The sequence below is a fragment of the Neorhizobium sp. T6_25 genome (genome assembly GCF_002968555.1).
Taxonomy (GTDB): Bacteria; Pseudomonadota; Alphaproteobacteria; order Rhizobiales; family Rhizobiaceae; genus Neorhizobium.
Genome location: NZ_PVBL01000002.1, coordinates 1 through 57,671 on the forward strand (window position 1 = coordinate 1; position 57,671 = coordinate 57,671).

47 protein-coding genes (1 of these 47 running past the window's edge) are annotated in these 57,671 nt (G+C 62.2%); 23 read left to right on the forward strand and 24 right to left on the reverse strand.

Going from position 1 to position 57,671, the window contains the following annotated elements:
• The 3 genes from C5L10_RS02220 to C5L10_RS02230 form a co-directional block, all read left to right on the forward strand.
• On the forward strand, nucleotides 1-2,122 hold a 2,122-nt coding region (locus C5L10_RS02220), incomplete at its 5' end, for a type I secretion system permease/ATPase (RefSeq protein WP_105428668.1).
• Between the two features lie 38 nt (nucleotides 2,123-2,160).
• Complete coding sequence (locus C5L10_RS02225) at nucleotides 2,161-3,411, forward strand: HlyD family type I secretion periplasmic adaptor subunit (RefSeq protein WP_046666530.1); 1,251 nt, start codon at nucleotides 2,161-2,163, stop codon at nucleotides 3,409-3,411.
• 30 nt (nucleotides 3,412-3,441) lie between these two features.
• Nucleotides 3,442-4,071 carry a ribbon-helix-helix domain-containing protein gene (locus C5L10_RS02230; protein WP_233954151.1) on the forward strand — a complete coding sequence of 210 codons (630 nt, stop codon included), beginning with the start codon at nucleotides 3,442-3,444 and terminating at the stop codon, nucleotides 4,069-4,071.
• Between the two features lie 41 nt (nucleotides 4,072-4,112).
• Here the strand turns inward: C5L10_RS02230 and C5L10_RS02235 are convergent, their stop codons facing one another.
• Nucleotides 4,113-4,964 carry a transglutaminase-like cysteine peptidase gene (locus C5L10_RS02235; protein WP_245447905.1) on the reverse strand — a complete coding sequence of 284 codons (852 nt, stop codon included), beginning with the start codon at nucleotides 4,962-4,964 and terminating at the stop codon, nucleotides 4,113-4,115.
• 388 nt (nucleotides 4,965-5,352) lie between these two features.
• On the opposite strand from C5L10_RS02235, the gene C5L10_RS02240 reads away from it, so the two are divergent.
• The 3 genes from C5L10_RS02240 (at nucleotide 5,353) to C5L10_RS02255 (ending at nucleotide 9,622) form a co-directional block, all read left to right on the forward strand.
• A complete protein-coding gene (locus C5L10_RS02240) occupies nucleotides 5,353-6,507 on the forward strand; it encodes an ABC transporter substrate-binding protein (RefSeq protein WP_172716886.1) in 1,155 nt (384 codons plus the stop codon).
• 277 nt (nucleotides 6,508-6,784) lie between these two features.
• Complete coding sequence (locus tag C5L10_RS02250; RefSeq protein WP_105428375.1) at nucleotides 6,785-7,846, forward strand: aldo/keto reductase; 1,062 nt, start codon at nucleotides 6,785-6,787, stop codon at nucleotides 7,844-7,846.
• A 165-nt stretch (nucleotides 7,847-8,011) separates the two neighbouring features.
• A complete protein-coding gene (locus C5L10_RS02255; RefSeq protein ID WP_105428670.1) occupies nucleotides 8,012-9,622 on the forward strand; it encodes a GMC oxidoreductase in 1,611 nt (536 codons plus the stop codon).
• On the opposite strand, the gene C5L10_RS02260 is transcribed toward C5L10_RS02255, so the two are convergent.
• From C5L10_RS02260 to C5L10_RS02270, 3 genes are all read right to left on the reverse strand, one after another.
• Nucleotides 9,612-10,871 (reverse strand): O-antigen ligase, encoded by a 1,260-nt coding sequence (locus tag C5L10_RS02260; RefSeq protein WP_105428376.1) that lies wholly within the window; start codon nucleotides 10,869-10,871, stop codon nucleotides 9,612-9,614. The two genes, C5L10_RS02255 and C5L10_RS02260, sit on opposite strands and share 11 nt — an antisense overlap.
• A gap of 7 nt (nucleotides 10,872-10,878) precedes the next feature.
• Nucleotides 10,879-12,135, reverse strand: a complete 1,257-nt coding sequence (locus tag C5L10_RS02265; protein WP_105428377.1) for a polysaccharide biosynthesis/export family protein — start codon at nucleotides 12,133-12,135, stop codon at nucleotides 10,879-10,881.
• Nucleotides 12,136-12,237: 102 nt separating this feature from the next.
• A complete protein-coding gene (locus C5L10_RS02270) occupies nucleotides 12,238-12,918 on the reverse strand; it encodes a sugar transferase (RefSeq protein WP_046634162.1) in 681 nt (226 codons plus the stop codon).
• A 726-nt stretch (nucleotides 12,919-13,644) separates the two neighbouring features.
• Here C5L10_RS02270 and C5L10_RS34820 point away from each other — a divergent pair.
• Both C5L10_RS34820 and C5L10_RS02280 read left to right on the forward strand, forming a co-directional pair.
• On the forward strand, nucleotides 13,645-13,941 hold the full coding sequence (locus tag C5L10_RS34820; protein WP_046666373.1) for an exopolysaccharide production repressor protein: 297 nt from the start codon (nucleotides 13,645-13,647) through the stop codon (nucleotides 13,939-13,941).
• Nucleotides 13,942-14,028: 87 nt separating this feature from the next.
• Entirely contained in the window at nucleotides 14,029-15,033 is a 1,005-nt protein-coding gene (locus tag C5L10_RS02280) for a glycosyltransferase family 2 protein (RefSeq protein WP_105428378.1), read from the forward strand.
• Here C5L10_RS02280 and C5L10_RS02285 read toward each other — a convergent pair.
• Both C5L10_RS02285 and C5L10_RS02290 read right to left on the reverse strand, forming a co-directional pair.
• Nucleotides 15,024-15,968: a polysaccharide pyruvyl transferase family protein gene (locus C5L10_RS02285; protein WP_105428379.1), complete on the reverse strand. Its 945-nt coding sequence runs from the start codon at nucleotides 15,966-15,968 to the stop codon at nucleotides 15,024-15,026. The two genes, C5L10_RS02280 and C5L10_RS02285, sit on opposite strands and share 10 nt — an antisense overlap.
• 44 nt (nucleotides 15,969-16,012) lie before the next feature.
• Complete coding sequence (locus C5L10_RS02290; protein WP_105403099.1) at nucleotides 16,013-16,981, reverse strand: glycosyltransferase family 2 protein; 969 nt, start codon at nucleotides 16,979-16,981, stop codon at nucleotides 16,013-16,015.
• A gap of 839 nt (nucleotides 16,982-17,820) precedes the next feature.
• Here C5L10_RS02290 and C5L10_RS02295 point away from each other — a divergent pair.
• The 8 genes from C5L10_RS02295 to C5L10_RS02325 all read left to right on the forward strand — a co-directional run bounded on the left by C5L10_RS02295 (nucleotide 17,821) and on the right by C5L10_RS02325 (nucleotide 27,275).
• Entirely contained in the window at nucleotides 17,821-18,969 is a 1,149-nt protein-coding gene (locus C5L10_RS02295; protein WP_371411908.1) for an acyltransferase, read from the forward strand.
• Nucleotides 18,970-18,972: 3 nt separating this feature from the next.
• Complete coding sequence (locus C5L10_RS02300; protein ID WP_105419971.1) at nucleotides 18,973-19,770, forward strand: glycoside hydrolase family 16 protein; 798 nt, start codon at nucleotides 18,973-18,975, stop codon at nucleotides 19,768-19,770.
• 20 nt (nucleotides 19,771-19,790) lie between these two features.
• Complete coding sequence (locus C5L10_RS33490; protein WP_172716887.1) at nucleotides 19,791-20,999, forward strand: glycosyltransferase family 4 protein; 1,209 nt, start codon at nucleotides 19,791-19,793, stop codon at nucleotides 20,997-20,999.
• Between the two features lie 38 nt (nucleotides 21,000-21,037).
• Complete coding sequence (locus tag C5L10_RS33495; RefSeq protein ID WP_245447915.1) at nucleotides 21,038-22,018, forward strand: glycosyltransferase family 2 protein; 981 nt, start codon at nucleotides 21,038-21,040, stop codon at nucleotides 22,016-22,018.
• Entirely contained in the window at nucleotides 22,018-22,947 is a 930-nt protein-coding gene (locus C5L10_RS02310) for a glycosyltransferase family 2 protein (RefSeq protein ID WP_105428380.1), read from the forward strand. The genes C5L10_RS33495 and C5L10_RS02310 overlap by 1 nt, the downstream gene beginning before the upstream one ends.
• Nucleotides 22,944-23,969, forward strand: a complete 1,026-nt coding sequence (locus C5L10_RS02315) for a glycosyltransferase family 2 protein (RefSeq protein ID WP_105428381.1) — start codon at nucleotides 22,944-22,946, stop codon at nucleotides 23,967-23,969. Before C5L10_RS02310 ends, C5L10_RS02315 begins: the two co-directional genes overlap by 4 nt.
• Entirely contained in the window at nucleotides 23,960-24,865 is a 906-nt protein-coding gene (locus tag C5L10_RS02320; protein ID WP_105428382.1) for a UTP--glucose-1-phosphate uridylyltransferase, read from the forward strand. The genes C5L10_RS02315 and C5L10_RS02320 overlap by 10 nt, the downstream gene beginning before the upstream one ends.
• Before the next feature lie 73 nt (nucleotides 24,866-24,938).
• Nucleotides 24,939-27,275, forward strand: coding sequence for a polysaccharide biosynthesis tyrosine autokinase (locus C5L10_RS02325; RefSeq protein WP_105428383.1), 2,337 nt, complete (start codon nucleotides 24,939-24,941; stop codon nucleotides 27,273-27,275).
• A gap of 55 nt (nucleotides 27,276-27,330) precedes the next feature.
• Here the strand turns inward: C5L10_RS02325 and cysG are convergent, their stop codons facing one another.
• The 10 genes from cysG to C5L10_RS02375 all read right to left on the reverse strand — a co-directional run bounded on the left by cysG (nucleotide 27,331) and on the right by C5L10_RS02375 (nucleotide 40,493).
• Nucleotides 27,331-28,812, reverse strand: coding sequence for a siroheme synthase CysG (cysG, locus tag C5L10_RS02330; RefSeq protein ID WP_105428384.1), 1,482 nt, complete (start codon nucleotides 28,810-28,812; stop codon nucleotides 27,331-27,333).
• Complete coding sequence (locus C5L10_RS02335) at nucleotides 28,784-31,456, reverse strand: nitrate reductase (RefSeq protein WP_105428672.1); 2,673 nt, start codon at nucleotides 31,454-31,456, stop codon at nucleotides 28,784-28,786. Before C5L10_RS02335 ends, cysG begins: the two co-directional genes overlap by 29 nt.
• A gap of 31 nt (nucleotides 31,457-31,487) precedes the next feature.
• Complete coding sequence (locus C5L10_RS02340) at nucleotides 31,488-32,339, reverse strand: formate/nitrite transporter family protein (protein WP_105428385.1); 852 nt, start codon at nucleotides 32,337-32,339, stop codon at nucleotides 31,488-31,490.
• Between the two features lie 46 nt (nucleotides 32,340-32,385).
• Complete coding sequence (gene nirD, locus C5L10_RS02345; RefSeq protein ID WP_105403091.1) at nucleotides 32,386-32,721, reverse strand: nitrite reductase small subunit NirD; 336 nt, start codon at nucleotides 32,719-32,721, stop codon at nucleotides 32,386-32,388.
• 4 nt (nucleotides 32,722-32,725) lie between these two features.
• Nucleotides 32,726-35,176: a nitrite reductase large subunit NirB gene (gene nirB / locus C5L10_RS02350; protein WP_105428386.1), complete on the reverse strand. Its 2,451-nt coding sequence runs from the start codon at nucleotides 35,174-35,176 to the stop codon at nucleotides 32,726-32,728.
• Nucleotides 35,177-35,181: 5 nt separating this feature from the next.
• Entirely contained in the window at nucleotides 35,182-35,979 is a 798-nt protein-coding gene (locus C5L10_RS02355; protein WP_105403090.1) for an ABC transporter ATP-binding protein, read from the reverse strand.
• Nucleotides 35,980-35,989: 10 nt separating this feature from the next.
• Nucleotides 35,990-36,883, reverse strand: a complete 894-nt coding sequence (ntrB, locus tag C5L10_RS02360; RefSeq protein ID WP_105419959.1) for a nitrate ABC transporter permease — start codon at nucleotides 36,881-36,883, stop codon at nucleotides 35,990-35,992.
• A gap of 62 nt (nucleotides 36,884-36,945) precedes the next feature.
• Nucleotides 36,946-38,244 (reverse strand): CmpA/NrtA family ABC transporter substrate-binding protein, encoded by a 1,299-nt coding sequence (locus C5L10_RS02365; protein ID WP_105428387.1) that lies wholly within the window; start codon nucleotides 38,242-38,244, stop codon nucleotides 36,946-36,948.
• Between the two features lie 346 nt (nucleotides 38,245-38,590).
• Nucleotides 38,591-39,868 (reverse strand): CmpA/NrtA family ABC transporter substrate-binding protein, encoded by a 1,278-nt coding sequence (locus C5L10_RS02370; protein ID WP_205837011.1) that lies wholly within the window; start codon nucleotides 39,866-39,868, stop codon nucleotides 38,591-38,593.
• Between the two features lie 37 nt (nucleotides 39,869-39,905).
• Nucleotides 39,906-40,493, reverse strand: coding sequence for an ANTAR domain-containing response regulator (locus C5L10_RS02375; protein ID WP_038590280.1), 588 nt, complete (start codon nucleotides 40,491-40,493; stop codon nucleotides 39,906-39,908).
• A gap of 153 nt (nucleotides 40,494-40,646) precedes the next feature.
• Here C5L10_RS02375 and C5L10_RS02380 point away from each other — a divergent pair, with 153 nt between their 5' ends.
• On the forward strand, nucleotides 40,647-43,082 hold the full coding sequence (locus C5L10_RS02380; RefSeq protein ID WP_105428389.1) for a DNA translocase FtsK: 2,436 nt from the start codon (nucleotides 40,647-40,649) through the stop codon (nucleotides 43,080-43,082).
• Between the two features lie 12 nt (nucleotides 43,083-43,094).
• On the opposite strand, the gene C5L10_RS02385 is transcribed toward C5L10_RS02380, so the two are convergent.
• The 5 genes from C5L10_RS02385 to C5L10_RS02405 all read right to left on the reverse strand — a co-directional run bounded on the left by C5L10_RS02385 (nucleotide 43,095) and on the right by C5L10_RS02405 (nucleotide 47,314).
• Complete coding sequence (locus tag C5L10_RS02385) at nucleotides 43,095-43,424, reverse strand: hypothetical protein (protein ID WP_105428390.1); 330 nt, start codon at nucleotides 43,422-43,424, stop codon at nucleotides 43,095-43,097.
• Nucleotides 43,425-43,453: 29 nt separating this feature from the next.
• On the reverse strand, nucleotides 43,454-44,623 hold the full coding sequence (locus C5L10_RS02390) for a pyridoxal phosphate-dependent aminotransferase (RefSeq protein ID WP_105428391.1): 1,170 nt from the start codon (nucleotides 44,621-44,623) through the stop codon (nucleotides 43,454-43,456).
• 92 nt (nucleotides 44,624-44,715) lie between these two features.
• Nucleotides 44,716-45,252, reverse strand: a complete 537-nt coding sequence (locus tag C5L10_RS02395) for a flavin reductase family protein (protein ID WP_105428392.1) — start codon at nucleotides 45,250-45,252, stop codon at nucleotides 44,716-44,718.
• A complete protein-coding gene (locus C5L10_RS02400; RefSeq protein ID WP_105428393.1) occupies nucleotides 45,249-46,157 on the reverse strand; it encodes an aldo/keto reductase family oxidoreductase in 909 nt (302 codons plus the stop codon). Before C5L10_RS02400 ends, C5L10_RS02395 begins: the two co-directional genes overlap by 4 nt.
• A complete protein-coding gene (locus C5L10_RS02405; protein WP_105428394.1) occupies nucleotides 46,157-47,314 on the reverse strand; it encodes an LLM class flavin-dependent oxidoreductase in 1,158 nt (385 codons plus the stop codon). Before C5L10_RS02405 ends, C5L10_RS02400 begins: the two co-directional genes overlap by 1 nt.
• Before the next feature lie 104 nt (nucleotides 47,315-47,418).
• Between C5L10_RS02405 and C5L10_RS02410 the strand changes: the two genes are divergently transcribed.
• Nucleotides 47,419-48,123 (forward strand): GntR family transcriptional regulator, encoded by a 705-nt coding sequence (locus C5L10_RS02410; RefSeq protein ID WP_038545893.1) that lies wholly within the window; start codon nucleotides 47,419-47,421, stop codon nucleotides 48,121-48,123.
• 21 nt (nucleotides 48,124-48,144) lie between these two features.
• The gene (locus C5L10_RS02415) at nucleotides 48,145-50,136 is read left to right on the forward strand and encodes an alpha-glucosidase (protein WP_105428395.1); all 1,992 of its coding nucleotides are present in this window, start codon (nucleotides 48,145-48,147) and stop codon (nucleotides 50,134-50,136) included.
• A gap of 195 nt (nucleotides 50,137-50,331) precedes the next feature.
• Here the strand turns inward: C5L10_RS02415 and C5L10_RS02420 are convergent, their stop codons facing one another.
• From C5L10_RS02420 to C5L10_RS02430, 3 genes are read right to left on the reverse strand one after another with little or no spacing between them, the layout of a single operon-like run.
• Complete coding sequence (locus C5L10_RS02420) at nucleotides 50,332-50,973, reverse strand: ThuA domain-containing protein (protein ID WP_105428396.1); 642 nt, start codon at nucleotides 50,971-50,973, stop codon at nucleotides 50,332-50,334.
• Between the two features lie 18 nt (nucleotides 50,974-50,991).
• A complete protein-coding gene (locus tag C5L10_RS02425; protein ID WP_105428397.1) occupies nucleotides 50,992-52,095 on the reverse strand; it encodes a Gfo/Idh/MocA family protein in 1,104 nt (367 codons plus the stop codon).
• 34 nt (nucleotides 52,096-52,129) lie between these two features.
• Nucleotides 52,130-53,329 carry an ROK family transcriptional regulator gene (locus C5L10_RS02430; protein WP_046666399.1) on the reverse strand — a complete coding sequence of 400 codons (1,200 nt, stop codon included), beginning with the start codon at nucleotides 53,327-53,329 and terminating at the stop codon, nucleotides 52,130-52,132.
• A gap of 231 nt (nucleotides 53,330-53,560) precedes the next feature.
• Here C5L10_RS02430 and C5L10_RS02435 point away from each other — a divergent pair, with 231 nt between their 5' ends.
• From C5L10_RS02435 to C5L10_RS02450, 4 genes are all read left to right on the forward strand, one after another.
• Nucleotides 53,561-54,856: an ABC transporter substrate-binding protein gene (locus C5L10_RS02435; RefSeq protein WP_046666400.1), complete on the forward strand. Its 1,296-nt coding sequence runs from the start codon at nucleotides 53,561-53,563 to the stop codon at nucleotides 54,854-54,856.
• A gap of 120 nt (nucleotides 54,857-54,976) precedes the next feature.
• On the forward strand, nucleotides 54,977-55,903 hold the full coding sequence (locus C5L10_RS02440; protein WP_172716906.1) for a carbohydrate ABC transporter permease: 927 nt from the start codon (nucleotides 54,977-54,979) through the stop codon (nucleotides 55,901-55,903).
• A complete protein-coding gene (locus C5L10_RS02445) occupies nucleotides 55,896-56,780 on the forward strand; it encodes a carbohydrate ABC transporter permease (protein ID WP_172716889.1) in 885 nt (294 codons plus the stop codon). Before C5L10_RS02440 ends, C5L10_RS02445 begins: the two co-directional genes overlap by 8 nt.
• 21 nt (nucleotides 56,781-56,801) lie before the next feature.
• Nucleotides 56,802-57,671, forward strand: the 5' portion of a protein-coding gene (locus tag C5L10_RS02450; RefSeq protein ID WP_105428399.1) for an ABC transporter ATP-binding protein. 201 nt of this gene lie beyond the right edge of the window; only the first 870 of its 1,071 coding nucleotides appear in the window; it begins with the start codon at nucleotides 56,802-56,804; the stop codon falls past the right edge of the window.

Here is a 57,671-nt window from a genome sequence, read left to right on the forward strand (position 1 = left end):
GCCGTTTCGGACATTTAAAACTGCATTCAGGTCTGTTGCGAGCTTTTACGGGCGCCCGACGTCAGACATCGTCCTGTTTTCCGGATTGCCGGATGAGATTTCCGAATCTCTTGAACTGGACGATGTCGAGCATCTGGCGCAGCGCATCGGGCTGGAAGTCATCCGCCACGGCGAACGCGAATGTCGCGAGGGCAATTTCGATTGCCCCGCCATCATCGTCTTCGAGAACGGCGGCGTCCTGCCGCTGCTGGAGACCGATGTCGATGGAAACTACATCACGGATCTGGTTCCGGCCTCCGGAAATCCCGTCAAGCTGACGCGTCAGGAACTCGTGGCGCTGAAGCCGAGCTTCGGTTTTGCCTTCACGCTCTATTATCAGAACGCGTCCGACACTGCCTCGGTCGGCATGGCCGGAGAAATCGAGCGCCGGCACTGGTTGCTGCGGGCGCTGGTTCCCTATTGGCGCACCTATATGCGCGTCATCATGGCCGCGCTGTTCATCAACCTGATTGCGCTCGGCTCGCCGCTGTTTACGATGAACGTCTATGACCGCGTGCTTCCCAACAAGGCGTTTCCGACGCTCTGGGTGCTCGCCATCGGCATCACGCTTGCCTACACGTTCGATTTCCTCCTGAAGACCGCCCGCGCAGCACTCATCGATCATGCCGGGCGAAACGCGGATCTGCGTCTTTCCCAGATGATCTTCGACAAGGTGCTGAATTCGACGCTGGCGTCGCGTCCGCTATCGACGGGCGAATATGCCAACCGTGTCACGCAGTACGAATTCGTTCGTGAGTTCTTCACCTCCAACACGGTCGGCCTGCTGATCGACACGGCGTTCGTGTTCATCTTCCTGATCGTGATCTACATGCTTTCAGGCTGGCTTGTGGTGATCCCGGCCGTGGCCCTGGTGCTGTCCGTGCTGATCGGCCTGCATGCCCAAGCCAAGATCGGCCACCGCATGGCGGCCGCCACCAACGAAGCATCGCGTCGTCAGGCGCTGCTGGTCGAGACGATTTCGACCATCGAGACGGTGAAGAGCCTCCGCGCCGAAGCGGGCATGCTGCGTCGCTGGCAGGAGCTGATGAAGCTCTCGAGCCGCACCAGCGAGGAAATCAAGCATGTCTCCTCGAATGCCGTAAATCTCACCAATCTCGTCCAGCAGATGGTCAGCGTTCTGATCGTGATTGCCGGCACTTACGAGTTTTCCGAAGGCCATCTGGCAATGGGCGCGATCATCGCGACCGTCATGCTGGCAGGCCGCGCGGGCGCTCCGCTCGGCCAGATCGCGATGGCACTTGCCCGTTTCCGGCAGGCGATGACGTCGCTCAAGATCCTCGACAAGATCATGGAGCAGCCGGAGGACCGTCCCTCCACGGTGGGTTTCGTGAACCGGGAGATCAAGCGGGGCGGCTTCAGCTTCCAGAACGTCTCCTTTCAGTATCCGGGATCTGACTACAAGGTCATCAATCAGCTTTCGCTGACCGTCGCTCCTGGCGAGCGGGTCGGGATCATCGGCCGCATCGGCTCGGGCAAGACGACGCTCGGCCGCCTGCTCGACGGCCTCTTCCTGCCGTCCGATGGCCGCCTGCTGATCGACGGCGTCGATATCCGCCAGTATCACATGTCGGAAGTCCGCTCGGCGGTCGCGGTGGCCGGGCAATCTTCCGATCTGTTCTCGGGGACGGTGAAGGAAAACCTGCTGATCGGCCGCGCCGATGCGACGGACGAGGAATTGCTGCATGTGTCGCGCATGACCGGCGTCGACGAGTTCGTTTCCAACCACCCGCGCGGTTTTGATATGCCGGTCGGCGAACGCGGCAGCAACCTCTCCAGCGGCCAGAAACAGGCTCTGGCAATTGCCCGCCTGCTCTTGACCAAGCCCAAGATCGTTTTCCTCGACGAGCCGTCGGGCGCCATGGACCTGGCAAGCGAGCGCCATCTCCTCGCCAAGCTCTCGACCGCATTCAGCCGCGAGACGACGCTGCTGATCGCCACGCACCGCTTCAGCATGCTGGAACTATGCGACCGGCTGGTGGTGATCGACAAGGGCCGCATCGTTGCCGACGGGCCGAAGGCGGCCGTGCTCGAGGCGATGCAGCGCAAGGGAGCAAAGCCGTGAGCAGAGGCGTTCACGACAATCCCCCGTTCTTCGCCCGCATGCTGGTCGGCCTGGTGGCGGCCTGCATGGCGACGTTCCTCGCCTGGGCAGCGCTTGCGGAGATCGACGAGATCGCCCGCGGCGAAGGCAAGGTCATTCCCGTTTCCAAGACGCAGATCATCCAGTCGTCCGAAGCCGGCGTGGTCCAGGACATAGCTGTTCAGGTCGGCCAGGTTGTCCGCAAGGGGGATTTGATCGTTCAGCTGAACAATACGACAACTGAATCTACGCTCGGTGAATCCGTTGCCAAGGCGAGGGCGCTCGGCGCCAAGATCGCGCGCCTGCAGATGGAAGAAAAAGGCGAATACGACCAGCCCTTCGTATGTCCGGCCGACGTCCTGGCGGTCGCCAAGAACGTCTGCGACAACGAAAATCGGCTGTTCCAGGCCAACAAGGCCAGTTACAAGAACAAGTTCGATGTGCTTCAGGAGCGCATGAAGCAGCGGCAGAACGAACTCAGCGAAGCCAATGCCAACATCGACCGGCTTGAACAGAATATCGCCGCCTCGACGCGGCAGCGCGACCTTTACGGACCGCTGGCCAAAAAGGGATTGGTGGCGCAGACACAGCTTCTGACGATCGAAAGCCAGCTTACGGACCAGCAAGGTCAGCTCAAGGTCTATCAGGAAAGTCTGATACGCCTTCGTGGTGCCATCGAAGAAGCAAAGCTCCAGGTTGGGGAAATTTCGCTGGCTATCCGCCAGCAGGCCCTGACGGACAAGGCGCAGGCCCTCGCGGAGCTCTCCGTCATCGATGAAACGATCCGCGGTGCTTCGGACCGCGTCAAGCGCACCGATATTCGCTCGCCGGTCGATGGCATCGTCAATACCCTGGAAGTCAATACGATCGGCGCCTATGTGGATCCGGGCCGTGTGGTTGCCGGCATCGTTCCGACGGCCGACACGCTGCTGATCGAAGCCCGCATATCACCGCGCGATGTCGCATTCGTCCGCCGCGGGCAGCCGGCCATCGTCAAGATCACGGCCTATGATTTCGCGATCTTCGGCGGGCTCGACGGCGAAGTGACCAACGTTTCCGCCGACAGTATCGTCGAGAAGGAAAAGGGCGAGACCTACTACCTCGTCCAGGTCAAGACCAACAAGTCCGAGCTGGAACGCAACGGCAAGCTCTATCCGATCATTCCTGGCATGATTGCGTCCGCCGAAATCATGACGGGCCGCAAGACAGTCCTCAGCTATCTCATGAAGCCTATCAATCGGGCGCGTTCCGATGCGCTTACCGAACGGTAGAGCCCTCCAATGAAATCAGGTGCGCTTTCAATGTCCGGCATCGAACCTGCGGGCGATCCGCTGCCGATCATCGACAAGGAAGAAGTCGAGCCGCGTTTTCGCGCGGTCGTGGCGCGCAATGGCGAGCGCCGCGGTATCAGGCTCGAGAAGATCTATTGGGAAGGCCTCAGCCGCATGTCGGCGGCAGGCAAGATAACCACCGGCGATCTGGTTCAGTACACCGCAGCCCAGATGCCGGAGGGGGGCAATCTTACCTCGCTGCTGCGCGTCCTCAGCCTCAAATGGGCGCTTGGGCGGCTGGCGACGGTCGAGGAGGTCTCGTCGCTCGAAAATCTCGGTGCGCTGGTTCAGGCGTCGCCGTCCCCGACGGTGGTGTTGACCCGTGAAAAGCGGCTGCAGTTCTTCAACGAACCGTTTCTTGTGATGCTGCGGCAGCGGTTGGTGGGGGAAGATACGTCGCAGCTGATGAAGACCCTGAAGTTCTCGATCGACACGCAGATCGAAGACGCAATGGATACGCTGCAGATGAATCGCGGCAAGACCTTGAATACCGGCTTCACGATTTCCTGCGCCAGACAGGTCATCAAGGGGCAGATCAATCTGGCCCTTGCCCCGGCACACGAGAAGCCGATGCTGATCGGCTATATTTCCCGTTATTGACAATCCAGGGCCGGAGCGCATCGCATCCCGGCCCATAAAGCTTAGAAGTTTACACCTTCGCCTGGCGCAATCTTTTCCAGCGGCGTTGCCATCGCGACCTTCTGGTCCTTGCGGCGGGAGCCGTGCAGGAAACCCTTGCCGCCCTTGATCGAATAAAGCGGCATGTAGTCGGGAAGCTGCGTATCCAGGAGAACCTGGTTGCGCATGTTGTCGAGGATGAAGAACTTGCCGCCGGCTTCGACCGAAAGAACGGCGTGGTAGAAGTGCCGCTTCTGGTCGAACAGGACGACAATCGACATCTGGTCGGGGTCGATGCCTTCCGCGCGAAGTGCCGCCATTTTGAGAATCGCAAAATCTTCGCAGTCGCCCTGCTGCTGGCTCAGCGTTTCCCGGGGCGTGCTCCAACGGTCGGTAACCTTGTAGGCGTCCTGGTCGGTGCGGTAGCGGATGGACTGGTTCACCGCGGCATTGACGGCGTTGAGTTTGTCGCGGATCGACGATTGCGACGTGTTCAGGCCGACGAGCTGGATGGCGGCGAAGGCCGGGCTGCAGGCCTTGCCGTTGCATTTCACCGCGGTGCCGCTTTCCATTTCTTCGAGAGCGGGCGCAAGCTTCTTCAAGGCGGCAAGGCGCTTGAAGGGGATTGCGACCGTATCGAACACGGCGCCGTTGGGCGCTATCGGCTCTACGCGCTTGGATGGAGACAGGTCGGCCGGCTTGATCGCGACCTCGATTACGATCGCAGGTCTTGCCGCGGGCAGAGCGATCGTCGAGCCGAGCTGGCTGAATGTCTGAAATGCTGCGGCAACCTGTACGTTCCGGAACGCGAGCGAAGCCATGATGGAGAGCGGCGTCGGAAGATATTCCAGGATATGAGTTCCGATAACCGCCACGCCGGCTCCAGTATTGGTCGGAAACTGTTGGTTTGCGATTGTAGCAGAGACTGCTGCGGAAGCAATGAATGGTAACGTGAGAGCTGTAGCGATTGCGACTTTCAGAGTATTCTTCTTATTCGCCATTTTTTATCTCCCTTGATAGAGAGATGCTAACAAACGCTGCTGAATTTCTGGTTTTTGAAGATAGATAATCTATAAATAAGTTATTTGAGATAAAACGTATAAAATTTTATATTTCCGCGTGGGTGCTTGTTAATGATTTTTGTCTGGGATAGCATGGCGTTGCCACAACCAAGAAGGCCGCAGAGTGGTCCAGGAAATGCCCCACGGACGTTCGTTTTTTTACCCTTCAGATCTCGCCGACGTTACTCATAAGGCCTTCCGGATGACGACGCGCCTGCGTCCGATACGCATGTCGCTGCTGGGTTTGTTGGCCGTCGCCATCCTGTCCGGATGCGAGTCCTCGTCGGTTGCCGACAAGGTTCTCGACGACAAGGCGCTGAAGCCGCCGCCATCCGTAGTTGAGGAAACATTCGGGCGCGGCTCGACGGAAGTCACCGTGCTTCTCACCAAAGCGCCGAACGGCATCTATGAGGGCGCTGCGCGCGACATACGTGACGGTGCGGCACTCGCCATCGGCGAACTTGACGATGCCGGCGTCATGAAGATCAAGGTGATCGACGTGGCGGAGGGGCCGGCTGCCGTGGCTCCGGCGCTCGCCGCTGCCAGGGCGCGTAATTCCGGTCTGCTGATCAGCTATGCGCCGCAGGCGACGACGGCGGCGATTGCCGCCATTCCGGCCGACCAGCGACCGCCGCTGATCAATCTTTCAAGCCCCGTGGCCGGCGCGAACGTCTTCAATTTCGGGTTCGACGAGGTGGCGAGTGTTGCCCGGGGCGTGCGCCCGGTCATCACCTCCGGCCATAAGAGAATTGTCGTCCTGGCGCCCAACGGCATAGCCGGTGTCGACGAGGAGCGCCTGAGATCCGCCGTCGGCCAGGCCGGCGGCGCGCTGATCGGCGTAGTCCGTTATGATCCCGCCGCGCCGCTTGGCGACCTGCTTACCCGCAACAAGGCCCTGTTCGATGATGCGGGTGCCCTGGTGTTGATGGGAGACTCTGCGGCTGTCGGAACCATCCTCAAGGGTGTCAGGGCCTCTTTCGGCAAGCTGGCCGTGGTTGGAACCAGCCACTGGCCAACAGAGCTTTATGCCGATCCGGCTGCCGCGAATGTCATTATCGCTGCGGCCGATCCGGACGCCTCACTGTTGATTGGCGAACGATATCGCCGCTTCAACAAGCGGTCGCTCTCGGTCTATGCCGCGGAGGGTTACGACAGTATCGCGGTCGCTGCCGGCATCGTCAGAGGCAAGGGTGCGACGGCGCTGACGCCGGAAGCGCTGACGACGAAGACGGGGTTTCGAGGCGTTACGGGCCTGTTCCGTTTCACGCCGAGCGGAATGGCGGAGCGCAAGATCGGCCTTTACAAGATCGACGGCGGCCGGCTGGTGGCCATCGAGCCGAAGGCGGTCAGCTTCTAAAAGAACGTACCGTCGCCAATAATGGAGATCGTGCTGTAGCCGGCAGGTGGCTTAACGGCGCGGCGCATCGATGGGGGTAGGGGCGTTAACCGGCTTTGATGCACCGGCATCGGCGCCAGATTTCGCCATTCGGGAGCAAATCCTCAATCTGCCGGTCGAGACGAAAAAGGAGTTCGGCTTCTCCTGTCTTTTGGCGAGCGGCGACCTTTCGGATGTGGGCTATTTCCCGGACACTGCCAACCGAATATTATCCAACGGATAGACCGGGAGACTTTACATGGTTGAGTATCGCTATCTGGGCCGCAGCGCCCTCAAGGTTTCGCCGCTGACACTGGGTGCCATGATGTTCGGCAACCAGACGCCGGACGACGTGGCCTTGCGCATCATCGACAAGGCGCGCGACCAGGGGATCAATTTTATCGATACCGCCGACGTCTACCACGACGGCAAGTCGGAGGAGGTCGTCGGGCGTGGCATCAAGGCTCATCGCGACGATTGGGTTGTGGCGACGAAGTTCGTCAATTTCCACAATAACAAACCCAACCAGGGCGGCCATTCGCGCAAATGGGTCTTCCAGACGGTCGAGAACTCGTTGCGCAATCTGGGCACCGATTATATCGACATCCTCTATTTCCACCGTTCCGTTTTCGATGCGCCCCTGGATGAGCCGATGCGGGCCATCGCCGATCTGATCAGGGCCGGCAAGTTGCGTTACTTCGGCGTTTCGAATTTCCGCGGCTGGCGTATCGCCGAGGTATCCCACCTCGCCGACCAGCTGGGAATCGACAGGCCGATCGCCAGCCAGCCGCTCTACAACATCGTCAACCGCACCGCGGAAGCCGAACAGTTGCCGGCCGCTGCCGCTTATGGTCTGGGTGTGGTTTCCTACAGCCCGCTCGCGCGCGGCATCCTCACCGGCAAGTACAATGTCGGGGAGGCGCCAGCTGCCGATACGCGCGCCGGCCGTGGTGACAAGCGCATGCACGACGTGGAGTTCCGCGAGGAATCGATCGCAATCGCCAAGCAGATCGCCGCGCATGCGCAAGCGAAGGGGATTGCGGCTGCGGATTTTGCCCTCGCCTGGGTGCTCAACAACCAGCTCGTCACATCGGCGATTGCCGGTCCGCGCACCGAGGAGCATTGGGACGGTTATGTCCGCGCGCTCGAGGTCAAGCTGGACGCAGAGGACGAGGCGCTGGTCGATCGTCTGGTCGTAACCGGCCATCCGTCGACACCGGGCTTCACCGATCCGGCTCACCCGGTCGAGGGCCGCGTTGCCCGTTCGACAGATGGATCGGCGCCGGTCGCTTCGCTCACGCGCTCGCAACGCGTCGCCTAGCCGATGCGGATGATCAGGAGCCTGGGTTTGGGCGCTCCATAGCTCAAGGAATAGCGCTCGATATCGGAAGCCGGGAATTCCCCGAGCCTCATCCGTATGGGCGGTTCCATTTCCGGGTGCGTGCTCTATGTGCTGATAAACCGGGGTTCTCTCTCAAAGGCATACATGACTTCAGCAGATACTGAGACGGAAACGACGGATGTCTGCATCGTCGGCGCAGGCCCCGTCGGGTTGGCACTCGCTCTGAAGCTGGAAAAACTCGGGCTCACTGTAACCTTGCTTGAAATGGGTGGGGGCGGAGCGGCGGAAGACGCGGGTGCCGGCGATATCGAATTCACCAACGGCCACCATGCCCCTTCGATGGCGATGTCCCGTCCGGGCATCGGTGGTGCGTCGGCGCTCTGGGGCGGCCGGTGCGTCGCTTTCGACGAGCTGGATTTCGAGGCGCGCGATCATGTGCCGTTTTCCGGTTGGCCAATTTCGCACGAGGAGCTTCGCCGCCACTATCCGGAGGCGCTGACATTCCTCAACTGCAATGCCGGCGAACCTCCCTTCGAGTCGGTTGGCGTCTCGGATGGTAGGATCGATACGAACGCCTTGGAGCGCTGGAGCCGGTCTCCGGATCTCGGGCCGATTTACGGGGAGAGGCTCAAAGCTTCCACGCATATTCGTCTCGTGAATGCGACCGTCGCCGGCATCACGCTTGATGCGTCCGGCACGCGTGTCGAAAGTCTCACGGCCCACAGCACCGGGCAGGAAAGCCAGATCACGGCAAGAACCTTCGTCCTCGCCGGAGGAGGGCTGGAAAATGCGCGCCTGCTGCTCGCCCTGCGGGAGAGACGGCCGAAGGCACTGGGCGGTTCCGACGGTCCGCTTGGCCGCTTCTACCAGGGGCACCTCACCGGCTACATTGCCGTGCTGCAATTCGACAAGCCCCGGCTCGCGCACCACTTCGCCTTCAATATCGACGACGAAAACTATGTCTTCCGTCGCAGGCTGCAGATCACGCCGGCGATCCAGGCGGAGGAAAAGCTGCTCAACTGCGTCTTCTGGATCGACGCGATTTCGGTTGCCGATCCCGTGCATGGCTCGGGTGCACTGTCGCTCATCTATCTGTTCCTGAAGATATTCGGTCTCTATCGCCGCCTCTCGAACGGCTTGGCGCCGACAGCCAGGGGGCCGGAGAATATCGACCGCCGACAGCATTGGCGAAATATCCGCACCGATCGCCGGACGGCATCCGATCTGTTCGGATCGGTTCTCAACATGCTGGAGCGACGCATCGAACCGTGGCGCACACTCATCAATCCAAAAGGCCGCTATTTGCTTCGCTACCATGCCGAACAGGTGCCCAATCCGGAGAGCCGGGTGCACCTGCGATCTCAAAGCGCAGCGGGCACCCAGGCTGGTCTTGTCGTCGACTATCGAGTGACCGAACAGGACTTGAGTTCGGTTCTTAAATCGCACGAAATCCTCGATACGTGGCTACGCCGAACCGGGCTCGGGAGACTGGAATATCTGCATGACCCTCACCAGCGGCGGCAGGCCGTGCTGAGCCAGGCATTCGACGGTTATCACCAGATTGGCCTCAGCCGCATGTCCGGCAACCCTGAAGACGGCGTGAGCGATGCAGATTGCCGCGTCCATGGCATCGGCAATCTTTATCTTGCAGGCAGCGGCCTTTTCCCGACGGGAGGTCATGCCAACCCGACATTGCCGGCCGTGGCGCTGGCGCTCCGGCTCGCCGAACACCTTTTCGAAAAGCTCAGGCGATAATGGTCCGCCGGGGACTGGAGGGGTAGGTCAATGCGGCGGACTTCTGGCGCAGGGTCAGCCTGCCGGCGGCATAGAACATCAGGAACGAGCCGATCTGGTAGGGGAAGAGCACGTCGACCTCCACGAAGGCCCGAATTAGCAACAGAACGCTCAACGCACATAACAGCGTCGATCCGGAATCGCGGTTGCGGCTGAGCATCGCGCTCAGATGGCCGAAGACGTTTGTCAGCATGATCATGCAGAGCAGGGCGAGTCCCACGAGGCCGGTCTCGACGGCGACCTCGATGAACGTGTTGTGGAAATGGAACCCGCTGCGGGCGGTGATGAAGAAGTCGTCCCACAGTCTTTCGGCATCGGCGAAGCCAGGAACCCAGTAACCCTGATAACCGGTGCCCAGAATCGGGTTTTCGCGTATTGCCTCGATCCCCTGCTGCCAGAGATAGGTCCGTCCCGTCAGCGTCGAATCCTTGCCGAATATGCCGAGGACCGCGTCGATGGCGCCGATCTGGAGCGCCCCTACTATCGCGACCACTCCAATCACCACCAGTCCAGCGACCAGCAGCTTGCGGTGATTGGGGGAAAGATGGGCGACCGGCATGTAACCGACGCAAAGCGCCAGAACGCCGGCGGTGGTGATGGCAGAGGTCGCCGATTGAGAGGCGAGAAGGCAATAGGCACTCAGGAGGCCGACGCCGCCCGAGGCGATCAACCAGAGGCCCCTCTGCCGCCAGATGAGCAGATAGGATGCTGCGAAGAAAAGACCGAGCGAGGCGTAGAAGCCGAGCTGGTTCTTCGAGGAGAAGGCGCCGACGAAACTGTAGCTGCCGTCGATCGCGTCGTAGAGGTAGGTTCCGAACAGCATGGAAAACAGGAGTACGATCGCCGTGCCCACGATCGCGCCGCGGGTCAATGTCAGCACGCTGATCGTGCGCATGGCGATCAGCGCGCAGACCACATGGGTCAGGTATTGTATCGCGGTGCGCAGCGAGATGCCGAAGGCGGGCGACCAGAAGGCGGAAATGAAGCAGAACAGCGCAAACCCGAATATCCAGAGATATTTGAGGTAGTTACCGAGAGCCCGCCGATAGTCGGCGAGCAGCAGCAGGAACCAGACGCCGTAATAAGCGAGGATCGAAATCTGCCCGAACCGGCTCGAATAGGCGAACACGAAGAAGGACAGCGCGACCGCAGCCACGCCGTAGACTTCATTGCGAGCCGGATCGATCAGCGCAGATTTGGCAATCCTCATGCGATCCTCATTGCATCAGGAGCTCGGCGGTGACCTTGACGACGTCGCCGGGCATAAGCTTGTCGTTTTCGCCGACGACCACCTCTTTCGGCCCCTGACCTTCGTCCCGCACCACGGTGTATTTGATGGTGGCAGACTTGCCCGAAGGGTCGAATTTCAGCGCCTCGGCCGACTGAGCCACGGCTTCCGACATCAGCTCGCGGCTGGTGCCGAGCTGCAGGCCAAGCTTTTCAAGCTCGGCATCGGTGTTCTGCAGTTCCTGGGCGCGCTGGGCCTCCCAATCGTTGCGCAGGTTGATCTCGTCCTGGTTCGCCTTGTTGATATCCTGCTTGGCGCGAAGGGTGGAGGTGTCGATATCGAGGAGGTTGCCTTCGATGGTCGCGGCTCTTTCCTCGGCGGTGATGCGGCGGCTGGATGTCGCAAGCCCCTGTTCGGTCAGCTTCGCCATCTTTTCGCGATCCTCGCTGACGAGCTGCAGCTGCCGCTTCTGGGTCTCGGTCTTCTGGCTGAGCGACTGGACCTCGTTTTCGAGCAGCGTGCGCAGGTCGCTGAGCGCCTTCAGCTGAAGTTCGTAACGTTCGCGCCGCGATTTCATCAGCGAGGCTTCGCTGGCGATCAGTTTTTCGGCGTTGGCGACGTCCTTGAGTTCCGGGGGAACTTTCAGGTCGGTAGCGCCGGCGACTTCCGCCAGCAGCCGGGCCCGGCGGGCGAGAAGCCGGCCGCGTTCGGAATCATAGACGGAGGCGTCGCCGCGGGCATTGATGAAATCGCGGGCGAAGCGCTGGCCCGAATCGGACCGGAGAAGGCCGCCGGCGAGGCTGATGGCCTTCAGCACGGTGAGATTGGGCGTATAGGGATATTCGCCGGGCGTATGCACGTCGCCGGCCAGGAACACCGGCCGGAACTGGGCGATTTCCACTGAAGCCGACGGCAAGTTGCGCAACGCGAATTTACCGCGCAACTCCTCGCCGATGGTTTTGGCCACCTCGCCCGCCGTCTTGCCGGCCGCCGGGAGGTCACCGATGAAGGGAAGCGAGAGCGAGCCCGTCGGCCCGATGGTATAGTCGCCGCTCACCGCATCCCAGTTGCGGATCGTGCCGTCGGCCGGCTGCCACTCCGCGACGCGGACGCGCAGCTTGTCCATCACGCCGAGGCGATAGCCGGCCTCATCCGCAGTCGCGCTACCGGCCAGAGCGACTGTGATCGCACCGGCCAGAAAACATAAAGCACGCAGGCCCCTCGCGGAGGCGGTTTGTGTCTGCATGGATTTTTCCTTCAAAAGGCGCGGCACCAGGTCCGCGCTCGAAGCCCGCCAAAATCGCCGATCCCGTCAAGGGGCCGACGCCTCAGCAGAGGGAATGGATGATCAGTAACTGCCGCGCGCCATGCAGACGGCGGGGATCGTTTTCACGATGATGGCGACATCACCGATGAGCGACCAGTTCTGGACGTATTGGGTATCGAACGCGATACGGGTGTCATAGGAAACGTCATTGCGGCCGCTGATCTGCCAAAGCCCGGTGAGGCCCGGGCGCGTGCTCAGGTAGTAGGCTGCAAAGCTGTCGTAGAGGTTCAGTTCCTCGTCGACCACAGGGCGAGGGCCGACAACGCTCATCTCTCCCCGCAGAATGTTGAGAAGCTGCGGAAGCTCGTCGAGGCTGAGCTTGCGCAGCACGGTGCCGACAACCGTCACGCGGGGGTCGACCTTGAGTTTGCGCGTCGCTCGCCATTCCTCCGCGGCTTGCGGGTTGGCTTTCAGGTGGTTTCGCAGGACTTCGTCGCCATTTACGGCCATCGTGCGGAACTTGAGGCATTTGAAGATGCGGCCGTTATGGCCGATCCGAGGATGGCCATAGAGAATAGGGCCATGGTCGGTAAACTTCACCAACGCCGCGATCATCAGGAAGATGGGACTGAACAGGATGAGGGCTAGGGCGGCGGCGGTGATATCGAAACTGCGTTTTGCCAAGCCCCCAGTTGGGAGAGTCATGCGGGCTTGGTCTGACGTTGAGAACGGCGAACCTGCCGAACGTGTCGCTGACTTCATAGAGTGAACTCCACTTATGTTTTGCGATAGTCGGTGCCATTACGGCGCGTCATTGAGCGTTAATGTGATAATAAGTCTGTGGTCGCAATTTGATGAAGATCAAACTTTTTCGGGTACCGCCTCCCGCGAGCCCCCGGGGCTGATTCCCAACCCGCAATTGGGCGGGAACAACTTGAGAGATATACGCGGAGAGTACAGTCAATACTGTAGAAGGCATGTAAAATAGGCCATAGAGCCAATATTCGCATCTTTCTCCAACTTATCCAGGCGTCCTCTCCTGTCGCTTCCCTAGTCATAAATCCCGCAGCTTCTTGACGATGCGGACCAAAGTAGCTTGCGTCTCGGACCAAAGGCCCACTCCTGTTGCGTCGCAATACAATGCTGCATCGCAACAATGGTTCACCGGGTCCAGTGAGCTTTGTAACAAAAGTTGATCGGCTTGGACGCGAGTTCGGAAAGCCGAGAGCGGATTTCGTCCCGGGGCGGTCGAAACTCGGCAGAAATGTGGCAAAAGGGAGGCGAGGCGCTTGTGGCGCTGTGATGAAGGCCGATCCATTGCCTGCAGTATTTATCGGGAACCTCGTGGACCTTACGAAAGTTTCACCAATAGCTGGCACTATCGGGATCGGAAAACTTGAATCCTCTCCGCCAGACTCATATGGTTGTTTTATCGGGAGAGGAGCCTGAAAGCAGACAACGGAACATTTATGTTCGGGAGGAAGGATCATGTACGCGCCGCGCGTCTTTATCAGCATGACAGGGACTCTGCTCGTGTTCGCGGTGGCTGCGTACTTTATCACCGGGTCGCTCTATACGGCATTTATACAGACCCTGATCTGTGCCGTCCTGATCCAGGCGGGATATTTCGTCGCCATTCTCTATCTTGTTCGCCGTGAAAAGCAGTTGCGGGATGCAGGAGTAACTTCTGACGCCCCTGCGACGGCCAAGAGCTCAAAGGACGGCAGCCGGCGTGACGGGCTGCGTGCCGACCCCGCTCCGCACCTGCCGGCCGGCGATACGTGAACGAAATCGCGTTTTTTTCTGCCAGTTTCATACGAGGGCCATTTTCCTGAGCCCATAGTTGCGCCGCGATGCAACATGGAGTGAGCTATGGCGGAAAACGCTTCTCGGACGATCTGCGTCATCATCGCGGTCAAGAATGGCGCGGAAACGATTGGAATCGCGATCCAATCCGCCTTGAACGAGGCTCGTGTCAGCGAGGTGGTGGTGGTCGATGACGGCTCGACCGACAGCACCGCCGATGTCGCGCGCAAGGCCGACGACAAGTCCGGACGTCTGACCGTTGTTTCGTTCGAAAAGAATCGCGGCCCCTCAGCCGCCCGCAATCATGCGATTGCCATATCCACCGCGCCGCTGATCGGCATCCTCGATGCCGATGACTTCTTCTTCCCCGGCCGGTTCGCGCCGATGCTGGAGGAGGAGGGCTGGGACCTCATCGCCGACAATATCGCCTTCATCTACCAACCGAGCGAACCCGTCCGTCCGGAACGGTTCGAGACCCGGGCGCGGACCATGTCGCTCGTCGAATTCGTGGAAGGCAACATCTCCAAGCGCGGTGTCAAACGCGGCGAGACCGGTTTCCTGAAGCCGGTGATGAGCCGGGCGTTCCTCGATGCCCACGGCCTCCGCTACGACGAGAACATGCGTTTCGGCGAGGATTACGACTTCTACGCCCGGGCGCTCGCCAAGGGCGCGCGCTACAAGGTGATCGAGCATTGCGGCTACGGTGCCATCGTGCGCCAGGATTCGCTGAGCAGCCGGCATCACACCGACGACCTGCGCAAATTCTACGAGGCGGACGACGCGCTCCTTGCAGATCCGGCGCTTAGCGAAGAGGAAAGGGCGGTGATCGTCCAGCATCGCGACCATATGCGCGACCGCTACGAGCTGCGCGCCTTTCTCGACGTCAAGTCGCAGGCGGGCAACGGCGCGGCCATCCGGCACCTGCTCTCCCGCCCGCAGGTCCTGCCGGCGGTCGCGACAGGCATCTTCCTCGACAAGCTCGATCTCCTGCGCGCCAGGTCGTCCAAGCCGCAGGCGCTGCCGGCCGGCATGCGCTATCTCCTGCCCGGCATACCCGCCGTTCAGAAATAGTCGCGGCGTATCCCTTCCAGCATCGTGCGGAACCTCTCCTTGCGCTCGTCCAGAACCTCGACGGGGCTGAGCCGCGGTTCCGCGCGGCTTGCCTGCCAGAGCGCCAGCACCGACGGAGCTGCAAGCAACTGCTTCGCCATGCCGCGAAGGCCGGTCCGCGAGGGCGTCCGGGTAATGACCTCGCCGCTGTGCGGCTCCGGCGCCGCCTCCTCATGCGCGGGTTGCTGACCTTCGAAGCTGAAGCCCCAGAAGCGCGAGCGCTTGGCCACCGCTTCCGCGCGGGTGGAGACCGGCACGTAGCGAGGTTCGTAAACCGTCCCCACCGATGCGGCCCAGTCGTTCCACTTGAAATTGTTGATGGAACGGGAGCTGCTGACGGCCACCCACGGCACCCGGAAGGCATCCGCCAGGATCGCGCCGTGCATGGATTCGGCGATGATCAGCTCCGACTGGGCGATGTGGCGGATGACCGATTTGGCCTCGCCGCGCGGATCGAGATAGGTGAGGCCGACGGGCTCGCAGACGGCGTTCCACATGCCGAACTCCGCGGATTCCCAATGAGGAACGAAGGTCTTCTTGTGAATTTTCGGCAGGTTCTGGAATTCCGGCATGTCGGCGATCATCGCCGCCGGGTCGGTGATTGCCTTGTCGGGTGAAATGCCGAGTTTGGCGGCCGTCATCGGGCCGCGGACCGCCCGCACGTCCCATTCCGCCGCGTTTGCGACATCAGGCGGCGTGCCATAACCGTAGCCGCTGCCGATGACCAGTTTCTTCTGGCCTGCAGGCAGCAGGACCGGATTGAGGACAGTGCCGACGCCGACCAGCATTACCTCGGGGTGAACGTCCCGAAAACCGGGAAGCAGCGCATCCCAGAGCCAGAGATTGAGGTCGTCGCCGAAATTGCCGTGATGCGATTCCCAGTAGTACGCTTTCATGCGGGCCTCCGTGGGATGATGAAATTAAAAGGAAACACAGGCATTTAGCGTGCGTTGCGGCCAAGTTTCCCGGCCCCGAGTTCGAATGCCGCCCGGATCAGCGCGGGATCGCGCATCACCCAGCGGGCGAGCAGGCCGAGGTCCGGCGCCTGGCGGCGTTTCACCCGTCCGGCCTGGCTCCAGAGGGCCTGCCGCCGGGCCGTGTTCTTATAGGATGCGATCGAGGCGACGTCGCTGGGGCGCGAGCGGAAACGCTCCTCCAGCGTATCGAGCGCCACCCAGGTGTTGAACTGCTGTCGTAGGAACTGCGGCGAGCGATTGTCGATGCTGTGGAAGATGTTGAGACCCATGCCACGGACCGCACCCTCTTCGTCGCAGAGCAGGGTTCGCTTCGATTTCAGGATGCAGTCGACGAAGAACAGCACGTCTTCGGCCGCCAGCCGCAGCGAGGGCTCGAAACGGACCGTCTCGAAGACCGGCCGGGCGATGACCATGCAGGAGAGATGCAGGAAGCTCCAGTTCTTCAGCATGACGCTCGCGAGATCCGGCATTTCGATCAGGAGCGGGCTTTCAGAAAGCCGCGTACCGCCTTCCGTCTGTTCGAGTTCGGCCATGCCGAAGTGGTAGTAGAACTCGTCGCTCGCCTGCATCGAGGCCCAGTAGCACTCGGCATCGAAGCGGGTCATGCTCTCGAAGGCATTCTTCAGATGATCCGGCAGCCAGACGTCATCCGAATCGAGAAGTGCCGCGTAACGGGTGGCAGCGGGTATGTTGTCGAGGCCGGTATTGCGTGCCGCACCCGGCCCGCCGTTCTGCTGGCGGATTACGCGGATGCGGGATCTCCAAGCATCTTCAATGCCTTGAAGCTCCATATCTGCGGAAAGGGGCGACTCGTCGTCGACAATGACGATATCGAAGTCCTGATAGCTCTGATCGAAAATCGATTTCAGTGCGCGGCGGAGAATGCCGGCTTCCTTTTGGAAAAATGGGATAACAACCGTGAACGTCGCCATGTTTTTGCCCCTGCCTCTTCAAAGAATTACAAGCCTCTGACGTTTGTCGGGCTCCGGGTTGACGGCAGTGCGCTGCCGTATCGAATGACCTCCCGTAACAGGATTTGACCATATGGCTCCCGCCAAGACGATCACACTGGCCTCGGCCGAGCGCGCTATCTAAGACCGTTACATTCGGGCTGAAATTTGTCACGGGCTTCAATCTGGCAAGACCGCGGGCCTTAGAAGATCTCGGATCGGTCCCCCGAGGCACCACCCGGTGCTGTTTTCGGCGATGATCTGTCGGTGGTCCTGCGCATCCTTCCAGCGCAGTTAACGAAGTCTTATCTGGAAGCGGCAAGCGGCGGTGCAGCCGGGGGAGAACCCATCAATTGGCGCCTCTTTGCTAACTGAGGGCACGGTTTTGCAGAAAATTTAGGACGTCGTCCGCCGCCGCGGATCCCGGCGACGCAGCCGGGGGCGGCTTTGCCCGATTGTGTCCCATATTTGCCCAGGTTCTGCCACATTCAATGCCCGCTTCAGGGCGAGGAGGTACATGGATACGAAAGGGCTAGCCGTTTCGGCCTATTGCAAAAAGATTTTTTTCTGCTGTTGCGGTGCAGCATTCCGAGCCCCGAAGTAGGCCCTGAACCCTTGAAAATCATAAGCCCCCGAAGCCGTATCGGATGCCGGGACGGGAGCCTCTTCGAGCCTCAGTATTTCCGCGCGGGTTGCTTTTTTGCTGCGCCGCCACATTTTGCGCCAAACTCGGCCCGATCCTTTTTGCGTGACTGCGGGCTCAAGTCTGCTCTGATTGAAACGGTGGTGACGGGAGGCACTGCCCAAAAAGGGTGACTCGTTTGACTGTCGATCCAAACATATCCTCCCGTATCAATCTGATGCGTATCCTGCTGATCTCCGGCATACTCTTCGTCCACGTGCCGCACGATCCCGCGACCAGCCCCTTCCTGGGGCTGAATGGTTTATTCGATTGGCTCAGGGTTTTCCTCGGGGATAGCCTGTTCCGTATCGGCGTGCCGTGCCTCAGCGCGATTTCCGGCTACCTGTTGTTCCAGCGTGGCTGGGAGACGTTCGACTATGCCAAGACGCTTCGCTCCAAGGCGAGGACTGTCCTGGTGCCTTTCCTATTGTGGAACCTCGGTCTGCTTGGGGCCGTTCTCGTCGTCCAGCCCATGGACATCGGTGTTGGGTATTTCCCTGATCTCTGGAACCTCTCGACGCGGGAATTCCTGAGCAACGCATTGGCCACGGAAGGGCTGCCGATCAATGTTCCTCTCTACTTTCTGCGCGACCTGATCGTGTGCATCATCCTGTCGCCGATCCTTGCCATGTCGGTGCGGCGTTTTCCGGCAGCGACGCTTGGCGTGCTGTTCCTGCTGGCGATCACTCCCGCGTTGATGCTCGGCATCGTCCTGAAGAAGTCGATCCTGTTCAGTTTCACCCTCGGTATCTTCCTGGCGCTCCACCGGGTGGATCTCAAGGTTGCGGACCGGTATGCGGGGTTAGGTACGGTAGCGATGCTCGCCGCCGCAGTGCTGCTGTCCATCGGCCTCTACTGGACCGGCCCGGATTTCCCCTGGCCTCTCGACATGGCGCGCAGTGCGCTTTCGATCGTCGGCGCCGGCGGGTTCTGGCTGATGTCGGCGATCGTCATCCGTTCCTGGGCCGGCCAGCGGCTTGCCGCCACCGGAAGCCTGAGCTTCTGGATGTTCTGCGCCCATTATCCGCTGCTCGTTCTGATGTGGATGGTGTGGAACCGGGTGGCAGGCGATGCCCTTTATCCCGCCTTCTACGCGGCCGCTGCCGGCGGAAGCTTCCTCATTCTTTTTGTCAGCAACCATCTCTTCTCGCGCAGATTGCGCGGTCTGTACGAGGTGCTTACGGGCAGCCGCGGCCGCAAGGCCAAGCTTTCGGCCGCCGCCAGCTCCCACTCACCCGCCGGGGCCAACCATCCCGGCGAACCCGTAATGACGCAACAGCATAGGTGAAACATGACGGCCAAGGCCAGACAGATTCAACTCACCTGCCAGGTTATCATCGCTGCCGCGGTGTCTGGACTTCTCTCCCCCGCAGCACACGCCCAACAGGGTGCTGCGGGTCAGTCCTTCGTGGAGAACTTCGACAGCCTCGATCGTTCCGTCTGGTACGTCTCGGACGGCTGGAACAACGGCAAGCACCAGAACTGCACCTGGTCGAAGAAGCAGGTGAAGGTCGAAGGCGGCGCCCTGCAGCTCGGCTTCACCGGAGACAAGACCGGCGACCGCGACTTCGCCTGCGGCGAGATCCAGACCAAGGCGCGCTTCGGCTACGGCACCTACGAGGTGCGCATGAAATCCGCGACGGGCTCGGGGCTCAATTCGGCGTTCTTCACTTATATCGGCCCGACCGACAAGAAGCCGCATGACGAGATCGATTTCGAAGTGCTCGGCAAGAATACGGGCCAGGTCCAGCTCAATCAGTATGTTTCCGCCAAGGGCAACAACGAGAAGCTCGTGCCGGTGGCCGGCGGCGCGGACAAGGGTTTCAACGACTATGCCTTTATCTGGGAGGAGAACCGCCTCCGTTACTTCGTGAACGGCAAGCTCGTCCACGAAGTGACGGACAAGACGAAGATCCCGCAAAACCCCCAGAAGATTTTTGTCAGCCTCTGGGGAACCGACACGCTGAAGCAGTGGATGGGCGCATTCTCCTACACCCAGCCGACCTCGATGACCGTCGACCGGATCTCCTTTACCGCGATCGGCGAGAAATGCCGCTTTCCTGAATCCGTGCTCTGCACGCTCGGCTGAGCCGCCTTGGCGGCTCGACAATGGAGTTGGACGATTTGACTTTGAACGTTCTCTATCTCGCGCATGACATGGCCGACGCGGCCATCCGGCGGCGTGTGCTGACCTTGATGGCCGGCGGTGCGACCGTCACCGTCGCGGGCTTCGAGCGCGGCTCGAACGTGCTTGCCGACGAGGGGGATGTGACAACCGTTTCACTCGGGCAGACGGCAGACGGGCGTTTTGCGCAGCGCATCGGAGCGGTTCTTGCCGCTCGCATGAGGCTGAAGCGGATGCTGGCTGATATCGCCGTGCCCGGCATCATCATCGCCCGCAATCTGGAGACGCTGGCGCTTGCTGGACGTGCCGCGTCCATGTTCAGCCGCCGAGTTCCTGTCGTCTACGAATGCCTCGATATTCACCGCCTGCTTCTCGACGAGGGAATGAAGGGCCGTCTGATGCGCCAGGCGCAGCTGTTTTTCGGCCGCCGCGCCAGCCTGCTGATCACCAGTTCCCCGGCTTTCGTGGAAAATTTCTTCAAGCCGCTTTCCGGCCTCGACCTGCCGGTTCTGCTTCTGGAAAACAAGGTGCTTGCCCTCGAGCCTGAACCGGTTTCCGGGCCGCTCCAGCCCCGCCCACCGGAACCGGGCAAGCCCTGGCGGATCGGCTGGTTCGGGGCGATCCGCTGCCGCAAGTCGCTCGATATGCTGATCGACTTCGCGGCCCGCATGGACGGGAAGGTCGAGATCGTGTTGCGCGGCCGCCCGGCTTACAGCGAGTTCGACGATTTCGATGCGAAGGTTGCTGCCGCCCCGCATGTCGAATTCCACGGCGCCTACCGCAATCCCGAGGACCTTTCCGCGATTTATGGCGACGTGCAGTTCACCTGGGCGATCGATTTCTTCGAGGAAGGGCTGAACTCCAGCTGGCTGCTGCCGAACCGGCTCTATGAAGGCGGGCTGTACGGCGCGGTTCCGATCGCGCTCGCAGGCACCGAGACCGGCCGCTTCATCGGCAAGCGAGGTATCGGCCTGGTGCGCAATCAGGTGACGGCAGAGACCCTCGAAGCACTGTTCAACGAGATGACGGAAGCGCGCTACGTTGACCTTTTCTCCCGGCTTGCCGCCGTCGAGCGCAGCCAGTGGGTGACCGGGCCGGCGGATTGTCGCGCGCTTGTTTCCCGGCTCGCCGCCCTACATCCCAACGTCCCGTCGCCGGCCGAAATGCCGGCTGTTTCAACCCTGCAATCGTGAGGTGGAGTATGGTTTTGCGTTCTCACTCCAATGCCCAGATGTCCGAGATCCGGACGCTTCTGGTGATTCCGTGCCTCAACGAAGCGGCGACCATCGCGCCGCTGTTGCACAAGCTGAATGGCCAGCGCGGCGACATGGACATGCTGATCGTCGTCGCCGACGGCGGCAGCCAGGACGGCACGACGGACATCGTCCAGGGACTTATCCCAGAAATCCGCGACCTGGTACTGATCGGCAACCGCAAGCGCATCCAGAGCGCTGCCATCAATCTCGCCGTCGACCGTTTCGGCGAGGGTCGCGACTTTCTCATCCGCATTGACGCGCATGGGGATTATCCGGACGATTATTGCCGGACCCTGCTGCAGGAGGCAGTCGAGATGGATGCCGATTCTGTCGTGGTCGGCATGGAGACGATCGGTTTCGGGACTTTCCAGAAGGCGACCGCGGTGGCGCAGAATTCCAAGCTCGGAAATGGTGGTTCGAAACATCGCGCCGGCGGCGGCGGCGAGTGGGTGGATCACGGCCACCACGCGCTGATGCGGATTTCGGCGTTCCGGGCCGTCGGCGGCTATGACGAGAGTTTCAGCCACAATGAGGATGCCGAACTGGACTTCCGGCTGCGCGCAAACGCTTTCCGGATCTGGATGACCGGCAAGACCTACATGACCTATTATCCGCGCTCGACCGCCTCGGCGCTGTTCCGGCAATATCTGGCCTACGGCCGGGGCCGGGCGAAAAACCTCGTCAAGCATCGGTCCATTCCGAAGCTCCGGCAGGCCATCCCGCTGGCAGTCGCGCCGGTCGTCCTCGGCGCGGTGCTTGCGCTTCTTTATTGGTGGGCGGCCGTGCCGGTGGTCATCTGGGCCGCGGCCTGCATCGGCTACGGCTTCTGGCTCGCCGTCGGGCAGAAGAACCCTTACGGGCCGCTCGCCTCGCTCTCCGCGATGATCATGCATTTCGCCTGGTCGGCCGGCTTCTGGCTGGAACTGATCGGCATCCGCCCACGGAGGATCGCTTGATGGCGGCAGAGGAAAGGCCGTTCCGCATCGATATCGGTATCTGCACCTACCGGCGTCCCGAACTTGCCGAAACGCTGATCTCGCTCTTCGAGATTGCCGTGCCGGCGGGCGCGGAACTGCGCCTGATCGTTGCCGACAACGATGCAGGCCCGAGCGCAAGCGGGCTGGTGGATGGTTTGCGGGAGCGTTCGCCGTTCCCGATCCGTTATGTGCATTGCCCGAAGTCGAATATCTCGATCGCCCGCAATGCCTGCCTCGCCGAAAGCGATGCGGACTACCTTGCCTTCATCGACGACGACGAGACGGCGGAGCCGGAATGGCTGGCCGGACTGATGGCGATGGCGAGGAGCACGGGTGCGGATGCCGTTCTCGGGCCGGTCCGGGCCGTCTACGGAGCGCAAAGCGCCGACTGGATGCGCAAGGGCGACTTCCACTCGACGATGCCGGTCTGGGTCGATGGACAGATCAGGACCGGTTATACTTCAAATGTTCTTCTCCATATGCGCTCGCCGGTCGTCGCGGGCCGCAGGTTCGCGCTTTCACTCGGCCAGAGCGGCGGCGAGGATACGCATTTCTTCACCGCTTTGACCGATGCCGGCGGCCATATCGCCTTTGCGCCGGATGCGGTGGTCGAGGAACTGGTGCCCGAAAAGCGGGCGAGCTTCTCCTGGCTCGCCAAGCGCAGGTTCCGTTCCGGGCAGACGCATGGGCGCATCCTTGCGACAAAGAACTCCGGCCTCGGCCGGATCAAGCAGACCGCGCTTGCTGCGCTGAAACTCGGTTATTGCCTGGCGGTGACCGCGGCAACCATTGCCTCGCCGGTCACCCGTACTCGCTATGCTCTTCGTGCGGCACTCCATGCCGGCGCGGTCACGGGCACGCTCGGCATCCGCGAGATTCGCCAATACGGAGCCGCCGAAGCCACATGACGATGCATGATATGCAGGCCCCGGATTTTCAGCCCGACGTGAGCTTTGTGATTGCGGCTTACAATGCCGAGGAGACGCTCGCGCGCGCGATCGACAGTGCGCTCGCCCAGATCGGCGTGACGCTCGAAGTGATCGTCGTCGACGATTGCTCTACGGACGGGACGCGGGCAATCGCGGAAGGCTATTCCGATCAGCGGGTCAGGCTGATCGCCCAAGCGGTGAACGGCGGGCCGGCTGCGGCTCGAAATGCCGGACTTGCCGCGGCCAGGGGCCGTTGGGTCGCCGTTCTCGATTCCGACGATACGGTCTATCCCGTCAGGCTTTTGACCATGCTGGAGCGGGCCGAGGAGGCGCGGGCGCAGATCGTCGTCGACAATCTTGACGTCATCCCGTTCGACCATGGAGAGCCCCATGCGATGTTCTCCAAGGAGGAGCTCAGGCAGCGGTCGATGCTGACGCTTGCCGATTTTATCGGCTCGAACGTAATTTTCCAGTCGACCTTCAACTTCGGCTACATGAAGCCGATCTTCGAACGCGCATTTCTCCTCGAGCACGGGCTGCGCTTCGACGAGGCGCTGCGGATCGGCGAGGACTACCTGCTGCTTGCTTCCGCCCTGGCGAGCGGTGCGCGATGCGCGATCGAGCCGGAGATCGGATATGTCTATCACCTGCGCCAGGACTCGATCTCGCGCGTCCTGGAGCAGAGCCACCTGGATGCAATGCTGGCCTCCGATCGCGCTTTTCTCGCCCGCTACAAGCTGGATGCGAAAGCCGCGGCTGCCCAGCGCAGGCGCACCCGCAGCATCCTCGAAGCGGGTTCATTTCTCACGCTCGTCGACGAAATCAAGAAGGGTTCCGTCGGCGGCTTCCTGAAAACGGCAATCGAAAACCCACGTGCGCTCCGACTTCTGCGCATGCCGATTGCCGTTCGCATGCGTCGGCTGGTGAAACGGCCGACGTCAACTGAAAATCCGATCATTAGGGCGGGGGCGCCCTCAGAAAGGACGAAGGAATGGACATGAAAAGACCAGTTCGAAAGGCGGTGATACCCGTCGCAGGCAACGGCACTCGGTTCCTGCCGGCCACCAAGGCCATGCCGAAGGAAATGTTGACGATCGTCGATCGGCCCGTCGTTCAATATGCGGTCGACGAAGCCATGCAGGCGGGAATCGAGCACATCATTTTCGTGACCAGCCGCAACAAAACCGCGATCGAGGACTATTTCGACAGCGCACCAGAGCTCGTCGCGACGCTGACCCGCTCGGGCAAGACGGTCCAGGTTACCCAGCTCGAAAAGATGCTGCCGGTCGCCGGCACCGTCAGCTATACGCGCCAGCAGGTGCCGCTCGGGCTTGGCCATGCGGTCTGGTGCGCCCGCGAACTGGTAGGCAACGAACCGTTTGCGCTGCTTCTGCCCGACATGGTCTCCTACGGTCCGCAGGGCTGCATGGCCGGGCTGATGGATCTCTATGAAGAAGTCGGCGGCAATGTCTTTGCGGTCGAGGAATGTGCACCGGAAGAGACGTCGAGCTATGGTATCGTGGGTGTCGGCCACAGCGTATCGCATGGTTTCGAGGTGACGGAGATGGTCGAAAAACCAATGCCTGCCGAAGCACCGTCCAATTATTACCTGAATGGGCGTTATATCCTGCAGCCGGAAATCTTCGAATTGCTTGCCCGGCAGGAACGTGGCGCCGGCAACGAAATTCAGCTGACGGACAGCATGCACAAGCTCGCGCAGGTCCAGCCGTTCCATGCGCATCCCTATAAGGGACGCACATTCGACTGCGGCAGCAAGCGCGGATTTATCGAGGCAAATGTCGCCTTCGCCATGCTTCGTCAGGATATGGGGGCCGAGATTTACGCCTCCATCAAGGAACTGATGATGTCGCACGAAATGCGGGTCAAAGCCGCCTGACGCGCATTCAAATCATACGAGACGGATGGCGGCAACCCGCCATCCGTCCCCAAAGCTCCAGAAAGCGGGCCCTATGGATCAGGTAAACTTCCGACCGAGAACGATATTCCCGAGCGAAACGCGGGATAACGATACGTTCATCGATCTCGATAAGCTCTGGGCGGCTGCGATCCGCCGTTCGGGCATCGTCGTCGTCTGCCTCATCGCCACCGTTGCCCTTGCCGGGCTCTACCTGGTGATGGCGCAGCCGATCTACACAGCCCTGACGCAGATCCTCATCGACGAGAACCTTTCCCGTTATGCTGACGACGCGCAGGACAGCCAGTCGGCCCAACAGATCGACAACCGCATGTCGAGCGCAGTCGAGATACTCAAATCCAAGGCGCTGGCGGTCAGGGTGGTAGACAAGGCCAAGCTCGATCAGAACGAGACGGTGGTCAATCCGCCGCAGTCGCCGGTCGATCTTGCCAAGGGCGCCATCCGCAGCGTCGTCGCGCTTCTGACACCCGGCAGTCCGCCGGCTTCCGAGGAGGATATCCGGATGGGCCGGCGCGAAAAGGCGGCCGCCATCCTGCAGCAATCGCTGACCGTGGAGCGTGTCGGCCGCAGCTCGGTGATCGCACTGTCCGTTCGTTCGCCGGATCCGCAGCTTGCCGCGATGATTACGCGGACCTATGCCGAATCCTATCTCACCGAACAACTCAACGCCAATTTCGATGCGACCGAGCGGGCTTCGCTCTGGCTGCAGGAGCGCCTGAACGATCTCAACAGCCGTTCGCAGCAGGCCTCGCTGGCCGTAGAGCAATTCAAGACCCAGCACGGCCTGGTTTCGCCGCGCGGCGAGCTGCTGTCAACGCAGCAGCTTTCGGATCTCAACAGCCAGCTGATCGTTGCCCAAGCCGATGCAGCCACCGCTTCGGCACGCTATAATCAATATCAGGCGATCATCGACAAGGGGCCTGATGCAGCCGTTCAGAATGCCGTCATTTCGGCTCGCGATACGGACAACACGGTCATTCAGGACCTCCGGAAGCGTTACATCAACATTTCCGACCGCGAGCAGGGCATCGTCCAGCAGTTCGGCGCCAACCATCCGCAGGCGGTCGCGCTCAAGTCGGAAAAGAGCGAACTCGCGCAGCAGATCTACCGCGAGCTGCAGCAATTGACCGGCAGCTTCCGCAACGTATTCGAAGTGGCGAGTTCGCGCGAAAAATCGCTGCGTGAGAGTATCGACCGGGTCGCGGGCCGCAATTCGGAAGCGAATGTCTCGATGGTCCAGCTGCGTGAACTGGAGCAGAGGGCGGCGGCGCTGAAGACGCTCTATGAATCCTATCTCGGACGCTTCGAAGAAGCGACGCAACGGCAGTCCTTCCCGATCGCCAAGGCCCGCGTGATCTCCGATGCCGGTCTGCCGACGGCCCCGTCCAGCCCGCGCAAGACGCTGACCATGGCGCTCTCCATCGTGCTCGGCCTGCTGATCGGCGGAGCCGCGGCAACGCTCCTGGAATTCCGCGAGCGGTTCTTCCGGACCGGTGACGACGTGCAGGAGAAACTGGGTCTTCGCTTCCTCGGCTACCTGCCGAAAGTGAGCGGCGCCAGTGCGGAGGAAACGCCGCCGCCGGCACCGACCGACGCCGAAGCGGCGGGAGCACCTCCCGGCAACCCGATCTCGTTCCGTCGATTGATGCGGGTCGCGGTCGAGGCGCCGCGGTCTCAGTTTGCCGAGACGCTGCGCAATGCCAAGCTCGCCTGCGATATCATGCTGCAGGAGCGGAAGTGCCGGGTGATCGGCGTGGTCTCCTGCCTGCCGGGCGAAGGGAAATCCATGGTCGCCGCCAATTTCGCAGGGCTGATCGCCTCGACGGGCGTTCGCACGCTGGTGATCGACGCCGACCTGCGCAATCCGGGTCTCAGCCGCATGCTGGCCTCGGAGCCGGAAGTCGGACTGGTCGAAGTGGTGCTCCAGCAGACGCCATGGACCAATGCCGCACGTGTCGACCGCCGGTCGCGCCTGACGATCCTGCCGATGACGACGCGCAGCAAGCAGCTCGCCCATACGAGCGAACTCCTCGCTTCTTCCGGCATGAGCCATTTCCTGGAAAGCATCAAGGATACGTTCGACGTCATCGTCGTCGATCTGGCGCCGCTCCTGCCGGTGATCGATGCAAAGGCCTTCGAGCCCTATGTCGACGGTTTCGTCTTCGTCACCGAATGGGGCGTCACCCCTGCGAAGGCGGTGCAGTCCATCATCCGGTCCGAACCGCAGATCGCCTCGAAAACGGTGGGCGTGATCCTCAACAAGACGGAGATGTCGGAATTGCACCGCTATGCCGATCCGGGATCGCCGGAGCGGCTGCACAGCAGCTACGTCTCATATTACAAGGAAGGCTCGGCCTCGGCGCCTCGCTGACCTGTGATTCAGCTGACCTGTGATCCAAGGGGCGGTTTTTACCGCCCCTTTTTCGTCAGGCGCTTGCCGCGACCTGGTCGTTCCACTGCGTGCAGTCGGCGAAATCGACCTTGCGAAATACGTGGCCGACGCCGATCAGCACGGGTTCGTCGATACCGATTTCTGCCATGGCCGCAGCCATGTCGCTCAGCCGTCCGGCCCAGCGCCGCTCGTTCGGCCGCGTCACCGCGCTGACGATCACCACCGGCATGTCCTGCGTCATGCCGGCGTCCGTCAGCTTGCTGACGATCTCGCCCGCGGTGCGTCCCGCCATGTAATAGATGGTCGTGGTTCGCGGGTCGGCGAGGCTTTTCCAGTCCAGATTGTCCGGCAGCACGCCCTTGCGCGAATGGCCGGTGACGAAACGGACGCCCTGCGCATGGTCGCGATGGGTCAGCGACACGCCGAGCCGCGAGGCCATGGCGCTCGCCGATGTGATGCCCGGCACGACGTCGACGGGGATGCCTTCTCGTTCAAGGCAGGCGATCTCTTCGCCGGCACGGCCAAAGACCATCGGATCGCCGGATTTCAGGCGGACGACACGTTTGCCCGCCTTGGCGAACTTCACCAGCATATCGTTGATGTCTTCCTGGCGGCAGCTTACCCGGCCACCGCGTTTTCCCACCAGCATGCGTTTCGCCTCGCGGCGCGCGAGTTCCAGCACCTCGTCGGAGACGAGATCGTCGAACAGGATGACGTCGGCCGCCTGCAGGGCACGCACCGCCTTCAGTGTCAGAAGTTCGGCATCGCCGGGGCCGGCGCCGACAAGGGTGACACGGCCCTTCTGGGCCGAGGATGCGACGCGGCCGGCATCGGCGAGGATTGCGGCTTCGCTGCCCGAGCCCGGTTCGCTGCCGAAGGCGCGGTCCACGAAACGTTCCCAGAAGGCTCTTCGCTGCGGGCCGGGCGCCAGGCGGTCGTTGATCTTTTCCCTGAGCGACTGGGCGAGCTCCGCCCAAGTTTTCAACGAGGCCGGCAGGAGGGTTTCGATACGACGGCGGATCGCCTGCGCGAGAATCGGCGCCGCGCCATCAGTTGAAATGGATACCACGACCGGCGAGCGGTTGACGATCGAACCGAACTGGAACTGGCAGAAGGCGGGTTTGTCGATGACATTGACCGGCACGCCGGCCGCGCGGGCAGCGTCGAAAAACGCCTGAGCCTCGTCCTCGTCGTCGCAATCCGCAATCGCGATCGCTGCGGCCTCGAAAATCGAAGCGTCCCATACGTTTAGATGATGAATAAAGCGGCCCTGCGGATGTTCCGCCCCGCGTTCGATCAGCTTTTCGAATGTCTCGGAAAGCGTCTCCGCATAGACATGCACATTGGCGCCGCAGGCGGCAAGCAGCTCGGCTTTCCAGGCGGCCGCATCCGACCCGCCGGCAACGATGACCGGCCTGCCTTCGAGCGCCCAGAAGACCGGGAGCTTCGCAAGCGGCGCCATGCGGGCGCCACGATCAGGAGATGCTTCATTCCGCAGCTGCTGCAAGACATCCATCGATGATCCCCCTGATTTCAGCGCGGCAGGAGCCGCAATTGGTGCCGGCATTGGTTTCCTTGCCGACGGCCTCAACGCTGTGGCAGCCGGTCCGGACCGCGCCGATGATCCGGTTGACGCCGATCGAAAAGCAGGAGCAGACGGTGGCGCCGGGATCCGGCTGGTCGGCTCCGGGTCGTCCGGCAACGATCGCAAAGCGCTTGCGCAGGTCGGTATGTTCGGCGGCAAGTTGGCCGATTGCCCAGTTGCGCGCGACGGCGACCGGCTCGTTCGCGAGAAAAAGTGCGGCGAGCAGCTTTCCGCCGTCGAAAAAGGCGAGGCGCAGATCGCCGGATTGATGGTCGGCATAACCGAGCGGCTCGATCTCGGCCGGGATGCCGAATGCTCCCCGGCACCACGCCACCCAGTCTTCGACCGGGTCCGCGAACGCGAGTTCGATCCGCCAGCCGCCATCGGCCTTGGCGAGCGCCCAGTAGTCCGCCTGTGGGTTCAGGGGTTTCAAGGCGGAAACGGCAAAGCCGTAGAAGCAAGCGGCGAACGGCCGAGCGGCGATCCCTATGTTCTTCGACGCGGGTTGACCGGAAAACGGATCGGTGGCGGGGGCGACCAGTGCATCGATGCGCGCCTTTGCGGCGAACTGGTCGTTCCAGTGCATCGGCACGAAGACGTTTCCACGGGCCTGGCGTTCGGTGACCAGCGCCCGGACGATTGCCTTGCCGTGCGGGCTTTCGAGTTCGACCAGGCCGGCGCCGCGAATGCCGAGTTCCATCGCATCGCGCGGATGGAGCTCCGCAAAGGGCTCTGCGATATGGCCGGAAAGCCTCGCACTTTTCGCCGTCCGCGTCATCGTGTGCCAATGGTCGCGGATGCGGCCGGTATTCAGCGTCAGCGGGTATTCTTCGTTCGTGCGGTCGGTGGCCGGTGCCTGGACGGCGACGAAACGTGCCTTGCGATCGGGGTGGTAGAAGCCGCCATCGGCGAAAAAGCGCTTGTCGCTATCCCCGAGGGCAGGATTTTCCTGCGGAGCGGGCCACTGAAAGGGCGCGAGTGCATCGTATCCCTCTTTGCCGATTTCGACACACGCTCCGATATCGAAATCCCGGCTGCCCTCGTTCTCGAAGGCCGAAAGTGCGGCATGTTCGGCGAAGATCTCAGCCGCAGATCGATAATCGAAGCCGTCAAAGCCCATGCGCCGGCCGACCTCCGCCATCTGCCACCAATCGGCTTTGGCTTCGCCGGGTGCGGACAGAAACCAGCGCTGGCGGGAGATGCGGCGTTCCGAATTGGTGACGGTGCCGTCCTTTTCGCCCCAGCCGACCGAGGGCAGCAGGACATGTGCGTGGCGGGCCGTATCGGTGTCCCGGAGAATGTCGGAGACCACCACGAAAGGACAGGCCTTGATGGCAGCCTCGACCGCATCGGCATCCGGCATCGAAACGACGGGATTGGTGGCCATGATCCACAGCGCCTTGATCCGTCCGTCGGCGACGGCGCGGAACATGTCGACGGCCTTCAGGCCCGGCTTTTCGGCGATCCTCGGCGAGGCCCAGAAACGCTGCACGCGGTCGCGATCGTCCGTGCTCTCGATCGCCATATGGGCGGCGAGCATGTTGGCGAGACCGCCGACTTCGCGGCCACCCATGGCATTCGGCTGGCCGGTCAGCGAAAAGGGACCGGTGCCGGGCCGGCCGATGCGGCCGGTCGCCAGATGGCAGTTGATGATGGCGTTGACCTTGTCCGTACCCGACGCCGATTGGTTGACGCCCTGGCTGTAGCAGGTGACGACCTTCTCCGTCGTCTCGAACAGGTGAAAGAACTCGCGAAGCTGCACGGCGGCCAAGCCCGTTCGCTCCATCAGTTCGGTGAAGGAAAGGGCGGAAGCGGCGGCAAAGGCTTCGCCAAATCCTTGAGTGTGCGCGGCGATATAGTTCTGGTCGATCGCCGGGCTTTGCGCGAGGTGGGTGAGCAGGCCCATGAACAGCGCCACGTCGCCATCCGGCCGGATGCCCAGATGCAGATCGGCGATATCGCAGGTCATCGTCCGGCGCGGATCGATGACGACGATCTTCATGCCCGGCCGAGCGGTCTTGGCCGCGGCGAGCCGCTGATAGATCACCGGGTGACACCAGGCGAGGTTGGAGCCGGTGAGGACAACCAGATCGGCGAGTTCGATATCCTCGTAGGTGCCGGGAACAGTATCGGATCCGAAAGCGCGGCGGTGGCCGGCGACGGACGAAGACATGCAAAGCCTGGAATTGGTGTCGATATTTGCCGAGCCGATAAAGCCCTTCATCAGCTTGTTGGCGACATAATAGTCTTCGGTCAGCAACTGGCCGGAAACGTAGAAGGCAACGGAATCCGGTCCGTGTTCGGCGATGGCTTTCGAGAATTTTTCGGCGACGAGATCGAGCGCCTCGTTCCAGTCCGTCTGCCGGCCGAGGATCTCGGGGAAGAGGACACGCCCGTCGAGATCGATGGTTTCCGCCAGTGCCGATCCCTTGGAACAGAGCCGGCCGAAATTGGCCGGGTGTTCCGGATCGCCTTTGACCGTTACGGCGCCGTCACCCGCCACTGTGGCGATGACGCCGCAGCCGACGCCGCAATAGGGGCAGGTCGTCCTGGTGGTGTTTCCACCCGCCTGCATTTCCGTTTCCAGAAGACCCGCCCCCATCGGTTCACTCCGCCGGAACGCCAGCGGGATTGCTGATATGGCTGGCCTGAACGCCCTGTTTGCTCTTCTTGCGACCATGGGTCGAATAGAGGGTGAGGCCGACGAAGGTGAGGCCGCCGACAAGATTGCCGATGACGGTCGGGATTTCGTTCCAGATCAGGTAATCCATGATCGAGAACTTGCCGCCCAGCAACAGGCCGGAGGGGAACAGGAACATGTTCACGATGGAATGTTCGAAGCCCATGTAGAAGAACAGCATGATCGGCATCCACATGCCGATGACCTTGCCGGACACCGAGGTCGACATCATCGCGGCAACGACGCCGGTCGAAACCATCCAGTTGCAGAGAACGCCGCGGATGAAGAGCGTCAGCATGCCCGCCGCGCCGTGCGCCGCGTAGCCGAGCGTGCGGCCTTCGCCGATATGGCCGATCCTCTGGCCGACGTCGTTTGGTGCCTCGCTGAAGCCGAAGGTGAAGATGATCGCCATCATCACCGCGACAAGGAAGGCGCCGGCGAAATTGCCGACGAAGACGAGCGTCCAGTTACGCATCACGCCGCCGGCGGTCACGCCCGGCCGCCTGTCGATCAGGGCGAGAGGAGCGAGCGTGAAGACGCCGGTCAGGAGGTCGAAGCCCATGAGGTAGAGAAGGCAGAAGCCGACCGGGAAGAGGATGGCACCGGCCAGCGCGTTGCCGGTCTGCACCGTGATGGTGACGGCAAAGGCGGCGGACAGCGCAAGGATTGCGCCCGCCATGAAAGCCCGGATCAGAGTGTCGCGCGTTGACATGAAGACCTTTGCCTCGCCGGCATCGATCATCTTCGTCACGAATTCAGTGGGATGCACATAGGACATTTTTTCTTGTCTCCCTAGGGTAGATCGTCGGTAGGGGCCGCGCCGATTATTCGGCTGCGGCCAACTGTTCTTCGAGTGCCATGAAGATGTCTTCGCCGCGCAGTTCGAGCCGGATGGTCCGGACCGAGCCTTCGTCGGCGCCGAGCGCCTTGCCGGTTTCGAGCGAGATCACCCAGTTGTGCAGCGGACACGTCACCGAAGTGCCGTGCACGATGCCCTGGCTGAGCGGTCCACCCTTGTGAGGGCAGTGATCCTCGATGGCGAAGACCTGGTTTTCGGCGGTGCGGAACACGCCGATCTTGCCTTGGGGCGTCTTCACGCAACGCGCGCCGCGGAGCGGAATGTCGGTCAGCTTGCCGATCGCGATCCAGTTCATGCTCATCTCCTCACTCGGCTGCATGCGGGTAGCCGACCGTCGCCATCGGCCGGAACTCGTGTTTGTCCTTGCCGGAGACACGCTCCGACCACGGGTCGACCTGGGCGAACTTCTGGGAGAAGACGAAGCGCTCATAATAGGCCTCGCGCTTCTCCGTATCGGTCATGATCTGCCGGCGGATTTCGTCGAGGCCGATGCGCTTTGCCCATTTGTAGATGCGCTCGAGATAGCGGCCCTGTTCGCGGTACATCTGCGTGAGCGCGACGATGTATTCGAGCGCCTCGTCCTCGGTCTTCACCAAGCCGAGCACTTCGGTGCCCTTGATGTCGAGGCCCGCGGCGCCGGCGAAATGGATCTCGAAGCCCGAGTCCACGCAGATGACGCCGATGTCCTTGCAGGTCGCTTCCGCACAGTTACGCGGACACCCCGAGACGGCCAGCTTCAGCTTGGCCGGCGTCCAGGAGCCCCACATGAATTTCTCGATGCGGATGCCGAGGCCAGTCGAATCCTGCGTGCCGAAGCGGCACCAATCGGAGCCGACGCAGGTCTTTACCGTGCGCAGGCCCTTGGCATAGGCCTGGCCGGAGATGAAGCCGGCCTTGCCGAGATCGGCCCAGACGGCGGGCAGGTCTTCCTTCTCGATGCCGAGAAGGTCGATGCGCTGGCCGCCGGTGACTTTCACCATCGGGATCTCGAACTTGTCGACGACGTCGGCGATCGCCCTCAATTCCTGCGAATTGGTGACGCCGCCCCACATCCGCGGCACGACGGAATAGGTGCCGTCCTTCTGGATGTTGGCGTGGACGCGTTCGTTGATGTAGCGCGACTGGTAGTCGTCGGCATATTCATCCGGCCAGTCGCAGACGAGATAGTAGTTGAGTGCCGGGCGGCATTTGGCGCAGCCGCAGGAGGTCTTCCATTCCAGTTCCTGCATGACCGCAGGGATGGTCTTCAGGCCCTTCGCTTTGATCAGGCGGCGGACGTCGTCATGGCCGAGTTCGGTGCAGGTGCACATCGGCTGCACGGCCTTCGGATTGTAGGCATCGCCAAGCGTGATCGCCATCAGCTGTTCTACGAGGCCGGTGCAGGTGCCGCAGGAGGCGGAGGCCTTGGTGTGGGCACGCACGTCGTCGAGCGATGTCAGGCCCTTGGCGGTGATCGTCGAAGTGATCTTGCCCTTGCAGACGCCGTTGCAGCCGCAGATTTCCGCATCATCCGGCAAGGCTGCAACGGCCGCCATAGGGTCCAGCGGGGACCCTCCCTGGTAGGCCTGGCCGAAGATCAGCGTGTCGCGCATCTCCGAGATATCGGTCGCCTTCTTCTTCAGGTCGTTGAACCAGGCGCCATCGGAGGTCTCGCCGTAGAGGACCGTGCCGATGATGCGGTTGTCCTTCAGAACGAGGCGCTTGTAGATGCCGGCGGTGGCATCGCGCAGCACGATTTCCTGCCGGTCGTCGCAATCGGCGAAGTCGCCGAGCGAATAGAGGTCGATGCCGGTGACCTTGAGCTTTGTCGGCGTGTCGGAATGCACGAAGGCCGGCTTTGTGTCGCCCGCCAGATGGGACGCGGCGATGCGGGCCATCTCGTAGAGCGGTGCGACGAGGCCGTAGACCATGCCGCCCACTTCGGCACATTCGCCGATGGAATAGATGTCGCCGTCAGACGTCTGCATTCCCGCATCGACGACGATGCCGCGATTGACGGCGAGGCCCGCTTCCTTGGCGAGGCCGGCGCTCGGGCGGATGCCGACGGCCATGACCACCAGCGTCGCCGGAATGATCGTACCGTTATCGAGTTCGACGCCCTCGACCTTGCCATTGCCGATGATCTGTTTGGTATTGGCCTTGCAGATCACCTTGATACCGCGCTCTTCGACGGCCTTCTGCAGCAGGTAACCGGCGGCCGGATCGAGCTGGCGCTCCATCAGCGTCGGCATCACGTGCAGCACAGTCACGTCCATCCCACGCTGGGCGAGGCCGGCGGCTGCTTCGAGGCCGAGCAGGCCACCGCCGATGACGATCGCCTTTTCGCGCGACTGGGCGGCGAGAAGCATGGCCTGGACGTCGTCGAGGTCGCGATAGGTGATGACGCCCGGCAGGTCCTTGCCCGGTACGGGGATGATGAACGGCACCGAGCCGGTGGCGATCACCAGTTTGTCGTAGCTTTCGGTGACGCCGTGATCGGAGGTGACGGTCTTCGCCGCCCGGTCGATGGCGACGATCTTGTGGCCCTTGTAGAGCGTGATGCCGTGGTCGATGTACCAGCCGTCGCCATGGATGACGATCTGCTCGAAGCTCTTTTCGCCGGAAAGCACCGGCGAAAGCATGATGCGGTCGTAGTTGACGCGCGGCTCGGCGTTGAAGATCGTGACTTCGTAGCGGCCGGGCGCCTGTTCGAAGAGATGCTCCAGCATGCGTCCCGGCGCCATGCCATTGCCGATGATGATGAGTTTTTCTGTCATGGTTTTTACTCCGCGGCTTCGACGAAGCGGTGGCGTTCGTAGAGGAATTTCAGGACTGCCTCGCGGCACTTCAGATACGTGCGGTCGGAAGCAAGCTCGATGCGGTTGCGCGGGCGTGCGATCGGCACGTCGAGCACTTCGCCGATATGGGCGGCGGGGCCGTTGGTCATCATCACGATGCGGTGGGACAGCAGTACCGCTTCGTCGACATCGTGGGTGATCATCACCATGGTGTTGCCGAGACGGCTGTGGATCTCCATGACCGCGTCCTGCAGATGGGCGCGCGTCAGGGCGTCGAGGGCGCCGAAGGGCTCGTCGAGCAGCAGGATCTTCGGTTCCATGGACAGAGCCCGGGCAATGCCGACGCGCTGCTTCATGCCGCCGGATATTTCCGCCGGGCGCTTGTCCTTGGCATGGGCCATCTGCACGAGGTCCAGGTTTTCCATAACCCAGTCATGCCGCTGCGCCTTGGTCTTGGTGCGGCCGAAGACTTTCGAGACGGCGAGGTTGACGTTTTCGTAGACCGTCAGCCAGGGCAGCAGCGAATGGTTCTGGAAAACCACGGCGCGTTCCGGACCCGGTGCGTTGACCTCACGGTTTTCGAGCAGCACGGCGCCCGCCGAGACGGGTGTCAGCCCGGCAATGAGGTTGAGCAGCGTAGACTTGCCGCAGCCGGAATGGCCGATGATCGAGACGAACTCCCCCTTGGAGATCGTCAGGTTGATGTCCTTCAGAACCTCGGCGCGATTGCCGCCGCGGTCGAAATGCTTGTCGATATGATCGAGCTTCAGGTAGGCGTTCATGGTCCGCTCCTCAGTTTGCCGAAGCGCCGCGGGTGATGATCTTGCCGAGCGCGGAAACCAGCTTGTCGAGGGCGAAGCCGACAATGCCGATATAAGCGAGCGCGACGATGATGTCGGGCAGGCGCGACGAATTCCACGCATCCCAGATGAAGAAGCCGATGCCGACGCCGCCGGTCAGCATCTCGGCTGCGACGATGGCGAGCCAGGAGAGGCCGACGCCGATCCTGAGACCCGTGAAGATGTAGGGGGCGGCCGACGGCAGCATGATCTTGAAGAAGAATTCGATCTGGTTCAGCCGCAGCACCTGCGCGACGTTGCGATAGTCCTGCGGGATGTTGCGCACCCCGACGGCGGTGTTGATGATGACAGGCCAGATCGAGGTGATGAAGATCACGAAGATCGCAGAGGGGCTCGAATCCTGGAAGGCTGCGAGCGACAGCGGCAGCCAGGCGAGCGGCGGCACGGTGCGCAGCACCTGGAAGATCGGGTCGAGACCGCGCATCGCCCAGATCGATTGTCCGATGATCGCACCGACGATGACGCCGGTCACGGCGGCGAGGCCGAACCCGTAGGCGACGCGCTGCAGCGAGACCAGTACCCGCCAGCCGAGCCCGATATCCTGCGAACCGTAGACGAAGAACGGATAGGCGATCAGGTCATAGGCTTCCGTCCAGACCACATGCGGCGAGGGGAGCGAAGCATTCGGCGCCGAACAGAGGACCTGCCAGACGAGCAGGATCAGCGCCAGCACGATAACCGGCGGCACTACGTTGCGCAGCGTCGTCATGCCGATCTGCTTGAAATCGATCCTCGATACGGGCTTGCCGGAAAAGGGGACGATCGTTGCTGCCGGCTTTGCGGTAGCGACTGCGGAAACATTTTCTTTTTTTGCCAGGGCGGACATCTGCGCGCTCCTTAGAAAGGGAAAAGGCCGGCGCGTGCGTCCACGCGCCGGAGGTGGGGAAATCAGGACGCCGCCTTGATCGAAAGGCTGTCGAGATAGGCCGAGGGGTTTTCCGGATCGAAGACCTTGCCGTCGAAGAAGGTCTCCTTGCCGCGTGAAGAGGAGGCCGGGATGTCGGCTGCCGCGACCCCGAGATCCTTGGCAGCGGCGCGCCAGATGTCCTCGCGGTTCACCTGGTTGACCAGCGCCTTGATGTCGGTGTTGGCGGGAAGGTTACCCCAGCGGATGTTCTCGGCCATGAACCAGCTGTCATGGCTCTTGAACGGGTAGGACGCGCCGTCCTTCCAGAACTTCATGTAGAGGTCGGTGCCATTGGCGACACGGCCGTTGCCGTAGTTGATGTCGCCCTTCAGGCGGCCGAGGACGTCCTTCGGCGGCACGTTGAACCACTGACGGCGCCCGAGGATTTCGGCCATCTCCGCCTTGTTGTCCATGCTTTCGCACCATTGCTGGGCTTCCATGACAGCCATCAGCAGGGCCTTGGCGGCGTTCGGGTTCTTCTCGATCCAGTCGGCACGCACGCCGAGCGCCTTTTCCGGATGGCCCTTCCAGAGTTCGCTGGTGGTGGCCGCCGTGAAGCCGATGCCCTGGTTGACGAGCTGCTCGTTCCAGGGCTCGCCGACACAGAAGACGTCCATGTTGCCGACCTTCATGTTCGCCACCATCTGCGGCGGCGGTACGACGATGGTCGAGACGTCCTTGTTGGGGTCGATGCCGCCGGCGGCGAGCCAGTAGCGGATCCAGAGATCATGAGTGCCGCCCGGGAAGGTCATGGCGGCCTTGATCTCCTTGCCTTCGGCCTTCTTCTTGTCGAACGCCGCCTTCAGCTTGGAGGCGTCGAGCTGCACGCCGGTCTCGGCATATTCCTTGGCGACCGAAATGCCCTGGCTGTCGAGGTTGAGGCGGGCGAGGATCGCCATCGGCACCGGCTTGTTGTTCTGGGTCACCTTGCCGGTATGCATCAGGTAGGGAAGCGGCGAGAGGATATGGGCGCCGTCGATGCCGTTGGCAGCTCCGCCAAGCACGAGGTTGTCGCGGGTCGCACCCCAGGACGCCTGCTTGGCGACATCGACTTCGGGAAGGCCGTGCTTGTCGAAGAAACCCTTCTCCTTGGCGATGACCAGCGGGGCGGCGTCGGTGAGCGCGATATAGCCGAGCTTGATGCCCTTCACCTCCGGGCCGGCCCCGGCTGCGAAGGCGCCGGACGGGAATGCGGTCTTGACCGCGCCGACGAGGGCGGCAGTAGCTGTCGTCTTGATCAGGCTGCGACGGGTGATGCCGCTCATCAAAATCTTGGTCATGCGCAGGTTCCCTCTGCTGGTTCTTAGGAATAGGCACAAAAAAACGCCGCTCGGAGATCGCGCGCCTGGGAACTGGGAGGAGTTCCGGGCAGCAAAAACCTTGCGACGTCGATGTCTTTGGAAGCGCTTATCACGCGCCTATCTGCTCCAGTCGCCATTGACCGGAGCAATTTCTAATAAGCAAAGGTCGTGCCAGTTTTCGAGCGGCCTGCTAGGTCGCTGAAAAACAACAAAATTTCGGTTGTGAAAGTTTTGGCTTAAATTGTCGGCAGCTTATCGCGCTGCAATATTTTTGTGCGATTGCCAAACTGAGGGCGCCAAATGCTGTGCAGCGCTTGCCGGAATTTCAGACGTCCTGACGGTCCGAATGGGCAGGAAGAGAGCTTCGGACGGCGAAATCCCGGACGTAATCCATCATGTTCGAGGGGTCGAACACATGGCCGTCCATGAAGCGGTCACCGCTTCGGTCTCCTTCGATGCCGACGTCCGGTTCAGTCGGGCCGATGCCAAGGGCTGTCCGGTAGAGATCGGGGCGATAGGCGGCCGCCGCGGCCCGCAGGCCTTGTTCGCTGAATTCGATCTGACCCCAGCGGATCATCTGGCTGTAGAGCCACAGTGCATGGCTCGGCCGCGGATAGTTGGCAAATCCGCGGTGGAAGGTGAAATAGTCGGCGATGACGCGGCGGTTGCCCTTGGCATCCAGGTTGAACGCACCCGAGAGCACGTGGCGGATGATATCGACCGGCGCGGCGATGAAACGGGGGGCCGCAAGCACTTCGGCGAGCGCGTCGTGGTTTTCGGCCTTGTCGCACCAGCGGGCCGCGGCATCGAGCGCGACAATGAGACGGGAGACGGTTTCGGGATGGCTTTCGGCCCATTCCGGCCGCATGGCGATCACTTTTTCCGGTGCCGAGGGCCAGATGTCCTGCTTGGCGGCGACAATCCGGCCGACGCCGCGTTCGGACGCGACCATGTTCCAGGGCGCGCCGACACAGAAGCCGTCGATGGCGCCGGCCGCCAGCGCATCGGAGGTCATCGGCGGGGGCACGACGACGAGTTTCACATCCCTGTCCGGGTCTATTCCGCCGGCGGCAAGCCAGTAGCGGAATTCGTAATTATGGGAGGAGAAGGGATAGGTCACGCCGAACATCGGCAGTGCTTCGCCGCGTTCCCTCATCGCTTCGAGCACGCTGGCGAGCGCCTTCGCGTTCTCCAGCGCGCCTGCGGTTTCCGATATCCCGCCGACCTCGCGCATGCGCTCGAAAAGCCGCGTCGAAAGCGTGATCGCATTGCCGCCGCGGCCGAGCGAAAACGGCGTGATGGTGGGCGAGGGGTTGGAGCCGAGCCCCAGCATGGAGGCGACCGGCATCGGCGACAGCATGTGGGCGATGTCGAACTGACGGAAGGCGAGGCGGTCGCGGACATTGGCCCAGGACACGTCCTTGACGAGATCGAGGGTCAGCCCCTCTTTGGCGGCAAAGCCGAATTCGGCGGCGGCGATCAGCACGGAAGCGTCGACCAGCGGGATGAACCCGGCGCGCAGGACCTTCGGCCCCTCGCCGTTCGAACGGCTAGGCGCGGAGAGGTTGCTTCCGGATCGGTCGGTATTCATCATCATGTTCACTCCGGCTTTCTCCCGGACATTTCGGTGCTCGGAACCATCACATCAACAGGCCCGCTGCCGTGACCACGCTTTGAGCGATGTCCGACATCTTCTTCTTTTCGTTCATTGCCGTCTGGCGCAGCAGCGCAAACGCGTCTTCTTCCGAGAGGCCGCGCATCTTCATCAGAATGCCCTTGGCCCGCTCGATCACCTTGCGCTCCTCGAGCGCCGATTTCGCCTCGGCGAGTTCCCGCTGGAGCCGGCTGAAGGCGTTGAAGCGGCTGACCGCCATGTCGAGGATCGCCTTGACGCGCTCCTTCTTCAGCCCGTCGACCACATAGGCGGAGACGCCCGCATCCATCGCCGCTTCGATCAGGGCCGTATCGGAACGGTCGACGAACATGGCGATCGGCCGGCTGACGGTGCGGGTCAGCTGGAACAGATGCTCCATCATGTCGCGGTTGGGGTTCTCGATATCGATGACGATAACGTCCGGCTTCAACGTCTCGATGATTCGCGCGACGCCCTGGACCTCGTGGATGACCGTGACTTTGCTATGCCCAGCCTCCCGCAGCCCTTCCTCGATGATGGAAGCGCGGATGGCATTTTCATCGATAACCAGAATGGTGAGATCGGGTGCCGGCATTCTTATACTGATGACGCAGTGCAACAATCTTGGCAAGGGTTACCGGCACTCCGACCGATTTCATGACATCATTCGCCGCTTGGAAAGGACCAGTTAACCTTTATTTTCTACTTCCTATGAGAATGTGCCCTTCCCGTATCTCGTCTGGTTGTCATGCAGTTCTCACGCAATAATCATCCTCAGAGTTCTGACCTTTCCAACGCCGAAGACGACGCTGTCGACCCGGCGCAGCCGGGTCTTCGCCGCCAGAATCTGGCTGATCTCAACCAGTCGGCGATCGAGCAGGCGCCATGGCAGGCGGCGTTCCGGCTGGCCCCGAACGTGCGGTTCACCCGGACGCCCGAAAGTGCGCTGGCCCGCAAGGCGAATGCCGGGCAGGCTCCTGCGGAGCAGGGCGAAGCGCCGGTTGCCGAGCAGATCGACATCATCCCGTCCGAAGCGTTCCTGACCCCGACCGCGGATGATTCGCAGGGCGCCGGCGAGGTGCTCCCCGCCCCGATCGAACAGATCGCGGGCCTGCAGCAGCTTGCGGCGACGATGCGTTACCATGTGCCGGAAACGCCTGCCGTCGCGCAGCCCGAGAGGCCTGAGGAGGCAGCGCCAATCGCGGTGCCGCGCCAGGATATCGCGATCTCCGATTTCGCCTTCTGGGACGCCATGCCCTTCGAACTCGAGAGTCCGGTCGTTGTGGAAACGGGCGTTCAGCCGGCCGAACCGCCAATCGCAGCTGCCGTGGTGCAGCCGGGCGAACCGGTGACGGCGCTTTATCGTGAAGTGCCGCGCAGGAGCGTGGCCAGAACCGTGGTTGTTGCGCCGTCTCCGAGGCCGGAGCCGGTGAAGGTGCCGGAGCCCGTCGCACCTGTCCGGGTCGCTCCGCAGCGTGTGATGAAGGCCAGGGCACCAGTGGTCGAACCGGCGCCTGCCCCTATTACACAGGTGCCGGTGCCGGCACCCGCCCCCGCACCCGCCTTGGTCACGGCCGCCCCGATCGTCGCTCAACCCGAAATCCTTCGTCCGCGGGCCGTCCGGCCGGCAGAGGCGGAATACGAATTCCCGCCGATCTCGCTCTTGCAGGAGCCGCAGGGCGAGCGTGGCCAGGCGATGCAGCCGGATGCTCTTCAGCAGAGCGCCGGCCTGCTCGAAAGCATTCTCGAGGATTTCGGCATCCGCGGCGAGATCATCGACGTGCGGCCGGGCCCGGTCGTGACGCTTTATGAATTCGAGCCGGCGCCGGGCGTCAAATCTTCGCGCGTCATCGGCCTTGCGGACGATATCGCCCGGTCGATGTCGGCTCTGTCGGCCCGCGTTGCCGTGGTGCCCGGCCGCAACGTGATCGGCATCGAGCTGCCGAACGCGACGCGCGAGACCGTGTATTTCCGCGAACTGATCGAATGCGAGGACTATTGGGAGACCAAGCACCGGCTTGCGCTCTGCCTCGGCAAGACGATCGGCGGCGAACCTGTTATCGCTGAGCTCGCCAAGATGCCGCATCTGCTCGTCGCCGGCACCACCGGATCGGGCAAATCCGTCGCCATCAACACGATGATCCTGTCGCTTCTCTACCGGCTGCGGCCGGAGGAATGCCGGCTGATCATGATCGATCCGAAGATGCTGGAGCTTTCCGTCTATGACGGCATTCCGCACCTGCTGACCCCGGTCGTGACCGATCCCAAGAAGGCCGTCCTGGCGCTGAAATGGGCGGTCCGCGAGATGGAGGATCGCTACAAGAAGATGTCGCGCCTCGGCGTCCGCAATATCGACGGCTACAACCAGCGCGCCGCGGGTGCCCGCGAAAAGGGCGAGGTCATCACCGTCAGCGTCCAGGCGGGCTTCGACCGGCAGACCGGTGAAATCCTCTACGAAGAGCAGGAGATGGATCTCTCGCCGATGCCCTACATCGTCGTCATCGTCGACGAGATGGCCGACCTGATGATGGTCGCCGGCAAGGATATCGAAGGCGCGATCCAGCGGCTGGCGCAGATGGCGCGCGCTGCCGGCATCCACCTGATCATGGCGACCCAGCGCCCCTCGGTCGACGTCATCACCGGCACGATCAAGGCGAATTTTCCGACCCGTATCTCCTTCCAGGTCACGTCGAAGATCGACAGCCGCACGATCCTCGGCGAGCAGGGTGCGGAGCACCTGCTCGGCCAGGGCGACATGCTGCATATGGCCGGCGGCGGGCGGATTTCCCGCGTCCACGGCCCGTTCGTTTCGGACGCCGAAGTCGAACTGGTGGTCCGCCACCTGAAGACGCAAGGGCGGCCGGATTATCTCGGCACGGTTACCGAGGATGAAGACGACGAGGAAGACGAGGACGTGTCGGGCCAGGAAGCCGTGTTCGACAAGAGCGCGATGGGCGGAGACGACAGCGACGAGCTTTACGACAAGGCCGTCAAAGTGGTCATGAAGGACCGCAAGTGCTCGACCTCCTATATCCAGCGCCGCCTCTCGGTCGGTTACAACCGCGCCGCCTCTCTGGTGGAGCGTATGGAGCAGGAAGGCCTGGTCGGCCCCGCCAACCATGTCGGCAAACGCGAGATCATTGCTGGCGGACGTTCCGCCGCAGCCGAGGATTTCGGGGACTGATCGCCGGCAGCCCTATCGTTGGCGGCAGATGAAGGGCAGGAAACTGCTCGCGGTGCCGAAATTCATCGCCGCCATGGTCAGCGCATTGGCGAGCTCGATCTCCTTGGGCGAGTGCGGGCAGACATCCGCACCGCTCGAACAGCCGTCGGCGATGAACTTTTCGTTGCCTTTGATGAACTCGGCGCTAACGCCCTCGAGCCCGATGAAATCCTTGGCCCGGTTCCAGGCGCGCTCATAGCGGACGCATTTCTCCTTGGCCCAGGCTTCGACTTCAGCATCCTCGGCACGGGTGGGACCGAAGCTCGCCAGAGTGACGGCAAGGATCAACAGAATTCTGGTCATGCGGCACCCGGATCGAGGGCTCCGGCGGATCACCGGCTGCGGATATAGTCGCTGAGCCGGTTCGCGGCATCCTCGACCTGCAGCGGATCGCGCAGGAAACAGGCGCGCATGAAGCCTTGTCCGCCTGGGCCGAAGGCGGTTCCCGGTGCGAGGCCGACACCGGTCTTGTCGACGATCCTGAAGGCTTCCTCGCGGCTGTCGGTGACGCCGTCGATCTTCAGGAAGGCATACAGTGCGCCGGCAGGTTTTAGCGTTTCCACACGGTTGGTAGCGATCAGAGCATCACAGAAGATGTCGCGGGACTTTCGCGCTCGCTCGATATTGGTGCGGACGAAGTCGTCGCCCTGTTCGAGAGCCGCAATCGCGCCCTTCTGCATGAACTGGGCGACGCCCGAGGTCGAATACTGGATGAGGTTGGTCAGCGTCTGGCCGATTTCCGCCGGTGCGACCATCCAGCCGACACGCCAGCCGGTCATGCACCAGTTCTTCGAGAAGGAATTGGCGAAGATGATCCGGTCTTCCGGCTCCATGACGTCCATGAAAGACGGCGCGCGGGAGCCTTCGAAATAATAGAGGCCGTAGATCTCGTCTGCGACGATCCACAGGCCGTGCTTGCGGGCGAGTTCGAGGACGGCCTTGAGGTCGTCATGGGTCGCGGTCCAGCCGGTCGGGTTGGAGGGCGAGTTGATGAAGAGGGCGCTGGTCTTCGGGGTGATCGCCGCCTTCAGCCGGTCGATATCGAGCGCCCAGCGACCGTCGATAAAGCCGAGCTCGACGGTGACCGGCTTGGCTTCCGAAACGCCGATGGCGTTGACGACGTTCGGCCAGGCGGGAGAGAGATAGACGATCTCGTCACCGGCGGAGGCGACGGTCTGGATGGCGAGCACGATCGACTGCATGCCGGAGCCGGTGACATAGATGTTGTCGACCGACAGGTCCCGCCCGTAGTGCCGCTGGTAATATCGGACGATCGACTCTCGGAGCGCCGGAATGCCTTGCGTCCAGGTGTAGAAGGTCTCGCCGGCGAGCAGGGCTTCGCTGGCGGCGCGGGTGATGAAATCGGGCGTCGGCAGGTCGCCTTCGCCGATCCAGAGCGGCATCAGGTTTTCGCGGCCTCGGGCATAGGTTACGATCTCGCCAATGCCGCTGCGGGGCGCTGCCGCGGCGCGGGCGCTGATCTCCGGTCTGATGATTGTCATGGATTGCCCTGTCGGTCCTGCTGGTTTGTCGCAAAACTGACTTGGCCCAACCGCGCCCGCGGGTCAATATTTCCCGTGCCGGATTTTGGTCTTTACTGGCTGGTAGTGCTCGCGAAACGGCCGAAAGTGCCGCGGGAGAAACACAGCGGATCACCTTCGCGGTGGGCCGCGCGCAGCACGCGGCCGAGGATCAGCGTGTGATCTCCGGCGTCGTGCATCGAGGAGAGTTCGCATTCGAAGCGAGCCAGCGTGCCGGGGATGACCGGCACGCCTTCGTGGTTGTGGTTCCAGAACAGCTCTTCGAACCCCAGACCGCCGCGCGTGAACCGGGCGCTCAACAGGTCCTGGTCGGCGCTCAGCACATGGATGGCGAAGTGGCCCGCCGCCGTGAAGGCGGCATGGCGTGACGAGCTCTTGGCCGGCGACCAGAGGACCAGCGGCGGATCGAGCGACACCGAGGTGAAGCTGTTGACCGTCATGCCGATCGGGCCATCCGGAGTTGTCGCCGTCACCACAGTCACACCGGTCGTGAACGCCCCGAGCGCATTGCGATAATGCCGCGCGGTCGATGCATCCGGAATGAAGATCTGTTCGCTGGATATGCTTGCGGTGTCGGCAGTGATCATCATGGCACCTGCTTTCCGATTGCGGCTGTGTAGAGTTCGAACCAGGTCTGGCGATCGATCGTCACCTTGGCGGCGTCCGCGCTGGTGGCGATACGGGCGATATTGTTGGTGCCGATGATCGGAAGAATGTTTGCCGGGTGGTGCAGCAGCCAAGCCAGCGCCACGGCCGACGCATCGACGCCCTGTTCTGCCGCGACCCGTTCAAGCACGGCCATCAGAGGCTGGTGTTCGGGCTTGAAGATGCCGCCGCGGGCGAGCGGTGACCAGGCCATCGGCGCGATGTTGCGCTCCTGCAGATAGGCGAGATCGCCATTGGTGAATGCCTCGGAGGCGAGGAGGCTGATCTCGATCTGGTTGGTGACGAGTTCGGCCTCCATGGAGGATTGCAGCAGCGAGAAATCCCAGGGGCGGAAGTTCGAGACGCCGACGGCGCCCACCTTGCCGGATGCGACCAGGGCGTCGAGCGCCGGGCCGATTTCGTCCGGATCCATCAACGGATCGGGCCGATGGATCAACAGCAGATCGATGTGGTCCGTCGCCATGTCGCGCAGCGAGGCCTCGACCGACGCGGTGATGTGGGCTGCACTGGTATCGTAGTGCTTGCCGCGGACAGCGGAATGGCGGCCGGCCGGCGCGACGATGCCGCATTTGGTGACGATCTCGATTTTGTCACGTAGCGAAGGCGAGGCCTTCAGCGCCCCCCCGAAAATCGCTTCCGCCGTATAGCCGCCATAGATGTCGGCCTGGTCCATGGTGGTGATGCCCTGCGCCAGGCAGGCTTCGATCTTCGCCTGGACATGTTTCGGCGAGGTATCGGCATCGTCGCCGATCCGCCACATGCCATAAACGAGGCGGCTGAGCTGGAGATCGGGCGAAAGTTGAATGCGGTCTAGGTGATGAGGGGGCATCAGTGTCGTCTCCCGTTGCCGAGCGGCGTTGCGGGTGTCTCGGCCGGCACGCGGCCATAGGCATGCGGCAGCGAACAGGTCTTGAGCTCGGGCAGCACCTTTTGGCCGAAATGTTCCGCTTCGTCGAGATGCGGGTAGCCCGAAAAGATGAAAGCCCGGATGCCCATCTTCTTGTAGGCCTCGATTTCCGAAAGCACCTGGTCGGCGGAGCCGACAAGTGCCGCGCCGCAGCCGGAGCGAGCCCGGCCGATGCCGGTCCAGAGGTGAGGTTCGACATAGCCGAACTTGTCGGCGAGTTCGCGGGCCTTCGCCTGGTGCGAGACACCGAGCGAGGTGCTGTCATGGGCGCGGCTGCGGATCAGCTGGCCGTATTCGTCGTCCAGCTTGGAGACCAGATGCTCCGCATATTCGCGGGCCTCTTTTTCGGTGTCGCGGACGATTATGTGGACACGCAGGCCGTAATCGAGCGTCCGGCCATGGGCGGCGGCGCGGGCATGGGCTGCCTTCATGCGCTCGGCCAGCTGGTCCTTGGTTTCAGGCCACATCAGGTAGACGTCGCATTGGGCGCCGCAGAGCTCCAGCGCATCCGGCGAATAACCGCCGAAATAGAGAAGCGGGCCGCCGTTCTGCTGGTAAGGCCTCGCCGGTTCGGTGGTGACGCCCTTGAAATTGTAGACCTCGCCCTCGTGATCGATCGTGTCGCGGGTCCAGGCCTGGCGGAGGATCTGCACGACCTCGTGGCTGCGGCGATAACGGAAGGCGCTGTCTGCGACTTCGCCGGGGAAATCGGAACTGATGACGTTGAGCGTCAGCCGGCCCTTCAGCATGTGGTCGAGCGTGGCAACCGTGCGGGCGAGCATGATAGGCTGCATTTCGCCGCAGCGGATCGCCGCCAACAGATTGATCCTGTCGGTGATTTGCGAGGCGGCCGCGGCGAAGCTCAGCGTGTCCTGACCGACCTGATAAGACGAAGGGCAGAGGATGTTGCGGAAGCCGAGCGCCTCAGTGCGCTTGACGATGTCGGAGCAATGTTCCCAGCTCGATTTCAACGTGTCATCCGGGACGCCGAGATAGGCGTAGTCGTCTGAGCACAGGGCGGCGAACCAGGATACCTCGGCGGCATCGAGATCGGGGGATGTTATGGGCACGACGGTCATCAAAATTCTCCTCGACTCCTGGGACTTGAATATCATCCGCGTTCGTGTAAATCAATAGTGTATCAATTTCGAATGCGTCATTCCCTGGGGAGGGGGAACGGCTTATGGACAGTTATCCGGGCAGTCTGCCGATCTATCTGCAAATCGCCGAACTGCTGGTTCGCGACATCGCGGCCGGCCGGCTCGTCGACGGCGAGAAGCTGGCGCCGGAGCGCGACATGGCTGTGCAGCTCGGCATTGCCGTCGGCACGCTACGCAAGGCGCTGGCGGAACTCCAGAACCGCGGGCTGCTGGAACGGGTGCAGGGGTCCGGCAATTACGTCCGGGCGATCAGCGATCCGAAGAGCGTCTATGCGATGTTCCGGCTGGAACTGATCCAGGGCGGCGGCCTGCCGACCGCGGAATTGCTCGACGTGATGCGGCTCGACAAACCCAAGGACCTGCCGAGGTTCGGCTTTTCGCCGGAAGGGCATCGCATCCGCCGCATCCGTCGGCTGTCGGGCAAGGTCGCGGCGCTCGAGGAAATCTGGCTCGACGGCTCCTATGTGGCCGCGATCACGCCGGAAGACCTGTCGGAATCGCTTTATCTCTACTACCGCACCCGGCTGGGTCTCTGGATCGTCCGGGCGGAAGACAAGATCGACCTCGACACCGTGCCCGACTGGGCGCCGCCGGCCTTCGGCCAGAAGCCGGGTGCGCCAATCCCCCATGTGCTGCGCATGAGCCAGGCGCAGGACGGCGCCCTGGCCGAGGTTTCCCGCACATGGTTCGACCATTCCGTGGCGCGATATGTATCGCGGCTGCGATAGAAACAATCGAGTACCGACAAGATGAAATTCGAGACGACACAAGACGGTTTTTCCATATCGCTGAACGGCCGCAGCATCCTGCGGCACAGCGCTGCCTCGCCCTGCATATTCGTCGGCCAGGGACAGGAGCGGATGGACATGTACCGCGGCAATTTCGAGGTTGAGGATTACATCGTCGAGCGCAGCGCTCTGCGCCATGCGGAAATCGACGGCAGCACGATCAGCCTGTCGGAGGCGGAGGGCCGGGCGCCGCGGCTGGAGCTGACGGTCTCGGAAACCGCCGTGCATTTCCGGTCATTGGACGAAACGATCAACCGCTTCTGGATCCGCATCCATGCGGACAACGACGAGCATGTCTGGGGCGGCGGCGAGCAGATGTCCTATTTCGACATGCGCGGACGCCGCTTTCCGCTCTGGACCTCAGAGCCCGGCGTCGGCCGCGACAAGACGAGCGAGATCACCTTCAAGTCCGACCTGAAGGACAAGGCGGGTGGCGACTATTACAATACCAACTACCCGCAGCCGACCTATATTTCCTCGGCGCGTTATGCCCTGCATATGGAGACGACCGCCTATTCCGTCTTCGATTTCCGCCGCAAGACCTTTCACGAGATCGAAACCTGGGCGGTGCCGGAGCGGATCGAACTGTTTGCCGCACCGAATTTCGTCGAACTGGTCGAGGCCCTGTCGCTGCGGTTCGGGCGGCAGCCGGAACTGCCGGACTGGGTCTACAAGGGCGCGATCATCGGTCTCAAGGACGGCGTCAATTCCTTCGCGCGGCTGGAAAAGATGCGCAATGCCGGCGTGCAGGTCTCCGGCCTCTGGTGCGAGGATTGGGTCGGCCTTCGCCAGACCTCGTTCGGATCGCGCCTCTTCTGGGACTGGCAGGCGAATGACGAGCGTTATCCGGACCTGCGCCAGCGCATCGCCGAGCTGAACGGCGAGGGCATCCGCTTCCTCGGCTACGTCAATCCCTATCTCTGCGTCGACGGTTCGCTGTTTCCGGAAGCGGAAGCGGCGGGCTATTTCGCCAAGGACCAGCTTGGCCGCACGGCGATCGTCGATTTCGGCGAATTCGATTGCGGCGTCGTCGATTTCACCAACCGGCAAGCGGCCGATTGGTTTGCCGAGGAAGTCATCGGCCGCCGCATGCTCGATTTCGGACTGACCGGCTGGATGGCCGATTTCGGTGAATACCTGCCGATCGATGTGGAACTTGCGAACGGCATCGATGCCAAGCTGATGCACAATGCCTGGCCGACCCTCTGGGCCGAAGTCAACGCCAAGGCGATCGCCAGCCGCGGCAAGACGGGCGAGGCGCTGTTCTTCATGCGAGCCGGCTTTACCGGCGTGCAGAAACATTGCCCGCTGCTGTGGGGCGGCGACCAGTCGGTGGACTTCTCGCGCCATGACGGGCTGGTCACGGTGATGTGCGCCGCGCTTTCGTCAGGCCTGCTGGGCAACGCCTATCACCATTCCGATATCGGCGGGTATACGAGCCTGTTCGGCAACGTCCGCACGCCGGAACTCTTGATGCGCTGGGCCGAGATGGCCGCCTTCACGCCGGTCATGCGCAGCCACGAGGGCAACCGGCCGCGCGACAATATCCAGATCGACCAGGACCCCGAGGTGCTGGAGCATTTCGCCCGGATGACGCGGATCTACGTGCATCTGGCGCCGTACCTGAAGACGCTCTCGACCGAGGCCGCCGCCCGTGGCCTGCCGGTGCAGCGGCCGCTCTTCCTGCATCACGAGCACGACCCGAAGACCTATGCCATTCAGGATGCCTATCTTTACGGCCCGGAATTGCTGGTGGCACCGGTCTGGCATGCGGCGCAGGAGGTGCGGAGCGTCTATCTGCCGGAAGGGGCGAGGTGGGTGCATGTGTGGAGCGGCGTCGAATATGCAGGCGGGGAAGAGGTGACGGTGCCGTCGCCGATCGGTTGTCCGCCGGTGTTTTACCGGATGGATGCGGCTTTTGCGGAGACCTTCAAGGCACTGAAGGGGATGTAGGATACGAGCCGGTGCGGCAAGCTCCCACTAATCTCCCCCTTGAGGGGGAGATGTCGCCGAAGGTGACAGAGGGGGGTAGCGACGGCGCGGCAACCGAGTGGCGGAAGAATATGCCGAGAGGTCACCCCCCTCTGCCCTGCCAGGCATCTCCCCCTCAAGGGGGGAGATCGAAGGAGGCGTCGTCTCAGTCCAATCTCAACGCGCCGCCCAGCTGGCACCACGGCGGAAGATCGTCTTCATCTGCGGCACGTCGAATTCCTTGGCCTGGTGGCCGAGCGAGGAATAGAAGACGCGGCCCTCTCCGTATTTCCGCTTCCAGACAACCGGCATGACGACGCCGTCGATCCAGTAGGCGTGGTCGCCGGTAAACGTCGTCGTCGCCAGCACCTCGTTAGAGGGGTCGACATGCATGTAATATTGCTCGGACGTGTAGGGGAAATCGGCGATCCCCTCCATCAGCGGATCATCCGGCTTCGTGATGTTGACCGTGTAGTCGATGATATTGCCGGGATGGGCGACCCACTGGCCGCCGATGATGAACTGGTAGTCGACCGACTCGCGAAAGGCGTCGCCCGCACCACCGTGATAACCGGCAATGCCGACACCGCCCTGAACGGCTGCCGCGAGGTTCTTCACCTCTTCCTTCTCGATTTTCGACATGGTCATGATCGGCACGATGAGGCTCAGATCATGGATCGAAGGGTCGGCGAAGGCCTCGGTCGAATGCTCGAGATAGACCTTGAAACCGTCTTCCTCCAGCATGTCCTTGATGATCTCGGCGCATTCCTGCGGTTCGTGGCCGCTCCAGCCGCCCCATACGATGAGTGCTTCACGCATTTCAGTCTTCCTCCAGAATTATTTCGCCAGCTGGCCGTCAACAAGCGATTCCGACAGCGGAGCGGGCCGCTCCGTCGCCGTGGTGATCTTGATCGTGCGCCCTTCGGCGGAGGCCGTGTGAAAGGCTTCCATGACCTCCAGCACATGCAGCGCCAGATCGCCGTTCGCGCGGTGCGGGCGGTTGGAACGGATCGCGTGGGCCAGGTCCGCGACGCCGATCGAGCGATAGTTGCCGTCCGCATAGGGTAAGGTGGTGGGCTGGTCTTCGAATTGGCCGCCCTTCTTCAGATAACCGACGGGCCCCTCGAAACGGTTGGGGTCCGGCACGATCAGAGTGCCCTCGGTGCCGTAGACTTCGAGCGGCACATGCTTGTGACCGGCGACGTCGAAGCTCATGCCGATCTGCACGACCGCGCCGTTGGCAAACGCCATGACACCGGCCACATGGGTCGGAACGTGCACCGGAATGCGCTCGCCGTTGCGCGGCTCGCTGGTGATGATGCGCTCCTTGCGGGGGGTGATCGCAAAGCCCGCCACCTGCGACACCGGGCCGAGCAGGTTGACGAGATCGGTGATGTAATAGGGACCCATGTCGAGCATCGGTCCGCCGCCGACCTCGTAATAGAAGGCGGGGTTCGGGTGCCAGCGCTCGTGGCCGGGGCACATGAAGGTGGCGGTGCCGCCGACCGGAATCCCGATGACGCCCTGGTCGATCAATTCGCGGGCGGTCTGGTGGCCGCCGCCGAGGAAGGTGTCGGGAGCGGCACCGATGCGCAGGCCCTTGGCCTTTGCAACCTCCGCCAATTTTTTCCCTTCCGCGAAATTAATCCCGAGAGGTTTTTCCGAATAGGTGTGCTTACCCGCATCGAGCGCCTGCAGCCCGACGGCGACATGCGCCTTGGGGATCGTCAGGTTGACGATGATCTCGATCTTCGGATCGGCGAGCAGCTCATCGACGGTACGGGCCTGGAGGTTGAATTCGGAAGCTTTCGCCTCGGCCAGATCGCGGTTGAGATCGCCCAGCCCGCGGATATCGAGAATCGGAAAAGCGGATGTCATCGCCTTCAGATAGGCGCCCGAAATATTGCCGCATCCGATGATGCCGATACCGACTTTATCCATTGTTTCCTCCCGATGAATGCTGATGTTTGGCGCGTCAGAGCGCCGGCCCGGTGGTGCTCCAGGGCGATTCGTAAAGTTCGTAAAGTGCTACGGCCGCCGCTCCCTGCGCCCAGAAATCATCCGTGGAATCATCGAAGACGAGCTCGCTGACACCCTTCAGAGACGGCGGAATGGCTAGCGCATAGGCATCGCGCAGGCTGTTCAGGAACGGTTCGCCGAGCGCCAGCGACGAGCCGACGAGGATGACGCGCGGCGGCGCGAAAAGCGTGACGATGTTGGCGATCGTCAGCCCGACGGCCTCGCCGGCGCGAACGGCTGCGGCGATCAGCCGGTCGTCGTCGGCCTGGATCAGTGCCTGGACATGGGTCATGCCGCGGCCGAGCCGCACCGCTTCGGCAAAACGCCCGTCCGCCTGCTGTTCGCCGAGGATGGCGCTCTCGCCAGCCTGGCTCGAAAGCCGGACGATGCCCTGGGGTCCCATGCCGAGCACGAGATCACCGAGGTTGTGGCTAAGGCCGCCGGCACCGCGGAAAAGCCGGTTGCCGTGCAGCACGCCAAGGCCGAGCGTCTGTTCGAGCGATATCAGGACCATGTCTTCCAGATCGCGCGCCTTTCCGAACCAGTGATGTCCGAGCGTGATAGCGTGGGCGTCACTCTCGACGATGGTCGGCGTCGACAGGCGCGTGGACATTTCGGCCGCAAAATCGATGTTGATCTCGCGAAAAATCGGGCTCGAGCGGACGTGTCCGGTGCGGTGTTCGATGACGCCCGGAAGTCCGAGGCAGACGCTGTCGACATCTTCCAGCGACAGGCCGGCATCGACGACACAACGGCGCACGCCATCCTCGACGAGATCGGCGATCACCGCGATCGGCTGGCGGTCGATCCGGATCGGCAGGGTGAGCTGGGAGAGCACGTCGCCGCGGAAATTGGTGACGACGAAGACCATGCGGCTTGCAGCGATCTTGGCGCCGACCACGCGGGCGGCGTCCGGATTGACTTCGAGCATGACGCGGGGCCGGCCGCGCACGGCCTCGTTGCGGATATCGCCCTCGTGGCGGGTCAGGATCAGCCCGTCGTCGAGCAGCGAACCGGTGATGGCCGAAACGGTGGTCGTCGAGAGCTCGGTGCGCTCGGAAATCTCCACGCGGGAGATAGGGCCCCGCCGCCGGATCGTGTCCAGCACGCTGAGACGATTCATCGCACGCATGAGTTCTGGATCGGCGGTTTTCATCTCTTCTGCGCACTCGTCGGCTTCTGCACCAACCGCTATTTAATACGAGGTGCAAATTAAATTCGGTTTGTTCTAGATCTGAATTTACGGGGTGTGCAATAGATAAAAGCAGCAAATGCCGCAATTTTTGCCAAAATCCGGCAATGTCGCGCAGGGCTATTGACAGATGCGTCGGCCTTGCCGATTATTTAATTCGGATACAGGAATAAAGCTTTGGGAGGAGCGCCTTCAATGTCCAATAGATACTACAGGATGCGTTTGATTTCCGCGACCGCTGTTGCCCTCGTAGGTGGCATGTTCACGGCCGGCGCTGCTGCAGCGGACAGCGTCATTCGCTGGATGCATGTCGAGCAGGTGCCGGGGAATGTTGCAGCCTGGAACCAGATTGCCAGGGATTTCGAGGCCAAGCATCCCGGCGTCAAGGTCGAACTGCAATTTCTGGAAAACCAGGCCTTCAAGGCCAAGCTGCCGACGCTTCTGCAGTCGAATGACGCGCCAAGCATCTTCTATAGCTGGGGTGGCGGCGTCTTAAAGGCACAGTCCGAAACCGGCACGCTGCGGCCGATCAATGCTGCACTCGACGCGAACGGAGGGGAGTGGCGCAAGTCGATCAACGCCTCGGCGGTCGATGGCCTGACCTTCGACGGCAAGGTCTGGGCTTCGCCCTCCAAGAGTGGCTTGGTTTCCTTCTATTACAACAAGGAACTGTTCAAGAAGGCCGGCGTCGATGCCTCGAAGATCGCCACCTGGGACGATTTCCTCGGCGCCGTCAAAACGCTGAAACAGGCAGGCGTGACGCCGATTGCCGGCGGCGGGCGGGACAAGTGGCCCCTGCATTTCTACTGGAGCTATCTGTCTATGCGCGAGGCGGGGCAAAAGGGCTTTGCCGACGCCAAGGCGGGCAAGAACGACGGATTTGCCGGCAAGCCTTTCGTCAAGGCCGGCGAGCGCCTGGCCGAGCTCGGCAAGCTTGAGCCTTTCCAGAATGGCTATCTGGGTGCGACCTGGAACGATGCGCTTGCCACGTTCGGCGATGGTCGTGCCGCGATCATCCTGAGTTTCGAAAACACGCCCTCGACCCAAGCGTCGAATTCGACCAGCCGCAAGGGCCTTGCCGACGATAATATCGGCCGCTTCCCGTTCCCCGTCGTCAGCGGAGGACCCGGCGTGACCACCGACAGTTTCGGCGGTCTCAACGGATGGGCAGTCACCAAGAACGCGCCGCCTGAAACCGAGGAGTTCCTCCGCTACATGGCAAGCGTCGACGTGCAGAAGGTGCTCGCCAGGGATACGCAGATCATGCCAGTGACCAAGGGCGCGAGCGAAGCGATCTCCAAGCCGCTGCTGAAGGAAGTTGCCGAAGCTCTTGCCAAGGAAACCTGGCACCAGAACTTCCTCGACCAGGACCTCGGCCCCAATGTCGGCGCGATCGTCAACGACATCAGCGTCGAGGTGGTCTCCGGTAACATGAAACCGGCTGACGCGGCGCAGCAGATCGAGGACGCCTATTCCCTCGAGCGAAAGTAAGCGCAGTGCCGGCGCTCCCGCTCCCCTAAGGTTCCAGCAACCCTGGGAGCGCCGGTTCCCGTCCTCGCCTGACGGCGTCTCGCAGCCCGAAAGGCTCGAAAATCGATGAGCGATATGCTGATGTCTGCCAATGCCGTCCCATCCGGGAATACACTTGCGGTATCGCGGCGCCGCAAGCGGTCCCTTGCCAACAGCAAGTGGCCGGTGCTGATCCTGTTCCTGCCGCCGGCGCTTCTTCTGTTTACGGTGCTGGTCATTCTGCCCATGGGCGAAGCGGCCTGGTATTCCTTCTACAACTGGAACGGCTATGGCAGCCCGACGCAATGGGTCGGCTGGCGCAACTACCAGCTCATTTTCCGCAATGGCGCCTTCACCCAGGCTTTGATCAACAACGGCCTGATCGTGCTCGCCTCGCTCTGCGTGCAGGTTCCGCTGGCGCTCTGGCTGGCGACGATGATCTCCAGCCGGATCAAGGGGGCGCTGTTCTTCCGGCTGATCTTCTTCCTGCCTTACGTACTCGCGGATGTCGCGGCCGGGATGATCTGGCGTTTCGTCTATGACGGGGATTTCGGTCTCGTCGCCGGTATCTCGCAGATGCTCGGTGTCGAGGCGCCCTTCTGGCTGGCCGACCGGGACCTGGCGATGTACGCGATATTGGGCGTCGTGGTCTGGAAGTATTTCGGTTTTCACATGATGCTCTTCATCGCCGGCCTGCAGGCGATCGACAAGAGCGTGCTGGAAGCGGCCGACATCGACGGTGCGACCGGTTTCCAGAAATTCCGGCTTGTGACGCTGCCGCTGCTCGGCTCCACCGTGCGTCTCTCCGTCTTCTTTGCGGTCGTGGGTTCGCTGCAGCTTTTCGATATGATCATGCCGCTGACCGGCGGGGGACCGTCGAACTCGACGCAGACGATGGTGACGTTCCTGTACAATTTCGGGGTGACCCGCATGCAGGTCGGGTTCGGCAGCGCCGTTGGCGTGGTGCTGTTCGTGATCTGCGTGACGCTCGCCTTCAGCTACAAGCGGGTGTTCATGCGCAATGACTGATATCTCGACAGCACAGCCCATCGATGCCGCCAGCGCGCCGACGTCCGGCCAGCGGATCCGCGCCGGCACGCAGGTCTATATGTACGTGTCGCTGATCATCGTGGCGGCAATCGTGGTGGTGCCGCTCATCAGCACTGCGCTCGGCGGCTTCAAGACCCTTGGCGAACTGCGCGGCAATCCCTTCGGCCTGCCGATGGAATGGCAGTGGTCGAACTACACGGATATCATCGTCAGCAAGCGCTACTGGCTGCAGATGAGCAATTCGCTGATCATTGCCGTGCTGACGGTGTTCCTGACGTTGACCTTCGGCGCCATGGCCGCCTTCTGCTTCGCGCATATCCGTTTCTTCGGCGCGGATTACCTGGTCAACTATTTCCTGATCGGGCTGATGTTCCCGGCAGCAACGGCCATCCTGCCGCTCTACATCCGCATCCGCGATCTGGGGTTGATCGATACGTACTGGGGCGTGGTGCTGCCGCAGGTGGCGTTCGGCATGGGCATGAGCATCATGCTGTTCCGCAACTACTTCCGCAATTTGCCGTCCGAACTCTTCGACGCGGCCTTCGTGGACGGCTGCGGCTACATGCGCTTTTTCTGGCACATCACGCTGCCGCTGTCGCGGCCGATCATCGCCACCGTCGGCATCATCTCCTTCGTCGGCAGCTGGAACAGTTATATCGTGCCGCTGATCATGCTGAATTCCGAGAGCCGTTATCCCTGGCCGCTCGGCATCATGATCTATCGGGGCGAATTCAGCACCGAATGGCAGCTGGTGCTCGCCTTCATCACACTCACCATCCTGCCAACCATCATCGCCTTCTTCCTGGCCCAGAAGCACATCATCGCCGGTCTGACCGCCGGTGCAGTGAAGTCCTGAGCCCGACCCGGAGTAACTCGCATGGCATCCGTCGAACTCAGACAAGTCCGCAAGGCCTATGGGGCGCTCCCGGTCATCCATGGCGTGTCGCTGGCAATCGAAGACGGCGAGTTCGTCGCGCTGGTTGGTCCGTCCGGCTGCGGAAAATCGACGCTGCTGCGGATGATTGCCGGGCTTGAGGAAATCACCGCCGGCGACGTCGTCATCGACAACGCCGTGGTCAACGAGCTTACTCCGCGCGAGCGCAACATCGCCATGGTGTTCCAGTCCTATGCGCTTTATCCGCACATGACGGTCGCCGAGAACATGGGCTTCAACCTGCGCCTTTCCGGAACCCCGAAGCCGATGATTGCCGAACGCGTCGCCGAAGCGGCACGCATGCTCGACCTGATGCCGCTTCTCGACCGCAAGCCGGCGCAGCTTTCCGGCGGCCAGCGCCAGCGCGTCGCCATGGGCCGGGCGATCGTCCGCAACCCGGCCGTCTTCCTGTTTGATGAGCCGCTTTCAAACCTCGACGCGAAACTCCGCGTGCAGATGCGCTCGGAGATCAAGCAGCTGCACCAGAAGGTCGGGACGACCTCGATCTACGTCACCCACGACCAGATCGAGGCGATGACGCTCGCCGACCGGATCGTCGTCCTCAACCAGGGAAGGGTGGAGCAGGAGGGCACGCCGATGGAGCTTTATCGCAAGCCGGCCAACCTCTTCGTCGCCGCCTTCATCGGTTCGCCGGCAATGAACCTTCTCGACGGTACCGTCGATGGCGATGGCGGCGAGGCTGCCGCGCGTCTCGGCGACGGCACCTCGATCCGCATCGCGCCGGAGCGCAAGGTGAAGCGCGGTCAGGCGATCAAGGTGGGCCTGCGTCCGGAACACCTCAGCCCTGGCGCG

Coding starts and splice junctions, on each gene's coding strand:
- C5L10_RS02225 (WP_046666530.1), top strand. CDS start 2,161: ATGCTGGTCGGCCTGGTGGCGGCCTGCATGGCGACGTTCCTCGCCTGG.
- C5L10_RS02230 (WP_233954151.1), top strand. CDS start 3,442: ATGTCCGGCATCGAACCTGCGGGCGATCCGCTGCCGATCATCGACAAG.
- C5L10_RS02240 (WP_172716886.1), top strand. CDS start 5,353: ATGACGACGCGCCTGCGTCCGATACGCATGTCGCTGCTGGGTTTGTTG.
- C5L10_RS02250 (WP_105428375.1), top strand. CDS start 6,785: ATGGTTGAGTATCGCTATCTGGGCCGCAGCGCCCTCAAGGTTTCGCCG.
- C5L10_RS02255 (WP_105428670.1), top strand. CDS start 8,012: ATGACTTCAGCAGATACTGAGACGGAAACGACGGATGTCTGCATCGTC.
- C5L10_RS02260 (WP_105428376.1), bottom strand. CDS start 10,871: ATGAGGATTGCCAAATCTGCGCTGATCGATCCGGCTCGCAATGAAGTC.
- C5L10_RS02265 (WP_105428377.1), bottom strand. CDS start 12,135: ATGCAGACACAAACCGCCTCCGCGAGGGGCCTGCGTGCTTTATGTTTT.
- C5L10_RS02270 (WP_046634162.1), bottom strand. CDS start 12,918: ATGAAGTCAGCGACACGTTCGGCAGGTTCGCCGTTCTCAACGTCAGAC.
- C5L10_RS34820 (WP_046666373.1), top strand. CDS start 13,645: ATGTACGCGCCGCGCGTCTTTATCAGCATGACAGGGACTCTGCTCGTG.
- C5L10_RS02280 (WP_105428378.1), top strand. CDS start 14,029: ATGGCGGAAAACGCTTCTCGGACGATCTGCGTCATCATCGCGGTCAAG.
- C5L10_RS02285 (WP_105428379.1), bottom strand. CDS start 15,968: ATGAAAGCGTACTACTGGGAATCGCATCACGGCAATTTCGGCGACGAC.
- C5L10_RS02290 (WP_105403099.1), bottom strand. CDS start 16,981: ATGGCGACGTTCACGGTTGTTATCCCATTTTTCCAAAAGGAAGCCGGC.
- C5L10_RS02300 (WP_105419971.1), top strand. CDS start 18,973: ATGACGGCCAAGGCCAGACAGATTCAACTCACCTGCCAGGTTATCATC.
- C5L10_RS33490 (WP_172716887.1), top strand. CDS start 19,791: ATGGAGTTGGACGATTTGACTTTGAACGTTCTCTATCTCGCGCATGAC.
- C5L10_RS33495 (WP_245447915.1), top strand. CDS start 21,038: ATGTCCGAGATCCGGACGCTTCTGGTGATTCCGTGCCTCAACGAAGCG.
- C5L10_RS02310 (WP_105428380.1), top strand. CDS start 22,018: ATGGCGGCAGAGGAAAGGCCGTTCCGCATCGATATCGGTATCTGCACC.
- C5L10_RS02315 (WP_105428381.1), top strand. CDS start 22,944: ATGACGATGCATGATATGCAGGCCCCGGATTTTCAGCCCGACGTGAGC.
- C5L10_RS02320 (WP_105428382.1), top strand. CDS start 23,960: ATGGACATGAAAAGACCAGTTCGAAAGGCGGTGATACCCGTCGCAGGC.
- C5L10_RS02325 (WP_105428383.1), top strand. CDS start 24,939: ATGGATCAGGTAAACTTCCGACCGAGAACGATATTCCCGAGCGAAACG.
- cysG (WP_105428384.1), bottom strand. CDS start 28,812: ATGGATGTCTTGCAGCAGCTGCGGAATGAAGCATCTCCTGATCGTGGC.
- C5L10_RS02335 (WP_105428672.1), bottom strand. CDS start 31,456: ATGCAGGCGGGTGGAAACACCACCAGGACGACCTGCCCCTATTGCGGC.
- C5L10_RS02340 (WP_105428385.1), bottom strand. CDS start 32,339: ATGTCCTATGTGCATCCCACTGAATTCGTGACGAAGATGATCGATGCC.
- nirD (WP_105403091.1), bottom strand. CDS start 32,721: ATGAGCATGAACTGGATCGCGATCGGCAAGCTGACCGACATTCCGCTC.
- nirB (WP_105428386.1), bottom strand. CDS start 35,176: ATGACAGAAAAACTCATCATCATCGGCAATGGCATGGCGCCGGGACGC.
- C5L10_RS02355 (WP_105403090.1), bottom strand. CDS start 35,979: ATGAACGCCTACCTGAAGCTCGATCATATCGACAAGCATTTCGACCGC.
- ntrB (WP_105419959.1), bottom strand. CDS start 36,883: ATGTCCGCCCTGGCAAAAAAAGAAAATGTTTCCGCAGTCGCTACCGCA.
- C5L10_RS02365 (WP_105428387.1), bottom strand. CDS start 38,244: ATGACCAAGATTTTGATGAGCGGCATCACCCGTCGCAGCCTGATCAAG.
- C5L10_RS02375 (WP_038590280.1), bottom strand. CDS start 40,493: ATGCCGGCACCCGATCTCACCATTCTGGTTATCGATGAAAATGCCATC.
- C5L10_RS02380 (WP_105428389.1), top strand. CDS start 40,647: ATGCAGTTCTCACGCAATAATCATCCTCAGAGTTCTGACCTTTCCAAC.
- C5L10_RS02385 (WP_105428390.1), bottom strand. CDS start 43,424: ATGACCAGAATTCTGTTGATCCTTGCCGTCACTCTGGCGAGCTTCGGT.
- C5L10_RS02390 (WP_105428391.1), bottom strand. CDS start 44,623: ATGACAATCATCAGACCGGAGATCAGCGCCCGCGCCGCGGCAGCGCCC.
- C5L10_RS02395 (WP_105428392.1), bottom strand. CDS start 45,252: ATGATGATCACTGCCGACACCGCAAGCATATCCAGCGAACAGATCTTC.
- C5L10_RS02400 (WP_105428393.1), bottom strand. CDS start 46,157: ATGCCCCCTCATCACCTAGACCGCATTCAACTTTCGCCCGATCTCCAG.
- C5L10_RS02405 (WP_105428394.1), bottom strand. CDS start 47,314: ATGACCGTCGTGCCCATAACATCCCCCGATCTCGATGCCGCCGAGGTA.
- C5L10_RS02410 (WP_038545893.1), top strand. CDS start 47,419: ATGGACAGTTATCCGGGCAGTCTGCCGATCTATCTGCAAATCGCCGAA.
- C5L10_RS02415 (WP_105428395.1), top strand. CDS start 48,145: ATGAAATTCGAGACGACACAAGACGGTTTTTCCATATCGCTGAACGGC.
- C5L10_RS02420 (WP_105428396.1), bottom strand. CDS start 50,973: ATGCGTGAAGCACTCATCGTATGGGGCGGCTGGAGCGGCCACGAACCG.
- C5L10_RS02425 (WP_105428397.1), bottom strand. CDS start 52,095: ATGGATAAAGTCGGTATCGGCATCATCGGATGCGGCAATATTTCGGGC.
- C5L10_RS02430 (WP_046666399.1), bottom strand. CDS start 53,329: ATGAAAACCGCCGATCCAGAACTCATGCGTGCGATGAATCGTCTCAGC.
- C5L10_RS02435 (WP_046666400.1), top strand. CDS start 53,561: ATGTCCAATAGATACTACAGGATGCGTTTGATTTCCGCGACCGCTGTT.
- C5L10_RS02440 (WP_172716906.1), top strand. CDS start 54,977: ATGTCTGCCAATGCCGTCCCATCCGGGAATACACTTGCGGTATCGCGG.
- C5L10_RS02445 (WP_172716889.1), top strand. CDS start 55,896: ATGACTGATATCTCGACAGCACAGCCCATCGATGCCGCCAGCGCGCCG.